The sequence below is a fragment of the Streptomyces sp. NPDC059373 genome, assembly GCF_042751495.1.
GTDB lineage: Bacteria > Actinomycetota > Actinomycetes > Streptomycetales > Streptomycetaceae > Actinacidiphila.
In genome coordinates, this window is the sequence record NZ_JBHYXC010000029.1 from 32,377 (window position 1) to 89,072 (window position 56,696).

48 protein-coding genes, 1 tRNA gene and 1 riboswitch (1 of these 50 running past the window's edge) are annotated in these 56,696 nt (G+C 70.8%); of the genes, 27 read left to right on the forward strand and 22 right to left on the reverse strand.

All coding sequences use genetic code 11. The annotated features are described in order from the left end of the window. Positions 1–133: 133 nt before the first annotated feature. From ACFXJ5_RS29945 to pstC, 5 genes are all read right to left on the reverse strand, one after another. Positions 134–2,146 (reverse strand): Ig-like domain repeat protein, encoded by a 2,013-nt coding sequence (locus tag ACFXJ5_RS29945; RefSeq protein WP_384637749.1) that lies wholly within the window; start codon positions 2,144–2,146, stop codon positions 134–136. Positions 2,147–2,424: 278 nt separating this feature from the next. Continuing rightward, entirely contained in the window at positions 2,425–5,007 is a 2,583-nt protein-coding gene (locus tag ACFXJ5_RS29950) for a hypothetical protein (protein WP_384637752.1), read from the reverse strand. 8 nt (positions 5,008–5,015) lie between these two features. Next, complete coding sequence (locus ACFXJ5_RS29955; protein WP_384637755.1) at positions 5,016–6,692, reverse strand: substrate-binding domain-containing protein; 1,677 nt, start codon at positions 6,690–6,692, stop codon at positions 5,016–5,018. Further along, complete coding sequence (pstA, locus tag ACFXJ5_RS29960) at positions 6,692–7,912, reverse strand: phosphate ABC transporter permease PstA (protein ID WP_384637758.1); 1,221 nt, start codon at positions 7,910–7,912, stop codon at positions 6,692–6,694. The genes ACFXJ5_RS29955 and pstA overlap by 1 nt, the downstream gene beginning before the upstream one ends. 1 nt (position 7,913) lies before the next feature. After that, positions 7,914–8,933 (reverse strand): phosphate ABC transporter permease subunit PstC, encoded by a 1,020-nt coding sequence (gene pstC / locus ACFXJ5_RS29965; protein ID WP_384637760.1) that lies wholly within the window; start codon positions 8,931–8,933, stop codon positions 7,914–7,916. A gap of 303 nt (positions 8,934–9,236) precedes the next feature. Between pstC and ACFXJ5_RS29970 the strand changes: the two genes are divergently transcribed. The 3 genes from ACFXJ5_RS29970 to ACFXJ5_RS29980 all read left to right on the forward strand — a co-directional run bounded on the left by ACFXJ5_RS29970 (position 9,237) and on the right by ACFXJ5_RS29980 (position 12,539). After that, a complete protein-coding gene (locus tag ACFXJ5_RS29970; protein WP_384637763.1) occupies positions 9,237–10,673 on the forward strand; it encodes a purine-cytosine permease family protein in 1,437 nt (478 codons plus the stop codon). 45 nt (positions 10,674–10,718) lie between these two features. Beyond that, the gene (locus tag ACFXJ5_RS29975; RefSeq protein WP_384637765.1) at positions 10,719–10,943 is read left to right on the forward strand and encodes a hypothetical protein; all 225 of its coding nucleotides are present in this window, start codon (positions 10,719–10,721) and stop codon (positions 10,941–10,943) included. 114 nt (positions 10,944–11,057) lie between these two features. Further along, positions 11,058–12,539 carry an alginate lyase family protein gene (locus tag ACFXJ5_RS29980; protein ID WP_384637890.1) on the forward strand — a complete coding sequence of 494 codons (1,482 nt, stop codon included), beginning with the start codon at positions 11,058–11,060 and terminating at the stop codon, positions 12,537–12,539. Here ACFXJ5_RS29980 and ACFXJ5_RS29985 read toward each other — a convergent pair. The 4 genes from ACFXJ5_RS29985 to ACFXJ5_RS30000 form a co-directional block, all read right to left on the reverse strand. Beyond that, positions 12,515–13,786, reverse strand: a complete 1,272-nt coding sequence (locus ACFXJ5_RS29985; RefSeq protein WP_384637768.1) for a DUF2079 domain-containing protein — start codon at positions 13,784–13,786, stop codon at positions 12,515–12,517. The genes ACFXJ5_RS29980 and ACFXJ5_RS29985 overlap by 25 nt on opposite strands. A 454-nt stretch (positions 13,787–14,240) precedes the next feature. Further along, on the reverse strand, positions 14,241–15,761 hold the full coding sequence (locus ACFXJ5_RS29990) for a protein kinase domain-containing protein (protein WP_384637771.1): 1,521 nt from the start codon (positions 15,759–15,761) through the stop codon (positions 14,241–14,243). Continuing rightward, a complete protein-coding gene (locus tag ACFXJ5_RS29995; protein ID WP_384637774.1) occupies positions 15,758–16,348 on the reverse strand; it encodes a hypothetical protein in 591 nt (196 codons plus the stop codon). The genes ACFXJ5_RS29990 and ACFXJ5_RS29995 overlap by 4 nt, the downstream gene beginning before the upstream one ends. Positions 16,349–16,432: 84 nt before the next feature. Continuing rightward, complete coding sequence (locus ACFXJ5_RS30000; protein ID WP_384637893.1) at positions 16,433–18,466, reverse strand: N-6 DNA methylase; 2,034 nt, start codon at positions 18,464–18,466, stop codon at positions 16,433–16,435. Between the two features lie 132 nt (positions 18,467–18,598). Here ACFXJ5_RS30000 and ACFXJ5_RS30005 point away from each other — a divergent pair, with 132 nt between their 5' ends. The 4 genes from ACFXJ5_RS30005 to ACFXJ5_RS30020 all read left to right on the forward strand — a co-directional run bounded on the left by ACFXJ5_RS30005 (position 18,599) and on the right by ACFXJ5_RS30020 (position 21,278). Next, positions 18,599–19,345 (forward strand): hypothetical protein, encoded by a 747-nt coding sequence (locus ACFXJ5_RS30005; RefSeq protein WP_384637776.1) that lies wholly within the window; start codon positions 18,599–18,601, stop codon positions 19,343–19,345. A gap of 144 nt (positions 19,346–19,489) precedes the next feature. Further along, positions 19,490–19,972, forward strand: coding sequence for an HNH endonuclease family protein (locus ACFXJ5_RS30010; protein ID WP_384637779.1), 483 nt, complete (start codon positions 19,490–19,492; stop codon positions 19,970–19,972). Further along, on the forward strand, positions 19,973–20,785 hold the full coding sequence (locus tag ACFXJ5_RS30015) for an HNH endonuclease family protein (protein ID WP_384637782.1): 813 nt from the start codon (positions 19,973–19,975) through the stop codon (positions 20,783–20,785). A gap of 103 nt (positions 20,786–20,888) precedes the next feature. Further along, positions 20,889–21,278: a hypothetical protein gene (locus tag ACFXJ5_RS30020; RefSeq protein WP_384637785.1), complete on the forward strand. Its 390-nt coding sequence runs from the start codon at positions 20,889–20,891 to the stop codon at positions 21,276–21,278. A gap of 75 nt (positions 21,279–21,353) precedes the next feature. Here the strand turns inward: ACFXJ5_RS30020 and ACFXJ5_RS30025 are convergent, their stop codons facing one another. Genes ACFXJ5_RS30025 through ACFXJ5_RS30040 form a run of 4 tightly spaced genes read right to left on the reverse strand, consistent with a single transcriptional unit; the run spans position 21,354 to position 27,341 of the window. Then, a complete protein-coding gene (locus ACFXJ5_RS30025) occupies positions 21,354–21,884 on the reverse strand; it encodes a hypothetical protein (RefSeq protein ID WP_384637788.1) in 531 nt (176 codons plus the stop codon). Positions 21,885–21,886: 2 nt separating this feature from the next. Beyond that, positions 21,887–24,046 carry a hypothetical protein gene (locus ACFXJ5_RS30030; RefSeq protein ID WP_384637790.1) on the reverse strand — a complete coding sequence of 720 codons (2,160 nt, stop codon included), beginning with the start codon at positions 24,044–24,046 and terminating at the stop codon, positions 21,887–21,889. Next, positions 24,043–25,851, reverse strand: a complete 1,809-nt coding sequence (locus tag ACFXJ5_RS30035) for a hypothetical protein (RefSeq protein WP_384637792.1) — start codon at positions 25,849–25,851, stop codon at positions 24,043–24,045. The genes ACFXJ5_RS30030 and ACFXJ5_RS30035 overlap by 4 nt, the downstream gene beginning before the upstream one ends. Then, positions 25,848–27,341 (reverse strand): tyrosine-type recombinase/integrase, encoded by a 1,494-nt coding sequence (locus tag ACFXJ5_RS30040; protein ID WP_384637795.1) that lies wholly within the window; start codon positions 27,339–27,341, stop codon positions 25,848–25,850. The genes ACFXJ5_RS30035 and ACFXJ5_RS30040 overlap by 4 nt, the downstream gene beginning before the upstream one ends. A 44-nt stretch (positions 27,342–27,385) precedes the next feature. Here ACFXJ5_RS30040 and ACFXJ5_RS30045 point away from each other — a divergent pair, with 44 nt between their 5' ends. From ACFXJ5_RS30045 to ACFXJ5_RS30110, 14 genes are all read left to right on the forward strand, one after another. Next, positions 27,386–27,823, forward strand: a complete 438-nt coding sequence (locus tag ACFXJ5_RS30045; RefSeq protein WP_384637798.1) for an excalibur calcium-binding domain-containing protein — start codon at positions 27,386–27,388, stop codon at positions 27,821–27,823. Positions 27,824–27,942: 119 nt separating this feature from the next. Beyond that, positions 27,943–28,581, forward strand: a complete 639-nt coding sequence (locus ACFXJ5_RS30050; protein WP_384637801.1) for a SurA N-terminal domain-containing protein — start codon at positions 27,943–27,945, stop codon at positions 28,579–28,581. 17 nt (positions 28,582–28,598) lie between these two features. Beyond that, on the forward strand, positions 28,599–29,585 hold the full coding sequence (locus ACFXJ5_RS30055) for a nucleoside triphosphate pyrophosphohydrolase (RefSeq protein WP_384637803.1): 987 nt from the start codon (positions 28,599–28,601) through the stop codon (positions 29,583–29,585). Positions 29,586–29,644: 59 nt separating this feature from the next. Next, a complete protein-coding gene (locus ACFXJ5_RS30060) occupies positions 29,645–30,004 on the forward strand; it encodes a DUF6479 family protein (RefSeq protein WP_384637805.1) in 360 nt (119 codons plus the stop codon). A 9-nt stretch (positions 30,005–30,013) separates the two neighbouring features. Continuing rightward, positions 30,014–30,703 (forward strand): endonuclease V, encoded by a 690-nt coding sequence (locus ACFXJ5_RS30065; protein WP_384637807.1) that lies wholly within the window; start codon positions 30,014–30,016, stop codon positions 30,701–30,703. Positions 30,704–30,720: 17 nt separating this feature from the next. Next, on the forward strand, positions 30,721–31,965 hold the full coding sequence (locus tag ACFXJ5_RS30070) for a cytochrome P450 (protein ID WP_384637810.1): 1,245 nt from the start codon (positions 30,721–30,723) through the stop codon (positions 31,963–31,965). Between the two features lie 147 nt (positions 31,966–32,112). Then, on the forward strand, positions 32,113–33,000 hold the full coding sequence (locus tag ACFXJ5_RS30075; protein WP_384637813.1) for a transglycosylase family protein: 888 nt from the start codon (positions 32,113–32,115) through the stop codon (positions 32,998–33,000). A gap of 232 nt (positions 33,001–33,232) precedes the next feature. Further along, positions 33,233–33,408: riboswitch (cyclic di-AMP (ydaO/yuaA leader) on the forward strand. A gap of 5 nt (positions 33,409–33,413) precedes the next feature. After that, positions 33,414–33,758, forward strand: a complete 345-nt coding sequence (locus ACFXJ5_RS30080; protein ID WP_384637816.1) for a transglycosylase family protein — start codon at positions 33,414–33,416, stop codon at positions 33,756–33,758. Positions 33,759–33,881: 123 nt separating this feature from the next. Continuing rightward, positions 33,882–35,162 (forward strand): phosphopyruvate hydratase, encoded by a 1,281-nt coding sequence (gene eno, locus ACFXJ5_RS30085; RefSeq protein ID WP_127359860.1) that lies wholly within the window; start codon positions 33,882–33,884, stop codon positions 35,160–35,162. A 267-nt stretch (positions 35,163–35,429) separates the two neighbouring features. Continuing rightward, the gene (locus tag ACFXJ5_RS30090) at positions 35,430–35,933 is read left to right on the forward strand and encodes a septum formation initiator family protein (RefSeq protein WP_384637819.1); all 504 of its coding nucleotides are present in this window, start codon (positions 35,430–35,432) and stop codon (positions 35,931–35,933) included. Between the two features lie 25 nt (positions 35,934–35,958). Further along, a complete protein-coding gene (locus ACFXJ5_RS30095; RefSeq protein ID WP_384637822.1) occupies positions 35,959–36,588 on the forward strand; it encodes a DUF501 domain-containing protein in 630 nt (209 codons plus the stop codon). Next, complete coding sequence (locus tag ACFXJ5_RS30100; protein ID WP_384637824.1) at positions 36,585–37,526, forward strand: Ppx/GppA phosphatase family protein; 942 nt, start codon at positions 36,585–36,587, stop codon at positions 37,524–37,526. The genes ACFXJ5_RS30095 and ACFXJ5_RS30100 overlap by 4 nt, the downstream gene beginning before the upstream one ends. Before the next feature lie 333 nt (positions 37,527–37,859). Further along, a complete protein-coding gene (locus ACFXJ5_RS30105) occupies positions 37,860–39,245 on the forward strand; it encodes an NAD(P)/FAD-dependent oxidoreductase (RefSeq protein ID WP_384637827.1) in 1,386 nt (461 codons plus the stop codon). Between the two features lie 150 nt (positions 39,246–39,395). After that, complete coding sequence (locus tag ACFXJ5_RS30110; protein WP_384637829.1) at positions 39,396–40,691, forward strand: class I SAM-dependent methyltransferase; 1,296 nt, start codon at positions 39,396–39,398, stop codon at positions 40,689–40,691. Between the two features lie 51 nt (positions 40,692–40,742). On the opposite strand, the gene ACFXJ5_RS30115 is transcribed toward ACFXJ5_RS30110, so the two are convergent. After that, positions 40,743–43,250 carry an ABC transporter permease gene (locus tag ACFXJ5_RS30115; RefSeq protein WP_384637832.1) on the reverse strand — a complete coding sequence of 836 codons (2,508 nt, stop codon included), beginning with the start codon at positions 43,248–43,250 and terminating at the stop codon, positions 40,743–40,745. 88 nt (positions 43,251–43,338) lie between these two features. Beyond that, positions 43,339–44,133 carry an ABC transporter ATP-binding protein gene (locus tag ACFXJ5_RS30120; RefSeq protein ID WP_384637835.1) on the reverse strand — a complete coding sequence of 265 codons (795 nt, stop codon included), beginning with the start codon at positions 44,131–44,133 and terminating at the stop codon, positions 43,339–43,341. A 360-nt stretch (positions 44,134–44,493) separates the two neighbouring features. On the opposite strand from ACFXJ5_RS30120, the gene ACFXJ5_RS30125 reads away from it, so the two are divergent. After that, positions 44,494–44,576 (forward strand) — tRNA-Leu (locus tag ACFXJ5_RS30125). 158 nt (positions 44,577–44,734) lie between these two features. Continuing rightward, positions 44,735–45,589, forward strand: a complete 855-nt coding sequence (locus ACFXJ5_RS30130) for a Bax inhibitor-1/YccA family membrane protein (RefSeq protein ID WP_384637838.1) — start codon at positions 44,735–44,737, stop codon at positions 45,587–45,589. A gap of 106 nt (positions 45,590–45,695) precedes the next feature. Here the strand turns inward: ACFXJ5_RS30130 and ACFXJ5_RS30135 are convergent, their stop codons facing one another. Continuing rightward, positions 45,696–45,926 (reverse strand): DUF4287 domain-containing protein, encoded by a 231-nt coding sequence (locus ACFXJ5_RS30135; RefSeq protein ID WP_127359867.1) that lies wholly within the window; start codon positions 45,924–45,926, stop codon positions 45,696–45,698. 107 nt (positions 45,927–46,033) lie between these two features. Between ACFXJ5_RS30135 and ACFXJ5_RS30140 the strand changes: the two genes are divergently transcribed. Continuing rightward, on the forward strand, positions 46,034–46,357 hold the full coding sequence (locus tag ACFXJ5_RS30140; RefSeq protein WP_384637840.1) for a hypothetical protein: 324 nt from the start codon (positions 46,034–46,036) through the stop codon (positions 46,355–46,357). 22 nt (positions 46,358–46,379) lie between these two features. Here the strand turns inward: ACFXJ5_RS30140 and ACFXJ5_RS30145 are convergent, their stop codons facing one another. From ACFXJ5_RS30145 to ACFXJ5_RS30160, 4 genes are all read right to left on the reverse strand, one after another. Next, positions 46,380–47,192 (reverse strand): hypothetical protein, encoded by an 813-nt coding sequence (locus ACFXJ5_RS30145; protein ID WP_384637896.1) that lies wholly within the window; start codon positions 47,190–47,192, stop codon positions 46,380–46,382. Between the two features lie 265 nt (positions 47,193–47,457). Next, on the reverse strand, positions 47,458–48,678 hold the full coding sequence (locus ACFXJ5_RS30150; protein ID WP_384637842.1) for an acetyl-CoA C-acetyltransferase: 1,221 nt from the start codon (positions 48,676–48,678) through the stop codon (positions 47,458–47,460). A gap of 115 nt (positions 48,679–48,793) precedes the next feature. Next, positions 48,794–49,633: an inositol monophosphatase family protein gene (locus tag ACFXJ5_RS30155; protein ID WP_384637845.1), complete on the reverse strand. Its 840-nt coding sequence runs from the start codon at positions 49,631–49,633 to the stop codon at positions 48,794–48,796. Positions 49,634–50,297: 664 nt separating this feature from the next. Beyond that, complete coding sequence (locus tag ACFXJ5_RS30160) at positions 50,298–51,683, reverse strand: cystathionine beta-synthase (RefSeq protein WP_384637848.1); 1,386 nt, start codon at positions 51,681–51,683, stop codon at positions 50,298–50,300. Between the two features lie 356 nt (positions 51,684–52,039). Between ACFXJ5_RS30160 and ACFXJ5_RS30165 the strand changes: the two genes are divergently transcribed. Together ACFXJ5_RS30165 and ACFXJ5_RS30170 are read left to right on the forward strand one after the other, a co-directional pair. After that, complete coding sequence (locus ACFXJ5_RS30165; RefSeq protein ID WP_384637850.1) at positions 52,040–52,786, forward strand: hypothetical protein; 747 nt, start codon at positions 52,040–52,042, stop codon at positions 52,784–52,786. Between the two features lie 115 nt (positions 52,787–52,901). After that, a complete protein-coding gene (locus ACFXJ5_RS30170; protein WP_384637853.1) occupies positions 52,902–53,969 on the forward strand; it encodes an SGNH/GDSL hydrolase family protein in 1,068 nt (355 codons plus the stop codon). 10 nt (positions 53,970–53,979) lie between these two features. Here the strand turns inward: ACFXJ5_RS30170 and ACFXJ5_RS30175 are convergent, their stop codons facing one another. Next, positions 53,980–54,438: a hypothetical protein gene (locus tag ACFXJ5_RS30175; RefSeq protein WP_384637855.1), complete on the reverse strand. Its 459-nt coding sequence runs from the start codon at positions 54,436–54,438 to the stop codon at positions 53,980–53,982. 139 nt (positions 54,439–54,577) lie between these two features. On the opposite strand from ACFXJ5_RS30175, the gene ACFXJ5_RS30180 reads away from it, so the two are divergent. After that, positions 54,578–55,933, forward strand: coding sequence for an AMP-binding protein (locus ACFXJ5_RS30180; RefSeq protein WP_384637857.1), 1,356 nt, complete (start codon positions 54,578–54,580; stop codon positions 55,931–55,933). A 145-nt stretch (positions 55,934–56,078) separates the two neighbouring features. Here ACFXJ5_RS30180 and ACFXJ5_RS30185 read toward each other — a convergent pair whose 3' ends face one another. Next, positions 56,079–56,696, reverse strand: partial view of an ABC transporter substrate-binding protein gene (locus ACFXJ5_RS30185; RefSeq protein ID WP_384637860.1) — the 3' portion only. Its footprint extends 315 nt past the window's final position; 618 of the gene's 933 nt are visible here — the last part of the coding sequence; its start codon lies off the right edge, out of view — the gene reads right to left on this strand; the stop codon is at positions 56,079–56,081.

Genomic DNA, 56,696 nt, shown 5'->3' on the forward strand with positions numbered 1-56,696 from the left:
TCCACCACCCAAAAAAACACCCCCTCTTTCGTCGTATGGTTCTTTCTTTTCTAAGACCCCGCCTGGGTTGGGGGGGGGCGGGGGGGGGGGCCCGCCCTCCCGGGCGCCCGCCCCCCCCCCGACTCCGGTTGTGTCAGGTGGACTTGATGGTGAAGGTCGCGCCGGACTTGGCGTTGACCGTCGTCGAGCCCAGGTAGCGGGCGTGCAGCTTGTGCGTGCCCTTCTTGAGCTTCGGCAGGGTGATGGTGACCTTGCCGTGGCTCAGCGTGCCGGTCGCGATGACCTTGGTGCCCTCGTAGATCTTGACCTTGCCGGTCGGCGTGGTGCCGGTGGCGGTGACCTTGACGGTGACCTTGGCCTGCTTGGTGTGGCCGATGGTCTTCGGCGCCGAGCTGCTGACGCTCGCGGTGGCCTTGACGATCGTCAGCTTGGCCGTGGCCTTGGACGACTTGGTGTTGGCGTCACCGGCGTACGACACCGTCAGGGTGTGCGTAGCGACCTTGAGGGTCTTCGGCAGCGAGACCGAGGCCTTGCCGCTGCTGCCCAGGGTGCCGGTGCCGAGGGTCTTGGTGCCTTCCTTGACGGTCACCTTGCCGGTCGGGACGGCCGAACCGGCGCTGGTGACGGTGACGGCGACCTTGGGGGTCTTGCCGTACGCGGTCTTGGGCGCCGAGGCCTTGGTGGTGCTGGTGCTCTGGACGGCGGAGACGGTGCCCGTCCAGGTGGCGGCGTCGCCGGCGCCGACCAGGTTGTCGGCGGTCAGCGAGACGCTGTACGAGCCGGCGGCCAGACCGGTGAAGGTGGTGGAGAGGGTGCCGGCGGCGACGTCCTTGTTGGCGACGACGCTGCCGTCGGGGCCCGTCAGGACCGCGCGGTAGTCGGTGACCGGGAGGCCGGCGCTGGTGGCGGCGGTCCAGGACAGGGCCAGGCTGCCGGCGGCCGGGGTGGCGGTGAGGGTGGGGGCGGTGGGCAGGTTGGTGACCGTACCGTTCTCCAGACCACCGAACTTGGCGTGCTTGGTGGGGTCGATCGACCCGTCGTACGACTCGTCGAGGAAGCCGAAGGCGGCGATGACGGCCTTGGAGGAGTCCGAGGCCAGTTCCGCCTTGTGGGTGCCGACGGTGACGAAGATGTCGTACAGCGAGTCGTCGTAGAAGACGCTGGTGGGGTCGATCGCCCGGCTCGGAACGACGTTGTAGACGTCGCGGCCGAAGGTGGCGTTGTTGTAGTAGGAGTCGACCGCGGTCACCTTGCCGCCGACGGTGGTGACGGGGGCGGTGTAGGTGCCCGCGGCGCCCGTCGGGTCCAGCTCGATGCCGGCCAGGTAGGCGCCGGCGGCGGCCGCGGTGCTGCTGTGGTCGGGGGCCACGCCGTTGAGCTGGGCGATCCAGCTGGCGGCCGAGAACGGCACCAGGGCGCCGGTGGCGGTCAGCGCGTCATTGGCCTGGTTCTCCTGGACGGTCGTGACGACGTCCGACTTGATGTCGGAGTCGGTGAGGCCGATGGCGCCGAGGAAGAACTTACGGGTGCCGGAGCCGGTCTGCGGGATGTACGGGTGGACGGTCTGGCCGTTCACCGTGGTGAGCGTGCCCGCGTAGATGTCGTGCAGCTGGGCGATCGTCAGGTTCTGCAGCGCGCTGCCCAGGACGGCCACACCCACCGCGTCCCGGGCCATCGGGACATAGGTGAGGGCGGTGCCGGAGACGCTCGGGCCGCCGGAGGAGCGGCCGAAGTCGATCTGGCCGCCGACATTCACCCCGCCCGCGAGCGGGTACAGGCCGTTGGTGAGGGACGAGCTGAGCGCGGTACGGCCCGCGCCGGAGCCGTTGGGGCGCAGGAAGGCGTTGCCGCCGCTGCGGGTGGTGATGGTGGAGGTGGTCGAGCCGGTGCCCGGCTCGACGGCGTCGTACGAGGCGACGCCGTTGCCGTTCGCCTTGACGGCGGTGGCGGCGTAGCTGGTGCCGTTGACGGTGTCACCGGCGAGGGCGTTGAGCACGTCCTGCGTGGTGTCGGAGCCCACGCCGACGAGGCTGCGGAAGGTGCCCGCAGGGGTCGGGTCGGCGGACGCCGGGCTCGCGAGAGCGATGCCGCTTGCGGTGGCAACGGCAGCGGCGAGTATCGCTGCCGTAAGGCGGGTGGAGCGCATCAAGGTCTCCTGCTCGGGCTGCGTGTGTCGTGACGGGTGGTTGTGCGGTTGCGCCAGGTGGTGCCAGGTAGTGCCGGGTGGCGCCGTGCGGCGCCGGTCGTGCAGGGTGGTGCCAACCGCCCGCCCCGACTGCCTTTCGGGGCGGGCGGCCGACCTCTTCCTTTACGCGCCCCTCGCACCGCTTCGCGGGCTTCGGGACGCTGTGCCGGACTCCGTCCGGCGGGCCGGGGCCGGCGGTGCCGCCCCCGGAGCTTGGGATGGTGCTGTCATCAGCCCCGTCACCCGGGCCATCGCAGCCACCTGGGCCGTTGCAGGCGAGGCAGCAGGGTGACCGTGCGGCCGCCCGGGAGCGGGACCCGCAGTGGAAGCGGGACGCGGGGCCGGGCGCCGCCCGCGAAGGGGGCGCCGGCGGCGGCGAGGATGCCGAGGGCGGCGCCGACCGGGACGGCGTAGAACAGGGCGCCGGACGGGTCGGCCGGGGTGGTGCCCATCGCGGTGGTCTCGATGGCCTTGCCGCCGTCGTAGGACGGGGCCGGGGAGATGGCGGTCGAAGGGCCGGCGCTGCTGCCCAGGCCCTGCGGGGTGCCGTCGCTCGTCCCCGCGCCGTCGGTGCCGGTGCCGCTGGTGCTGGTGGAGCCGCTGCCCGTGGTCGTGCCGGCGCTCGGGTCGGAGGCGGACGGCTTCCAGTTGACGAGCGTGGTGGCGGCGCTGTCGGCCTCGGCGCGCAGCTTCGCGGGGAGCGGGGCGTAGCCGACCGGCAGCTCGCCGGGGTCGGAGCCGCTGGTCTGGCCGGCGCCGGCGGCGTACGTGATGAGGGTCGCGTAGTCCTTGCGGGCGGCGGCCTTGATCTTGGCGGGGCGTACGGCGGCGTAGACCAGCTCGGTGAGCGGGTAGGCCTTCGTGGTCTTCGTCGTCGCCGGGTCGATGGTGCGGACCGTGGCTTTGGCCGCCGTGCCGGCCGTCGCCGTCAGGGAGGTGCCGGTGGCCGCCACGAACTTCCCCGACGCGTTGCGCAGCCGGGCGGTCTGCAGCCCGTAGCGCTTGGCGGAGGCGGCGTCGGTGATGGTGATCACGAAACGCGAGCCGACGGTCTGCGGGCCGGGGGACTTCCACGCGGTGGGCACGCTGAGCGCGTCCCAGCTGGACTTCCAGAGCTGGTCGGCGCGGCGGGTGTGCAGGGCGCCTGAGTGCATGTCGTCGACGTACGGGTGGAAGTCGATCATGCACTGCTTGATGGTGGCGTCCGAACCCGTCGGGATCGTGCACCAGGGGTCGCTCTTGGGGTAGTCGTCCGCGCTGTTCGGGTCGAAGGCGAAGCCGGTGGGGTTCAGGTCGGCGTTGGTGCTGTAGTACGGGTTCACCCGCATGCCGTCGTCGTCGGGGACGCCGGCCAGGAAGCTGCGGGCCTCCGTGTCGGACATGATCCAGTCCCAGATCGCGCGGGCGGTGTCGGAGTGGCCGATGGAGCTGATCAGGTCGGTGTCGGTGCTCGGGTTCTCGCCGACCGACAGATACGCGAACTCCGGGTTGAGCGCGAGGAATTCGGGGTCGGAGACGAGTCCGGCGGGGTTCTTCTTCGCCCAGGCGTAGCCCTTGGCGGCGGTCAGGGACGAGGTGCCGTCGGAGGCGTAGGTGGTGGTGACCGATCCCCAGGTGGAGTTGCGGTAGGACTCGGTGAGCAGCTTGGCGACCAGGCGCGGGGTGAGGTCGATGGACTCGACCTTGCTGCCGTTGAGTTTCTTCTCGGAGTCCGGTGCGCCGGCCTTGGCTCTTCGCTCGATGGTGAAGCCGATGACGGCCCCGGACAGCGCCACGGGGGCGTAGACGGTCTTGCCGGTGGTGCCGGGCGCCAGGGCCTTCGTGGTGTACGTCAGGCCGGTGCTGCCGTCGTTCTCCAGGCGGGCGCGGGCGTCGGGCTCGCCGAGCTGGGTGTAGCCGTAGACGGTGCCGGTCGAGCAGAGGGCGGCCTGCCAGCTGGTCATGGCGTCGGCGGCCAGCTCGCTGCCGGTGGTGGCGCGCTCGTCGGAGCCGAGGGCGCAGCTGACGCCGACCGGGTTGAAGCCGAGCTTGATCGCCACTCGGTTCTTCCAGTTGGTCGACGACACCGGGGAGCCCGCGTTGACCTGCGTCTGGTCCGCGTACGGCCGGCCGTCCACGTCGAGGTGGCCCTGCGGGACGATGACCAGCCAGCAGTTGGGCTTGGCCGAGCCTCCGCAGCCCAGGTGCGGGGCCTCGTTGGCGGTCTGGACCTCGAAGTACTCCTGGCCGGTGCCGTCGGAGCTGGTGCGGGCGAAGTCCACCTCGTTGGTGGTGTTGTAGTTGTAGAGCGCGTTGTTCTGCAGGTTCTTGGTGACCCAGGTGCCGTCCACGGACTTGAACGGCACCTCGCCCTGGCCGAAGTTGCCGGCGGCTCCGTAGCGGTCGTCCTGGCCGTAGTTGGTCGGGTCGGCGCTGTACGTGACGGCGCGGGTGTCGTCGTAGCCGCTGCCCGGCCAGCTGGTGCGGTTGGTGGTGGGCGAAGCCCCGTACTGGCACTGGGTTCGCGGCGGGCCGGGGTTCGACGCGACGGTGCCGTCGTCGTCGCCCCAGCACTGCATGATCTGTACGAAGTCGGTGTTGAACTGCGTACCGGCGAAGGTGGTGCCCGTGCCCCCCGTCCAGGACACGCTGACCGCCTGGCTGTTGAGGTTGGCGGTCTGGTTGACGGTGAACTTCATGTCTTTGAACTCGCCGCGCCCGGCGACCGTCACCGCTGAGTCCGTGCTCGCGGCCGTGGCGGGCTGCGCCGCCTGGGCGACGGCCGCGCCGAGCAGCGCGCCGACGAGTGCGCCTGCGGCGAGCCTGGCCAGTCTCTTCTTCATGGTGCCCCTCATGAGGACGAGTTCTTGCGGGTGCGGAGGAGCCGGGAAACGACCGAAGGGAGCAGCAGGAGGCCGAGGACGCTGATCACCGTCAGGAGCATCAGGGTCTGGGCGCTTCCCCAGCCGTCCTGCCCCGCCACGGTGACCGGCTGGGCGAGCGCGACGGTGCCGCCGGCCGCGGTCGTAGCGGCCGAGGTGGTGCCCCCGGAGGAGTTCGCGGGGGAGATGGTCTGGCCGGTGTCGGGGTCGACGGAGGCGCCGCCCGTGGTGCCGGCCGCTCCAGTGGTGCCCGTGTCGCCGCCCGTGGTGCCGGTGCTGCCCGTACTGCCGCCGGAGGACGTACCGCCGGAAGAGCCCCCTGAACCACCGCCGGAGGCGGTCGCGCCGCCGCTGCCGGTGGTGCAGGGCGCGGCGCCCTTCTTGTCACAGGCCTTGGGGTAGGGCGCGGTCTGGGCGAGTTTGTTGGTGCCGTCGGCGCTGAAGGTGGGGTTGTTGCACTTCTTGATGTCGATGGACTTCGCCTCGACACCCGGGATGCGTTTGATCTGGTCGAAGCCGGCCTTCACCAGGTTGATGGGAAGGGGTGAGTAGCCCAGCGACGGTGCCTGTTGCTGCCCCTGGCACATGAAGTAGTACGAGAACGCGCCCAGCGTTTTGCCCTTGGACTTGGTGAAGGTGCCCTCGACCTTGAGCGGAAGGATCATGTACGAGTAGCTGGAGAGCGGGTAGTTGCGCCTGTCGCTGTCGGTGTAGACGCCGTCGAGGTTCTGCGTGAGGTAGTCGGCGGAGTTCTTGTTGGTGTTGATCTTCGCCTTGAGCAGCGACACCGCGACGTTCTGGGGGGTCGGCTCGGTGTAGTAGCCGGCGTGGTTGAGCACCTTGGCGACCGGGAAGTGCGCGTTGAGCGCGTACGAGTAGTTGACGTACCCGATCGAGCCCTCGCCGTAGCCCTGGGCCACGTAGCCGGCCACACCCAGGTCGCCGGACTGGGCGATCATGCCGGAGGTGGTGGGGTAGTTCGAGGTCTGGCCGCAGGCCCCGGAGCGGCCGACCTTCGCGCAGTACGCGTTCCACAGCGACTTGTGCTGGTTGGCCATCCACAAGGTGAACTGGGCCGTCGATCCGGAGCCGTCGGAGCGGACGACGGGGACGATGGTGCGGTGCGGGAGCGCGAGGCCGGGGTTGTCGGCCTTGATGGTCCGGTCGTCCCAGTAGCTGATGGCGCGAGTGAAGATCTTGGTCACCACGTCGCCGGACAGGCGGAGGTTGGTGACCTTCTTCCCGCCGATCGTGAGGTGGTACATGAAGACCGTGCCGCCCGCGACGATCGGCATGTACGCGTAACTGCCCGAGGCCGGGTTCTCGGCGGCCGAGCCGTCGGTGGGGTGCGTCTGGAACGGGATGTCGGACACCGCGTAGTCCACGGTGCCGTTCAGGAACTGCCGGCGCCCGTCGGAGGAGCCGGTGCCGGAGTAACTGATCCGCATGCCGTACTGGTTGACGTCCCGCCGCCACTCGTCGACCGCGTTCTCGGCCCACGTGGAGCCCGCTCCGGCGATCGGGGTGTAACTGGTGGCGGCCGCGGTGCCCGCGCCGGGCCCGAGCAGCACGGACGCGACCACGGCGAGCAGCGCGGCGAGCAGGGGCACGGGGGCGAACCGGCGTGCCGCGAGGTACGTGCGCATCAGGAGGTCTCTCCGGGATTCTCACCGTCGAACAGGGAAAGGGCGGGGGCGTGCTGTTCCGCGAAGCGCGCGGCGTCGCGCTTGGAGGCGCGGGCGGCGCGGCGCGCCTGCCGCTTGGTCTGCTGGCCGGGGCCACGGCCGCCGAGGATCCGGGCGACCGCGAACAGGACCAGGACCAGGGCCATCAGGACCGCCGCGGCGCCGAAGCCTCGGGCGATCATGGTCGGTTCCGGGGACTTGACGAAGGAGAAGACGGCCAGCGGCAGCGAGACCATGGGGCCGTGCACCGGATCGGCGTTGAGGGCGGCGGTGTAGCCGGCGGTGAGCAGTACCGGCGAGGTCTCGCCGATACCCCGGGCGGTGCCCAGGATGACGGCGGTGGCCAGTCCTGATCGGGCGGTGGGCAGGACGACGTGCCAGACGGTGCGCCAGCGCGGCGCGCCGAGGGCTTCCGCCGCCTCGGTGAGGTTGCCGGGGACCAGCCGGAGTACGACGTCGGCGGCGCGGATCACGATCGGCAGCATCATGACGCTGATCGCGAACCCGGCCGCGAGCCCCGACTTCTGCAGGCCCAGGCCGAGGATCCAGGTGGCGTACACCATCAGGCCGGCCACGATCGACGGCAGCGCGGTCATCGCCTCGACGATGGTCCGTACGAACCTCGAGAAGCGGCCCGGGATCTGGTTGAGGTACACCGCGCAGGCCAGGCCCAGCGGCACGGTGACCGCCAGCGCGATGGCGATCATCAGCAGGGTGCCGAGCATGGCGTGGGCTATGCCGCCGTTGGTGAGCGGGTCCAGGGGGCCGGCCTGCTGCATGTCCTGGGTGAAGAAGTTGAGGTGCGGCAGCGCCTCGCGGCCGCGGTAGAGGGTGAAGCCGACGACCAGGACGAGCGCGGCGAACAGCAGCGTCGCCGCCGACCACAGCACGACCGTCATCACCCGGTCACGGACGGCGGGGCCGTCCTCCTCCAGGCCGGTCAGCACCGCGTACCCGGCGACGAAGGCGGCGTACGCGACCACCACGAAACCCAGACCGCCCGACAGCGGGGCGAGTCGGCCGAAGAGCAGCAGCGCGACACACAGCCCGGACGCGGCGGCGCCGCACAGGGCGAGCACCCCGGAGCGGGTGGGGCCGCCGATGCGGCGGGGTGTGTCGGGGACGTCCGGGGCCGGGTCCGGGGCCGTGTCGACCGCCGGCGCTTCGTCGAGGAGCGTCATCTCATCCCTCGCTCTGTGCGCCGGACCGCGAACGGGCCACGATCGACGACGCGGTGAAGTTGACGACCAGGGTGAGCAGGAAGAGCGCCAGGCCCGCCGCCATCAGGGCCGACATGCCGAAGTCGGAGGCGTCGCCGTAGTGCAGGGCGATGAGCGAGGAGACCGAGTTGGTGCCGGTCTGCAGGATGTGCGGCTGGATGGTGAAGACCGGCGAGATGATCAGGTACACCGCGATCGTCTCGCCCAGCGCCCGGCCGAGTCCCAGCATGGTGCCGCCGATCACCCCGCCCTTGCCGTACCGGAGGACGACCGACCGGATCATGCCCCAGCGGGTCGCCCCGAGTGCGTACGCGCCCTCCCGCTCGCCCGCCGGGGCCTGGGTGAAGACCTCGCGCATCACCGAGCACTGGATCGGCGCGACCATCAGCGCGACCACGATCCCGGCGACGAAGGTGGACGCGGTGTAGACACTCGCGGAGGCGAGTGGCTGGCCGGGCTGGGCGCCGTCCACGTGCAGGAAGGGGATCCACCCGAACCAGTCGGAGAGCCACCGCGACAGCCCGATGACGTTCTTCTGCAGGAAGAACAGCCCCCACAGCCCGTAGACCACGGACGGCACCGCCGCCATCAGGTCGACCATCGCCACCAGCGTGCGGCGCAGCCGGCGCGGCGCGACGTCGGAGATGAACAGCGCCGTGCCGAGCGCCAGCGGTACGGAGATCGTGACCGCGACGGCGGCGATCAACAGGGTGCCGGTCAGGACAGCGGCGATGCCGAAGTGGTGGACGTCGGGCTGCCACTGCGCGGTGGTGAGGAACGAGAAGCCGGTCGCGCGCAGCGCCTGGGCCGCCCTCAGCAGCAGGAACACACCGACCGCCGCCATGATGGCGAGCACCACGGCCCCGGCGGCGGTCAGTTGGTACCGGAAGATCCGGTCGCCGGTGCCGCGTGCCGCGCCCAGCCGGCGCGGGATGTCGTCGTGGAGGCCGGGTCTTCCGGACCCCGATTCTGCGGATGCCATCGTGGCTCCCCCCACATGTCAGGCGGCGCGAGCGACTGCGGTGTCGCGCCGGGGAGAGTCAATGGCTGAAAAGTGTCGCGCCACCACGTCGTTGCTTACGGCGGGGCGAACAGTGGATGTTCACGTGGTGTGGGGGCTGTGTGACGACTGAGTGAAGCCGGGTATGCGTTTGGGACATACGGACGTGACAAACGCAGCGAAACACACACTGGCCATCCTCCGCGCCCGGCCCGTACGGTCCTCCCACAGCACAGCGCCGTGCTCTCCCGCAGGCACCGCACCCAGTCACCGGAGGCACCCCCCATGGCCGAATCGCAAGCGAGGCCGGGCATCGAGACCCGGTCGATCGACTGGGTCCCGGACGGCGAACGGCACGGCAAGGTCTGGCACCAGGGACCGCTGTGGTTCCTCGGCAACTTCCAGTACTTCACCATCGCCGTCGGCTTCGTCGGCCCGTCGCTCGGCCTGCCGCTCGGGCCGACCGTCCTCGCCGGCGTGCTCGGTATCGTGGTCGGCACACTGTTCATGGCCTTCCACGCCTCGCAGGGCCCGGTGCTGGGGCTGCCGCAGATGATCCAGTCGCGGGCCCAGTTCGGCTACCGCGGGGTGATCGTGGTGCTGGCGGCGACGATCTTCACGTACGTCGGCTTCAACGTCGCGGACCAGGTCCTGCTGTCGCAGGGCCTGAACGGCATCTTCGGCTGGGACCCGACGCTGGTCGCGGTGGGCTCGGCCGTGGTGGCGGTGCTGCTGGCGGTGTACGGCCACGACTGGCTGCACCGGGTCTTCCGGTGGCTGCTGTACGTGTCGCTGCCGCTGATGCTGCTGGTCACCTTCGGCGTCCTCACCGGTCAGGCCGGCGGCGGCCATGTCCCCAACCAGCATCTGGCGTTCAGCTGGGCGGCGTTCTTCGCCCAGTTCTCGGCGGCGGCCGCGTACAACATCACGTACGCGCCCTACGTCTCGGACTACTCGCGCTATCTCCCGCGTACGACCTCGCCCAAGGCACTGATCGCCTCGGTCTTCTTCGGCGCCTCCGGGTCGGCGGTGTGGCTGATCTCGCTCGGCGCCTGGCTGGCGCTGCGGCTCGGGGCCGGTGACGGGCTGGTCGGGCTGCGGGAGGCCGGCGACCACGTGCTGCCGGGGCTGGGCGCGGCGGCGGCCGTACTGTCCGCGCTGAGCCTGGTGGCGACCATGGGCATGAACGCGTACGGCGGCATGCTCACCGTCCTGACCGGCATCGACTCCTTCCGGCCCATCAAGCCGTCCCGGCGGGCCCGGGTGGTGGCGATCCTGGCGCTCGCCGTGCTCTGGTACGCGATCGCCTCGCTGATCTCGGCCGACGCGGTGGCCACCGTCTTCACGGCGCTGACCCTGATGCTGTACCTGCTGGTGCCGTGGACGGCGGCCAACCTGGTCGACTTCTTCTTCGTACGCCGTGGCCACTACGCGGTGACGGATCTGTTCACGCCCACCGGCATCTACGGCGTCTGGTCCTGGCGCGGCCTGACCGCCTACGCGGCCGGCATCGCCGCCGAGATCCCCTTCATGGTCCTGCCCGACCTCGGCGGCTGGTCCTACACCGGTCCGATGGCCCGGCAGCTCGCCGGAACCGACGTCGCCTGGCTCGTCGGCCTCGCCGTCAGCGCCGTGGTCTTCCTCGCTGTCTCCCGCAGCCGGTCGGAGACCGAGGAGTCGGCAGCGGTCGCCCGCAGCGAGGAGCAGTTGGCGACGGCGTGAATCACGCCGGTGGCGGAGCGGCGTGCGGACGTAGGCTCGGGTGCCATGGGTGACTTCCTGCCGTTCCTGGTGTTCGTCGGTTGCCTTGGCGTGGCCCTGGGCTTGGCGCAGGCGGAACGCAAGGTGCCGATGCCGTCGCCCGACGATCCCCTGGGGTGGAGCCGGGGCGAATCCCGCGACCCGGCGGACCGGCGGCCGCTTCGCCCGCACCCGCGCCGCCCACGGCTGGATCTCCGTCGCCGGGTCGCCCGCCTGTGGCGGGGCCGCTGAGCGATCGGCCGGTTGTTTCTGTTATCGCCTGCGGGTCCGGTGCGTCTCCTGTCCGAACGCATCCGGATCCGACACAGGAGTGAAGCAGTGGTCGCAGACATCAGCCGCCGGAACATGCTGAAGATCGCCGGAGCGGCGGCCGGAGCCGTCACCATCGGCGCCGGCCTCAGCGCCGGGACGGCCTCGGCCGCGGGCGCGACGTTCGCGCACCCCGGAATGCTGCACACCCAGGCCGACTTCGACCGGATGGCCGCCAAGGTGAAGGCGGGCACCGGCCTGTGGAAGGCCGGCTACGACAAGCTGGCGGCCAACCCGCGCTCATCCAGCACCTGGAAGCCGAACCCGCTCGCGACGGTGATCCGCGGCGCCGACGGTGACAACGTCACCACGCTCGCCTTCGACATCGCCGCCGCCTACCAGAACGCCCTGCGCTGGAAGGTCACCGGCGACACCGCCCACGCGGACGCCGCCCGCGACATCCTCAACGCCTGGTCGGCCAAAATGACCACGCTCGACGGCAGCGCCGACCGTTTCATCGCGGCGGGCATCCACGGCTACCAGTTCGCGAACGCCGCGGAGATCATGCGCGGCTACGACGGCTTCGACCTGGCCCGGTTCAAGAAGATGATGCTGAACATCTTCTACTCGGCGAGCAGCAGCTTCCTCGCCAAGCACAACGGTGCGTACGACTCCAACTACTGGAGCAGCTGGGACCTGTTGAGCGTGGCGTGCGTACTGGCCGTTGGCATCCTCTGCGACGACCAGGCCAAGGTCGACGAGGCCGTCACGTACTTCAAGAGCGGCAAGGGCATGGGCTCCGTCAAGCACGCCATCCCGTTCATCCACCCCGGTGGCCTCGGGCAGATGGTCGAGGTCGGCCGCGACCAGGGGCACGCCCTGCTGAGCGTCGGCCTGATGGGCACCATCTGCGAGATGGCGTGGAACCAGGGCATCGATCTGTACGGCTACGACGACAGCCGGGTCCTCAAGGGCGTCGAGTACGCCGCCAAGTGGAACCTGGGCCACGACGTCCCCTTCACCCCCTGGACCTGGAACTACGGCGCGCCGGGCGTCTGGTCGGGCTCGCAGACCCTCACGGCCGCCTCCGGGGCCAGCCGCGGCCAGGTGCGCCCGATCTGGGAGAGCCTCTACAACCACTACGTGAACCGCCGAGGCCTCGACGCGCCGTACGTGAGCGCCATGGCCGCCAAGGTCCGGCCCGAGGGCGGCGGCGGCGACTACGGCACCGGCGGCGGCCTCGACCACCTCGGCTTCGGAACCCTGGCCTTCACCCGGCCCAAGGCCACCGGCGCCTCGGCGACGGCGAGCCCCACGGTGGCCGCGTCGGCCTCGGCTTCGGGCGGCGCCTCCTCCTCCTCCTCCGCGTCGGCCTCTGCCGGTGGTTCCGCCTCCTCCGTCGGCACCGCCACGGCCAGTCCCGCCTCCTCCGCCAGCCCGCTCGGCGGCACCTCCGACCTGGCAGACACCGGGTCGAGCGACATCGCGGGCTGGAGCGCCGCCACCGGCATCACCGCCCTCGCGGGCGGCCTGCTCCTGCTGCGCCGGCGCGGTCAGACCCGCCGCAACACCCAGTAGCCGGCCTCGTCCGCCACGATCCGGTACGTCGCGTCCGGGTGCAGCTGGTGGGCGTACGTCAGGATCTCCGCGGCCGACTTGTCCGTCTCTTCCAGTGCGATGTAGCCCGGCACGATGCCCTGGGTGTTGGTCACCCACAGCACCCGGCACCGGTTGGTGAGATGCGCGAGCGGTCCGATGTCGGCCTCGACGGTCGCTCCGTCGGGGACCGCCGCGAGCACGCGGGCGGCCGCCGCCGCCCGCGTGCCGGGGTCGTACACGGCCGTACGGGTCAGCTCGGCCAGCGGCAGTGTCGTACTCAGCGCCAGCGCGGCCGCCAGCGACGCGGCCGGGACGTGGGCGGCGTACCTGCGCAGCCATGGGCGCCGACTGCGCAGGGCCGGGCCCAGAGCGTCGACCAGGGCGAGGGCGACGACCGGCATGAGGACGGCGTTGTAGTGCCAGTCCGTACCCCAGTAGTGGCTGTCGCCCGAGGTGAACCGCCAGGCCAGGGTCGGCAGGGCGGCCAGCAGCAAGGGTGAGCGCAGAGCGAGCAGACCGCTGGTTGGCAGCAGCACCCAGAGCAGGGTGCGCAGCTTCTGGTCCGCGCCGCCGACCAGGTGCCCGAGGATGCTGCCGCTGGCGTCCGCGCCCATCTTCGCCCAGTAGCCGTAGCTCCCGGTCGCGTTGAAGGCCGGTATGACATACGCCAGTTCCACCTCGCTGGCCATCACCCCGAACGCCATCAGCCCCACCGCGTACGTCACCGCCCTCGGGTCCGTCCGCCGCGCCCTCAGCGCCACGATCGCCCCGATCGCTGCCGCCGTGACCCCCAGGTCCTCCTTCACCAGCACCAGCGGCGCCGCCCACCACAGAGCGGCCCGCCACCGCTGCCGCAGCACCGCCTCCAGCGCGAACGCCACCAACGGCACCGCGAAGCAGACCTCATGGAAGTCGAAGTCCACCGCCCGCTGTATCCCCCACGACAGCCCGTACGCCGCCCCCACCGCGAACCCCCGCCCCCGCCCCAACGCCCGCGCCGCCGCCCGCGTCACCGGCACCGCCGACACCGCGAACAGCGCCGCCTGCGCCACCAGCAGCGTCACCGCGCTCGGGAAGATCCGGTAGAACGGCGCGACCAACGCCGTCACCGGGCTGAAGTGGTCGCCCAGCAGGTTGAACCCCGGCCCCTTGATATCCGCCACCGGCGCCCTCACATGCGCGTAACCCCGCACCGCCTGCTCGAATATCCCCAAGTCCCACGACATCGTCCCCATCCCCCGGAACCGACCCACCGAGATCGCCGCATACGCCCCGAACAGGGCTGCCGCCAGCCAATACGGTTCCCCCTGCCGCCGCGTCCGCGGTCCGCCGGCTGTGGATGAGGGTGCGGTTCTGGTCCTGGAATCGAGCATCGTCGCCCAAGTATGCGAACCCCACCTGTGTGTTCTCCCCCCCGGGTTGGGGGTAGGCCGTCCTCCCCCAGCTAGACGCTGGGAGGTGCCCCCAAGGCGGGACGGGCTGGCCCAACCCGGCCACGGACCGTAAGCCGCCGACGCACCCCGGACACCCACCGTCGTGCTGCGGGCCCGTCGCCGGGCGCGGGCGGGTTGGGCCAGCCCTCCCCCAGCCTTCGGCCGGGGGGACCCCCACCTCGCTTCGCTCGCCTCAGGCGAGCGGCCTACCCCCAACCCACCGGTCAGCGTGGGCGGGCGCCCCCGGCTACCGGCGGACCTGGCTCAGCCAGGACAGCGTGCGGCGCAGCTCCGCCGCGAAGGGGTGGTGGGGGCCGTGGACGCGGTCGGCGTCGTACAGCAGGCGCGACAGCACGTCGTGCGCGGCGGCGCGGTCGCCGACCGACAGCAGCAGATGCCCGATGCGGCGCCGGACCTCCAGCGGCAACGCCGGATCCGTGGCGCGGTACTGCTCGAAGTAGGGCAGCAGGGTGCGGTATTCGGTGAGCGCGGCGGCGGCGTCGCCGAGTTGCTCGAGGCACTGCGCGGCCTCGTAGCGGTACTGGAGGGACGCACGGCCCGCAGGACCGGAGTCGGCGGCATGCTCGTCGGCGAGGCGGCGGAGCTCGGGCAGGGCGCGGCGGTACTGGCCGTCCTCCATCAGCGTGGCGGCGTACTGCTTGCGCAGCATCCGCACGACCGGTGAGTGCTCGCCGTGCTTCTGCTCGGCGGCGGGGAGGACGCCGCCGAGGATGTCGACGGCCTGGGTGATGCGGCCGGCGTCGAGGAGGCGCTTGACCTCGTCGACGGCTTCGGCGATGCCGGTGGAGCCGGTGGGAGGGGGCGCCGGAGTCTCGCTGGGGGGCGCGGCGGGGCGGTCGGGCCAGGGGGCGTGGGGGCGGAGGAAGGGGCGGCTGGGGTCCATCGGGCCGATCAGCCGGTGGTGCGGGCCCGGCACGGGAAGCAGGGTGGCGAGCCTGCGGTAGGTCTCCTGGGCGTCGGGGAGCCGGTGTTGCGGGTCCTTCGCGAGGAGCTGGAGCACCAGGGCCTCCAGCGGCTCGGGCACTTCGGGCCGTACCTGCCGCAGCGGCACCGGCGCCTCGTACAGGTGGCGGTGGAGCACGCCGAGGGCCGTCGACCCGGCGAAGGGGACGTTGCCGCTGACCAGTTCGTGGAGCAGGACGCCGAGTGCGTAGAGGTCCGTACGGGGGCCGACGGCGCCGCCCATGGCCTGCTCGGGGGCCATGTAGGCGGGCGTGCCGATGGGGGTGCCGGTGTGGGTGAGCCGGGTCGTGTCCGTGTCGAGCACCGAGGCGACGCCCAGGTCGAGGACGGTGATCGACCCGTCGGGCCGGACCATCACATTGCGGGGCTTGAGGTCGCGGTGGACGATCGGCACCGCGTGCACGGCGGACAGCACGGCGCACAGCTGCGCGGCGACGGCGACCGCCCAGGGCCAGGGGTACGGATCGTGCTCGGCGAGATGGTCGGCGAGGTCGGCGCCCTCGACGTACTGCATGACCAGGTACAGCTCGTCGCCGTCGCTGCCGGCGTCGTGGACGGTGACCAGGCCGGGGTGGTCGACCTGGGCGGTGACCCGGCACTCGCGCTCGAAGCGGCCGCGCAGCTCGGTCACGTCCTCGCCGCCGGCGACCTTGTCGGGGCGCAGCAGCTTGACGGCGACGCGACGGTCGAGGCGGCGGTCGTAGGCGGTCCAGACCTGGCCCATGCCGCCCTGGCCGATGACCGTGGCCAGCTCGTAACGGCCGGCGACGATCCGTCCGTTCACTGATCGCCTTCCTGCTTGCGCAGCAGGTCACTCAGCTCGTCCAGCTCGGCCCGCACCTGGTTGATGCGCGGGGGCTGGGGGACGGCGGGCGGCGGCGCGGGGGCGGGCGGGGGCGGCGGGGTGGGGGTGTGGCTGTAGGGGTTGTACTCGTACGGGCCGGGCCGGCCCGGCAGTTGGGGCTGCGGGTGCGGCTGGGCGTACGGGTACGGGGACGGGGCGGCGTACGACTGCGCGGCGGCCGCCTCCCGCGTCTCCTTGCGGTACTGGATGTCCAACACCAGGAAGTAGACCGGCGTGAAGAGCCAGAGGCCGACGAAGCCGAAGGTGCCCGTGGCGTCCGCCGGGCCGGTGATGTTGTCGCTGTCGCTGATCATGCTGAGGCAGATGCCGGGAAGGACGATCCCGACCGCCCCGAACACCACCCAGTCCATCGGGCGGCGGCGGAGCAGGGCGAGCCGCAGCAGCAGGATCCAGTTGAGCAGACTGAAGCCGACGTACCCGATCACCATGAAGAGCACGCGCAGGGCGACCGCGCCCCCGTCGCCGGTCGGGCGGGGCTGCGGCGGTGCGGTGCCGGGGCCGTTCATCACTTGCTCCCTGAGCAAACAAAAGTGCGGGTGACAGGCGAAGACTATCCGTCACCGCCGACAACCGACCCGGCGTTACCCGAACTACACCTGTGGCCCCTCCGGGCGGACCGTCCCGTCCGTCAGCCCGTCGTGGAGCCCCTGCACGAGCTGCTCGCCCAGCTGCCCGGCCAGCCGCAGCGTCTCCTCGAAGGCCGCCAGCGTACGGAAGCGCTCCCCGTACCGCCGTTGGTCGCCCAACGGCAGCCGGGGCAGCTGGAGCCGCCGTACGTCCAGCCGGGTCGAGGTCGAGGCATAACTGCTGGCCTGCCGGTTGTTGGCGGTGCCGCGCAGGAAGCCGGCCAGGAACCAGGGGTCGAGGGCGGCCGGATCCGGACGCAGCAGATAGAGGTTCCGGCCCAGCGCCGCGCCGGCCGTGGCCTCGTCCACCACCCGGGCCGCAGCGCCGCGCCCCAGCACCGGAACGACCACGTCCCCCGGCTCCGTGAGCACCGGCTCCTCCGGCGGACCGTCCGGCAGCGTCCCGCTGGGCGCGGTCCCGGCGAGGACGTCGTGCTCGGTGAGCACGGCCGGCCCGGGGGCGGTGCCGGGGCCGCCGGCGCGCAGCACCAGGGCGCCGGCGCGGGCGAGTTCGCCGACCGTGGTGGCCGGCCAGCGCGCGGGTTCGCCGGGCACGGCCGGGGCGGGGGCCAGTTCGGTGGTACGCCGCAGGGTCGCCGCCAGCCGGTCGCGTACGTCGGCCAGCCCGTCGGCGCCGCCGGGGTTGACGGGCGGCGGCAGGTGGCGGGCCGGGGCCAGGTCCACGTCGTCGTCGAGGAGGTCGATGACCTTCAGGGCGCGCCTGACGCCGGGCCGCTCCTCGGTCGTGCCGTGCCGGTCGAAGGACCGCCAGGCGTCGAGGACGGTGCCGCGCACGGTCTGCCAGGGCAGCTTCTCGGCGCCGGGGACGGCCAGTTGGGCGGTGTCCACGAGCAGCAGGTGCGGGGTGGGGCTGCCGCCGTTGCCGGGCCTGCGCAGCACCCACAGGTGCAGCGGGATCCCGTACGGCGGCGCGGCTCCGGCCGGCAGCGCGATCACGGCCCGCAGTGCGCCGCGCCGCAGCAGGTCGGCCCGGATCCGGCGGCCGGACCTGCGGGACGCGGCGGCGGGCGGCATCAGCAGGACGACGGTGCCGCCGTCCCGTACCCGGGCCAGCGCGTGCTGCACCCACGCCAGCTCCGATTCGGTGCGGGCCGGGAAGCCGTACTCCCAGCGGGGGTCGTAGGCCAGCTCGTCGTGGCCCCAGTTGCGTTCGTTGAACGGCGGGTGGCACAGCACCGCGTCCGCCGCGAGCCCCGCGAAGGCGTCGGCCCGCAGGCTGTCCCCGGCCCGTACGCGTACGTCGGTGGCCGGGTCGGCATGCAGGGCCAGCCGCAGCGCAGCCAGCGCCGCCAGTTCGCGGTCCGCGTCCTGCCCGGCCACGGTGTCCGGCGCCTCGGCGGCCCGCAGCAGCGCCCCGGTGCCGCACGCCGGGTCGAGGACGGTGCGGGCCGGGCCGGCCAGGGTGGCCATCAGCTCGGCGAGGTCGGGCGGGGTGAGGGTGTGCTGCCTCGGGTTGGCGTCCAGATACCGCCCGAGCAGGAATTCGTACGTCTGCCGTGGCCCCAGCTCCGCCGCCAGCTCGGAGACCCCGCGCAGCAGATCGAGCTCGACGGGGCGGCCCAGCGTGAACTGCTCGGCGAAGCGCAGCGCGAAGACCTCGTCCAGTGCCGCGGTGAGGGCGTGCGCCCTCAGGTCCGCCCAGTCGTCAGGGCGGTCCCGTACGAGCAGCAGGACGGCGCCTGCCTGGCGCAGCGCGGTCAGGGCGCCGGCCGGGTGGCTCTCGACCTGCTGCCAGACGCGTTCGCGCAGCGGGACCTCGGCCAGCTTGCCCTGGCCGCGCAGCCATGCCTCCACCTCGGCGAGCGCGAAGGCCGGGCTGGTGTCGGTGCCCCCCACCGGCCGGGGGAAGTCCGCGTGGCGGCGCCGCCAGTTGCTGACCGCGGCGCGCCCCACCCCGGCGAGCCGCGCGATTCCGGCGGCGGTCACCTCTGTTGCGTTCTCCGGCACTGACGCCCCCTTCCCTGTGGCCTTGAGCATACCGATGAAGTCGGGAGAGGTCGCTTCACGGTGTGAATTCATTTCATTCTCACAATCATGTTGACTCGGTTCACAGACGCATGCTGTGATGGCTCCATCGCCTCACGGCCCGTCATCCCAGGGGGAATCCACATGAACCAGCACGTCTTCAAGCGCGCCACGATCGCCCTCGTGGCCGCCGCCGCCCTCGGCGGCCTCGCCGCCTGCAACCCGACCGGCGGCAGCGGCACCGCCGGGCAGCAGCCCCAGAAGAAGACCATCGCCGACCTCACGGGCCCTCAGATCGCGACCAGGGCCATCAAGGCCACCAAGTCCGCCACCTCACTCACCATGGACCTCGAGGGCAAGAGCAGCGGCGAGGACATGACCTTCCACATGGCCCTGGACACCAAGGGCGACTGCACCGGCCGCATCAAGACCGGCGACGGCACCATCCAGCTCATCAAGGCCGGCGCCACCGCCTACCTCAAGTTCGACGACGCCTACTGGACGTCCCAGGGCAAGGACGGCCAGACCGCCAAGACCGTCATCGGCGGCCGCTGGATGAAGACCAAGGCCACCGGCGCCGACGCCAAGGACCTCACCAGCTCCTGCGACCTCTCCGAAGTCCTCGCCGGCTTCGAGGGCTCCGACACCGAGGCCAAGAAGGGCGCCCTCACCACGGTTGACGGCGTCCCCGCCATCACCCTCACCGAGCGCGACGGCGCCGAGCACTACACCATCTACGTCGCCACCGAGGGCAAGCCCTACCTGCTCAAGCTGGTCACCAAGGGCGGCAAGGAGCCGGGTACCCTCCTGCTCTCCGGCTTCGACAAGCCCGTCAACGCCCAGGCTCCCGCCACCAAGAACACCGTCGACATCGACAAGCTCGGCGGCTGACCCGGCCGCACCGCGGGAACGGCGCCCTTTTCCTCGGTAAAGGCGGCAAAACGCGTTCCTGGTCCACCAAAGCTGTCAAGGACATCCCCAACTTCTTCCTCTTCGGCGCCCTGGTCGGGCAACTCCGGCCGTAAAGTTCCGTTCGTGGGCATATCAAGGGCGGGAAAAGCACTGGTGGTTGTGGCGATCGGGGTCCTCGGCCTCGCGGGCTGCAAGGACACCACGGCTACCGGGACGGGCAACAACGCGGCACCCAAGGGCAGCGCCCTGGCGGCGGTAAACGACCTCACCGTGAAGGGGCGGGCGCCGAAGACGGGCTATTCCAGGGCCCAGTTCGGAAAGTCCTGGGTCGACACGGACCACAATTCCTGCGACACCCGGGACGACATACTCCAACGCGACCTGACGGCCGAGTCGTTCAAGGCGGCCCAGGGTGGCGACTGCATCGTCGCCACCGGCACGCTGGACGATCCGTACACCGGAAAGACCATCCGCTTCACCCGCGGCAAGAGCACCGTCGACATCGACCACGTCGTCGCCCTCTCCGACGCCTGGCAGAAGGGCGCGCAGAAGTGGACCCGCGACAAGCGCGAGCAGCTCGCCAACGACCTTATGTTGGCGGTGTAGATGTCTCACGGTGATGTGTCTCAGGGGTGGGGTGGCCGCGTGGCCAGGTGGTGTCTCACGAGCGGCGTGCTGCATGCCGGCGCTGCACTGGCGGCCGGGGCCGTCCTGACGGGCTGCACGGGAGGCGGACTCTCCGACGAGAGTGGTTCATCAGGCGGCGGCTCGTCAGCGTCCGCCAAGTACGGAACCAGCCCCTTGGCCGACCCCGACGGAACGAAGCCGGGGCTTGCCCCGATCCCGTCCGAGACGGACGAGGCGACAGCGCGTGAGCTGATCACCAAGCTGTCGACCAAGGGACGAGGGCCGAAGACGGGCTATGACCGCGACGAGTTCGGCTACGCGTGGATGGACACGGCGGACGGTGTGCCGCTGGCGCGGAACGGTTGTGACACCCGGAACGACTTGCTGAAACTCCATGGGCGCAACGTCGAGTTCCGTGCCGGTTCTGACTGCGTCGTCGTCTCGATGGACCTGTACGACCCGTACACCGGCAAGGACATCGTCTGGAAGAAGGCGAAGGCCACCGAGGTGCAGATAGACCACGTGGTGCCGTTGTCGTACGCCTGGCAGATGGGTGCCGCGCGCTGGGGCAAGGAGAAGCGGCAGCGGATGGCCAATGACCTGCTGAACCTTCTTCCGGTCTCGGGCTCGACGAACTCCACCAAGCGCGACTCGGGCCCGGCATCGTGGCTGCCGCCGAACAAGACGATCCGGTGCTCGTACGCGGTGCGGTTCACGCAAGTGGCAGCCAAGTATGAACTGCCCGTGACGTCTGCGGACAAGACCATGATGCTGCAGCAGTGCGGCGCTTGAGGTTCCAAGGTTCGGCAGCTCTGCAGGCCGCTCCTGTCAGGCTTGGGCACCCTCGTTCTCGTCTCCACAGGCATCCTTTGGACCACACCACCAGGAGGAACCAGTGTCGTACCCGCAACCGCTCACCGCTGAGGAGAAACTCGCCGACGCGAAGAAGCAGCTGAGCCTCCCGCGTATCGTCGTGATCTGCGGTTCCACCCGCTTCATGACCGAGATGACCGAGGCCGATCTGCGGGAGACCAAAGCCGGGCAGATTGTCGTCAAGCCGGGCTGTGACATGAAGTCGCCGCACGAACTTTGGTCCGATCCTGTCGAGGCCGAGACGCTGAAGGTTCGACTCGACGATCTGCACCGGGCGAAGATCCGGCTCGCTGATGAGGTGCTCGTAATCGGCGACTACATCGGAGACAGCACCCGAGCCGAAATCGCCTACGCCCGGTCGCTGGGCAAGCCCGTGCGGTTCACGCACCCCGAAGTCGACCCCGACGCCTGACCGCCCACCCCGGGCTGGATGCGTGGCAGTGCTACCTTCAGCAGCCGGAGAGCGCGACAGGACGGCGTGGGTGAGTCAGGGCTGCACTGGGGATGAGTCCGTGGCCGTCCTGGCGCTTTTTAGCTGCTTAACCACCCCTACCTGCTTCCCGGCCGGCTGAGCGTGAAGGCGACGGGCGTCCGCTTCCAACTCGGCGTTCCTCAGGGCGAGAATCTGGATCTGGTTTGCGTACGCCGCGACGGTGGCACGCAACTCCCGGATCTCGGCGCCCTTCTCCCGGCGGAGTTCCCGCTCGGACTGTTTCAGGCGCGCGACTTCCTGCCTGAGCTCGTCGGACTCAGGACGCCTGGCCTCGGGCGAGCTGAGAATCCCCTTGATGACTGCCGCGACGGGAGAGCGGTAGTACGAGGCTCGGGAGACGCCTGCCTCGGCGGCGATGTTCACTGCCGAGGTACGGCCGTCAGTGATCTCGGGACGGCCGAGCATGAGCCGCTCGAAGGCACGCATGATCTGTTGGTCGATGTCGGTCAGGCCGGTGTCTTCCCGGGCCAGGTGGGCGAAGGCGGTGCGGACGGCTTGAAGGGTCTCGTCCATGGAGTCGGTCATCGTCAGGTGTCCTCATGGTCGATCTCGGCGATCAGACGGGTGAGCGTGGCCAGGTGTTCGGCGATGGCGAGCTGCTGTAGCTGCGGGAGGCCCGTGGCCTCGCCGAGTTCGGCCCGGGCCATGTCGTGTGCTCGTTCCAGGCGGGGCAGGTGGACGGCGGAGCGGCGTGAGTTGGGGCAGTTCATGCACATGTCGAGCATGGGGACGGGGCGTCCCAGCGGCTTGGCTCGCTTGCGACACACAGCCGTCTCCGCCTGGTAGAAGCAGTCGTTCAGCACGCCGGGGTGCAGGGTCTTCGTCAAGTGGTGCAGCAGCGTTCTCAGCCGGGAGGGGCTGGCCACGACACCCGGCAGGTCTCCGAGCTCGCTGCGGATGCGGTCGAACTCGGCCTCGATGCGCCGGGCGGCACCGCCCGCTGAGGGGCCGCCGTCGTTCCAGTCGTGGTAGAGGTCCTCGACGTAATCCAGCTTGGCCACGGCCTCCTCGGCCGCGACCTCGTCGGCGAAGCCGGAGGCGGACGTTCCCGCGTACCCCTCGAACATGGTGATTGCCGCGTGCTTGTACTGGCGGGCGCCCGCGACCACGCCGAAGGGCTGGTGGGCGATATGCCAGGCGAGAGTCCGGCGGAACTGCCGGGTGTCGAAAGCCCAGGGGAGAGCAGTGGCCTCTGCCACCGCGGCCTCTTCCTCCGTGTCATTCGGAGCCGCGTCGTCGGTGACCGGGTTGGCATCGGGCGGCGGGGCTGCCGTGATCGTGGGTACGTAGAGCCCGGCCGGTGTGCTGAACAGCTCGTTGAGATGGTCCCGGAAAGCCCGAATGCGGCGTGGCATGTTGCTGAGCAGCACGTACCCGTTGCGCCCGCCGCCGTCGTAGCCGAAGAGGTGGCCGGGGTCGTCGTTGATCTTGTGGAGTACGGCAACGGCCTGGTGGACGACATCCAGCACGACCCATTCGGCTTCCTCCCCGCTGAGTTCGCGCCCTTTGCCCTTGTAGACCCGGCCCCGGAGCTTGTACCGGGTCCGTCCGTCGGCTCCGCGCTCAGTGAGGGCGCAGTCGCGGCCCAGCTCACGCACCTCCACGTCCCGCATCCCCGACAAGTAGGCGATGACGAGCCAGCAGGCCGTGCGCAAGAAGGACAGCTCGTTGGCCAGAGTGAAGGGGCTGAGCCTCGGTCGCCAGGGGCCGCCCGAGCCGGGCCATGGCGACATCGGTGTGTCGAGCCCACCCTCCTCGTAGCCGATCTCCTTCCCGGCCTCGACCACGAGCGCAAGCACTTGTGACGTCTTGGCGACACCGGCGAGGAGGGAGACGAGGCTGTGGTTGGGCACCTGTGGCACGCCGTCGACGACGACGGCGCCGGGTACGGTGTGGGCCGTCCCGAGCGGTACTGCGGGGATGCCCCGCCCGGCCTCGCGCCGTTCTGTGATGAAGGACAGCACACGTTCCCGCGCCTGGCCCTGCACCAGACAGCGGTTGTCGCGTGCCGCTTCGAGCGCGTCGATCTCCTTCTGGGTGGCGAGAATGTCCCCGCTCGCCGTCTCGACGTAGAAGATTGCCGCTCGCAGCAGGGGAGCGAGGACCTCCTCGGGGATGCGGGGCGTGGTGTTCTCGCCTCTTACGCGCTGGAGTCCGACGACACCGTAGGCGCTCCGGCCGTTCCACGGCAGGACGCCCAGCCTGTCCTTGGACAGGAACGGTCCGTGGGCCGACAAGTGCTTCAGGAAGGTCACGTTGCGAACCGCGGTGTGTGGGCTGCTCTTCCACCTCTTCAGTGCGGCGTCCAGGTGGGGGTGTTCCACGTCGGGTAGCCGTGGGGCGCCCACTGCCTGCAGATCGTCCATGACGACGATGAACGTGCGCAGCTCGGTGGCTGCCGTCGTTGCCTTGAGCGGCCCCAGGCCCAGCGACCCCCGGCTCAGGCGGGAGGCGATGTACTCCTTCGCCGCGCGTCGCGTCACAGGGTCGGCGATCTGCGTGAAGTCGAGCCGCCACGTCCGCCAGGTGCGGGGTAGTACGCACCGTAGGTCCCAGACGTCCTCGGCCAGGCGCGGGCCACGGCTCGGCAGCCCGACCATGAGGCGCTTGGGGAGCACGAACTCCGCGGAGTCCTGAGACGGTGTCAGGTCCTGCTGCTCCGACCTCGGGTGGGGTACGGCAGTCACGAGATGACCTCCAGAAAGGACGAAGGCAGGAGCAGGCGATCACCATCGGCCTCGGCGATGGCCTGGGCCGTGGCGAGTTGTCGCGTACTGAAGCGGGCACGGACACCGTGGACGATGCGATCCCATGCGAGACCGAACCGTGCGTCCCACTCGGCGGTGGGGTATTCCTCGCGCTGCCGTTCCAGGAAGTCCAGGAAGGACAGCAGACTCGGCAGGTGACGGCTGGTGAACACCGCGTTCGGGCACTCCAGACAGCCCCAGGCCGGGACCGGGCAGGCGGCTCCCGGCTTGCGGGCGAACGGGGAGGCGAAGAAGTCGCGGCAGGAGGCAAGCCACACGTCCTGCTCACCGGAGAGTGCCGACTCGATCTCCTGCGCGCTCAGCGCGGGCTCACCGTCGTCGAGTCGACCGCCGGCGTCCGAGAGCACCACCGGCGGGGCCAGAGCCGCGCCGAGGGCCTGTTCAAGACCTGCCTCCACCGCCTGCTCGTGCGTCTCCTTGTGGGCATCGATATCCGCGTAGTGCTTCGCCGCGACCGGCCGGGTGTGACCGGATGCGAAGTCCTCCAGTACCCCGCCGGCCCGCAGGTACTGCCGGGACTTGACGGTCTTGCGTACTCGGCGCAGGTCAAGGGCGACGGGTTCGCCGTTGCTGTCGGTGAGGCGGTCGAGCCCCCGCCTGGACATCCACTCCCGCGTCGCGCCCGCCCATGGGGTCAGCCCGTCAAAGGGTGCGCGTGTTTGTCCGTGGCTGCTGACGTCGCACCAGAGCGCGTCGGTGCCGACCAGATCACGTGTCCTCTTCGTGAGACGCAACGCCAGCCGGATCACGCCGCCGGGGAAGCGCAGCGAGCCGCCGTCGGAGACCCTGATCGTCTTGTGCGTCGAGCCCGGGGCACGCTTCTTGACGTAGGTGACGCTGACGAAGCCGCGTGCCGGGCTGACCAGGCAGTCTGAGCGCAACTGCCGGAGGCTCTCGGGTTCCATACCCGTCTGGCAGGCCAGCAGGAGGAGGAAAGGCACCAGGTCCCGTGCAGTGAGGTGGAGACGGCTGTTGAGCTCCGGTCTGCCGCCCAAGGGGCGCAGAATCTTGTACGAGACGTCGTCGGCGGTCAACGGCCCGTGGTGGACGATGGTCCAGAGGACGTTCTCCACTCGGTCCCAGCCGTGCTGACGTGGGTCACGGCCGGTGGCTGCCAGCTTCTCGCCCTCCAGGATCCGGTCGCGGATGCGGGCGATGTCGTCCCGGGCGGCACTCTCCAGCGCGTCCAGCACCGGGAACGGATACGCGTCGAGCGGTTTCGTCGCCCGGTGGGCCGAGGCCGATGTGAATCCCAGCCGCGCATGAAAGGTGGCGTCGAAGGCGTCGGGGTGTGCCTTGTGCACCAGCTTCAGCAGCCGCACGAGGTACGTCATGGTGAGGTACGGCTCCTTGCTCCGCTCCCCGTACTGGATGATCAGCTGCTGTTCGAACGCGTCCAGGAGGTCGGGGGCCAGGTCACCGAGGCGCAGATCAGCGGCGGCCGCAGGTAATGCCGCGGCGGTGAACTCGACGAACTCACGGATGCGCCTGACGACGTAGCGGACGCCGTTGCGGTCACGCATGGTGCCAGGGCTGCTGATGACATCGGCGAGGGCACCGGCCAGGGCGCGGGTGAGACGCGGACATGGAAGCTCCGACAGATCGATGTGCTCGGGAGTTCCGTCCAGATCCACGGCGAATACCACGGGGCCGATCGACGGTACGGGGTCCGCCGGGGCAGGGGCGCTGACCTCGGCGGGGAAGCGGACGCGGCGCGGGCTCACCGGGACTCCTCTTTTTCCGGGCGGACCTGTTCGAAGGCGGCGGCCTGTTCGTCCCAGTCGTCGAGAGCCGCAAGGACGATCTCCTGGGCCTCGTCCAGCACGTCCAGGTAGGTGTAGACCGTCGCCTCGTGACGGTGGCCGAGCAGCAACTGGAGCCTGCGCAGGGGGTTGCCGATGAGCAGGCGCTTCACCTCGGCGTGCGTGAACCGCCGGTCCTCCCGCATGCCGAGCGCCCGGACGGTCTGCCGCAGCAGAAGCCCCAGCATGTGGACGGCGAAGGAGTGCCGCAGGGTGTGCGGGTGGACATCGAAGTCAAGGCCGAGAGCTGAGCACCGCTCGTTCGCCCTCCGGAACACCGACTGCCAGGTGCTGGCGCGGAGCGGCAGCCCGTTCTCCCCCAGCCACAGCCACAAGGGTCCGCTCGCGCGGCCGTGGCTGTCGACCTGCAGGAGCCGTGCCCGGTCCGCCGCACCGATCCGCGAGTACGACCAACTGGTGCCGGATTCGAGCGCCAGGGCGTGCCGGTTCGCCCGGCGCACCGGAAGCCGACCCGTGCACGCCTGGTACACCCCCTCGGCGTGCCGCCGCTGGACGAGCTCGTCCCGCTCGATACCGACGTAGTGGTGCAGGTCGCGGGCGACCCGGGGGCGGACATACACCGTCCGTGCCCTGTTGCGCTTGGCCACGGCGGCCGAGACGGTGATGTCGCCGAGCACACGTCTTCCGGTGACCGGCGGCAGTTCCGCCGTCAGCAGGCTCGTGGCTTCGCCCAGGCGCATGCCGGTGCAGATCAGCAAGTCGGCGAAGAGGGCGTTGCGTTCGCCGTTGCGGCCCCGCCAGGCCGGATCGGGGGAGCCGTCCGGTAGCAGCCCTCGCAGGCCGATGTCCCGCCAGAGCATGAAGTCCTCGTGCGACAGGAACCCGATCGGCTGCCGGGGCACCTCGGGCTCGGCGGCGGCGTTGACCCGTACCTGCTTCGGCCCTTGCGGCGACACCACGGTCTTGTCGACGTACCGGAACGGCTCCGCAGTCAGCAGATCCTCGTACAGCGACCACTTCACCCACTTGTCGAGCGCGGCGACGGAGCGGTTCCACGTCGCTACCGAGACCTTGCCCGGGCCGTTGCCATGCAGTCGCACGGCCTTGTACGCGCGCAGGTCGGAGCCGTCCGTGTCCCAGATGAGCTTCCCGTCCCGGGACTCGTGGAGGAAACGGCAATAGAGCATCACGTCGGTGCTGTAGGCGATCCGGCTGTTCGCCGACCGCACTCCCCAGTTCTCCAGGTCGCGCAGGAAACGGTTGAGGTGGAGGTCGTAAGTGCCGTCGGGGCCGAGGATGAAGGGTCTGCGGTCGTCGGCCCCGACGCGCCGCAGCACTGCCTCGGCGGCGAAGGGGAGGTCATCTGCTGCGGAGGGTCCGGCTGTGGTCCTGTGTAGCAGCACTGTCGCTTCCGTACCGGCGCCGGCCTCGCCCGATCCCGTCGTGCTCAAGTCGCCCTCCCCGTGTGAGACAAGCTGTACGCGCACATAACGGGATGGGTGGTGAGACAGTTACGGGTGCCGACATAAACGACCCGCTGAATCTCCTCGCCGTCGACTACTCCTCCAACCGCATCAAGGGTGACGCGGACGCCGCGACCTGGCTGCCGCCCAACAAGAGCTTCCGGTGCGCGTACGTGGCGCGGCAGGCGGCGGTGAAGAAGAAGTACGGCGTGTGGGTCACCCAGGCCGAGCAGACCACGATGCGCACGGTGCTCAACACCTGCCCCGGCGAGAAGCTCCCGGACTCCGGCAAGCCGGTCGCCTCCGGTGCTCCCGTCACGGACCCGTCCTCCTCGGCCCCGGCGGAGACCACGCACTACGCGAACTGCGACGCCGTACGGAAGGCGGGCGCGGCCCCGCTCCACAAGGGGGACCCGGGCTACTCGCGATCGCTGGACCGGGACGGCGACGGAGTGGCCTGCGCCGGCTGACCGACACCTGTCGGTGCGGTTCTCGTTTGTACGAGTGCTGGATATAGCGGTGCCTGAGTCAATATCCTCGATCATCGCCAGGTCGTGCACCGTCGCTCGATCCCTTGCCGGGAGGCAAAATGCTCCGCCGCAGGACTGCGCTCTCCTTCGCCGCCGCCGCCGTGCTCGTCGCGACACCACTGCTGACCTCGTGCGGGACCCCGCGCCCAGGGGCTGCGGCGGTGGTCGGCGGACAGCGGATCACGGTCGCGGCGGTACAGACGAGGGTCGACGCGGTGCGCGCCGCGCAGGAGAAGTCACCGCAGGCGGCGCAGCTCATCGAGGCGAGCAGCAATCTGCAGAGCACCACGGTGCACACCCTCGTCGAGGCCCGGGTCATCGACCGGGCCGCCAAGGACGCCGGGGTGTCCGTCACCACGCACGAGGTGCAGCAGGCCAGGGCGGCCGCCGAGAAGCAGGCCGGCGGCAGCGCGAGCCTCGAGGCACAGGTGCTGCAGACGTACGCGATGGTGCCCGCCGACATCGACGACAGCATCCGCACCGACCTGACCTTGCAGAAGGTCGCCAAGCACTACGGCGCCGACATGCAGACGGCAGCCGGGCAGACCGAGGTGTTCAAGGTGCTGCAGCAGACCTCCGACAAGCTCGGTATCGACGTCAACCCGCGCTACGGCACCTGGGACTCCAAGAAGCTCACCCTCGACGCCACCAAGGACCCCTGGCTGACCCAGGTGACCGCGACTTCGGCGAGTGCGTAGGGAGGTAGTTTCGTCGGGTGGACTCGAACTCGACGAATGACGACGCCGGCAACGCGCCGGGGCGCCTCCTGCTGCTCACCACCACCCACCGGGTGGCGCCCGGCCTGCTCTCCTGGCCTGCCTGGGAGGCCCTGCGCGGCGCGGACCAGGTGGTCTGCCCCGACGTGGACCACCCGCTGCTGCCGTATCTGCGGGAGGCAGGCGTCACCGTCGAGCACCTCTCGCCCAGCGGGCGCGAACTCGTCGAGCTCACCGCAGGCGGCCGCACCGTCGTGTACATCGCCGGCGGCGAGGGCGACCCCGCCCTCACCGACGAGCTGGCCCGGCTCGGCGGCTCCGGGCGCGTCGCCATGCCCGACCTCGAGCTGCTGCCCGGTTCCTACGACCTGCCGGGCGCGCGGCTGCTCGACCTGGTGCAGGTCATGGACCGGATCCGGCGCGAGTGCCCGTGGAGCAGCGTGCAGACCAGCGAGGAGCTGGCGAAGTACGGGGTCGAGGAGGTCTACGAACTCGTCGAGGCGATCGAGGAGGGGGACCAGGAGGCGCTGCGGGAAGAGCTGGGGGATGTGCTGCTCCAGGTGGTCTTCCACGCGCGGATCGCACAGGACGACGCCGAGGAGCCCTTCTCCATCGACGACGTCGCCGGGACGATCGTGGACAAGCTCATCCACCGCCATCCGCACGTCTTCGGTGACGCCGTCGCCGAGACCCCCGAGGACGTCCAGGCCCACTGGCAGCGCACCAAGGCGATAGAGAAGCAGCGCGCCTCCGTGACCGAGGGCATCCCCCTCGGCCAGCCCGCCCTCTCCCTCGCCGCCAAGCTCTCCGGCCGTGCCCGGGCCGCCGGGCTCGACGTGCCGGTGCCCCCCGGCGCCGACTACGGCGAGCGGCTGCTCGCCCTCGCCGTGGCCGCCCAGGCCGCCGGCATCGACCCCGAATCCGCCCTGCGCTCGGCCGCCCGCCGCTACCGTGACGCGATCCGCGCCGCCGAGGGCGGCGCCTGACCGGACCGGGTGCTCGGACGGGTATGTTGCCGGGGCCCGGATAGGGGTACAAATAGGGCATGAGTGCTGTGGAACAGGTCCACCTGGCCATCACGCACGATTTCCTCGTCGGGATCGCGCCACTGGTGGTGGGAATTGTCCTCGTCGGGATTCTGGTCGGCGCCGTCTCGCTGGGCCTGTGGGCCCGGTCGAAGGAGCCACCCCCGGAGCAGAAGCCGCAGCCCCGCGCAGGGGCCTGGCAGAAGCGTGAGGAGCACGAGCAGGGTGCGCCGGCCGATCACGGGCCCGGGCATCAGGACGGGGAGCGGCATTCGCTCACCGAGACACGCGAGACGGACGAGTGGGTGCAGGACGGGACCCGTCGCCTGCCGCACTCGATGAAGGGCTTCGGAAACTGGGGTTCGCACACGGTGAAGTAGCCTCGCCGGATGCGCATCGAGGTACCTCACGCCTGGCCGCAGGACGAGGCCGGAGCGCTGGCCCTGCAGGACGAACTGCGTTCCCGGGCCGATCACGTCGGTCCGGGACCGCAGTCGCCGCGCCTGGTCGCGGGTCTGGACGTGGCCTACGCCGGCAGCGGTGGCGCGTCGGACGCGGTCGTGGCCGCCGTGGTGGTGATCGACGCGCGGACGCTGGCCCCGGTCGAGCAGGCGACCGCGGTGGGCCGGGCGTCCTTCCCGTACGTACCGGGGCTGTTCGCCTTCCGGGAACTGCCGGTGCTGATCGAGGCCCTGGAGCGGATCCGTACGACCCCCGACCTGCTGCTCTGCGACGGGCACGGCCTGGCACACCCGCGCCGCTTCGGGCTGGCCTGCCACCTCGGCGTGATCACCGGCATCGCGACGGCGGGCGTCGCGAAGACCCCCTTCGTCGGGACGTACGACCCCCACGACCTGGCCCCCGTGCGCGGCTCGTACGCGGCCCTCACCGACGGCGGCGAGACGGTCGGCCGCGCGCTGCGCACGCAGGACGGGGTGAAGCCGGTGTACGTGTCGACGGGGCACCGGATCGACCTGGACACGGCGTGCCGGCACATCCTGGCGCTGACGCCGAAGTACCGCCTGCCGGAGACGACCAGGCTCGCGGACCGGCTCAGCCGGGACGTGCCGGTGTCGTAGGGCCGTAGGGTCGTGGGGTGTCTGAGACCCCGACCCTGTTCACCTGGGAATTCGCGACCGATCCCTACCCGGCGTACGGATGGCTGCGCGAGCACTCGCCCGTGCACCGCACCACCCTCCCCAGCGGGGTCGAGGCATGGCTGGTCACGCGCTACGCGGACGCGCGGCAGGCCCTCGCGGACGCGCGGCTGAGCAAGAACCCGGTGCACCACAGCGAGCAGGCCCACCACAAGGGCAAGGTCGGGATCCCCGGCGAGCGCAGCGCCGACCTGATGACGCATCTGCTCAACATCGACCCGCCGGACCACACGCGGCTGCGCAGGCTGGTCTCGAAGGCCTTCACACCGCGCCGGGTGGCGGAGTTCGCGCCGCGCGTGCAGGAGCTCACCGACCGGCTCATCGACGGCTTCGCGAAGACCGGGGAGGCGGACCTCATCCATGAGTTCGCCTTCCCGCTGCCGATCTACGCGATCTGCGACCTGCTGGGCGTCCCGGCCGAGGATCAGGACGACTTCCGCGACTGGGCCGGGATGATGATCCGGCACGGCGGCGGACCACGCGGCGGAGTCGCCCGCGCGGTGAAGAAGATGCGGGCGTATCTGCTGGAGCTGATCCACCGAAAGCGGGAGAGCCTGGGGCAGGAAGGGGCGGACGACCTGATCTCCGGCCTCATCCGGGCGAGTGACCACGGCGAGCACCTCACCGAGAACGAGGCGGCCGCGATGGCCTTCATCCTCCTGTTCGCGGGCTTCGAGACGACCGTCAACCTCATCGGCAACGGTACGTACACGCTGCTGCGCCACCCCGAGCAGCGCGCCCAGCTCCAACAGGCCCTGGCCGACGGCGACACCGCGCTGCTCGCGACCGCCGTCGAGGAACTGCTGCGCTACGACGGCCCGGTGGAGCTGGCGACCTGGCGCTTCGCGACCGGCCCGCTGACCATCGGCGGCCAGGACATCGCGACGGGCGATCCGGTGCTCGTCGTACTGGCTGCCGCCGACCGCGATCCGGCCCGTTTCGAGCAGCCGGACACCCTCGACCTGACCCGCCGCGACAACCAGCACCTCGGTTACGGACACGGCATCCACTACTGCCTGGGCGCCCCGTTGGCCCGACTTGAGGCGCAGGCCGCGCTGGCCACGCTGCTGACCCGGCTGCCGGACCTGAGCCTGGCCGCCGAGCCGTCGGAGCTGCGCTGGCGGGGCGGGTTGATCATGCGCGGACTGCGGACTCTTCCGGTTTTTTTCACACCTGAGGGGTAGTTCGGGCTGAGCAGGGGCGATGCGGAATGTGACACTCCGTCAATCCCGTGATCTTCACGTGATCTCCAATACATCGACTTGTGATGCCATGGCCAACGCCGCTACGTTCTGCGATCGTCGCAATCTTCGTTTGAGAAAGGCGATCGCATGCTGACGTCCGGGAACGGCAGGCACCGCAAACCGCGCCAGGCGCCCACCGCAATGGTGGTCGTCGCGGCGACCGGGGCCGGGATCGCGCTCCCACTCTTCGCCGCGGGCGGCGCGCAGGCCGCCGACGTCAGCACCAACACCTGGAACGCGGTCGCGCTCTGCGAGAGCGGCGGCCTGTGGAGCGCCAACACCGGCAACGGCTTCTACGGCGGGCTGCAGATCACCCAGGAGACCTGGGACGAGTACGGCGGCCGGGACTACGCGAAACGCCCCGACCTGGCCAGCGAGAACGAGCAGATAACCGTGGCCGACGACATCCTCGGCGCCCTCGGCGTCGACGCGTGGCCGACCTGCGCCGACATCTCGGGCCTTACCTTCGCGGTCAACGGCACCGCCTCCGGTTCGGCGTCGAGCTCCACCTCCGCCTCCCCGACGGACGGGGCCACCGCCACCCCCACGGACGGGGCCACCACTCCGACCGACGGTGCCACGGACACCCCGACCGACTCCGCCTCCGGCTCCACCTCGAACACCGGCAGCGGCGACTCGACGAAGGCCACCGCATCGCCGGACCCGTCGTCCACCGAGGCCGCGGCCCCCACCCCCTCCGCCCCCTCCCGCAGCACGGGCCGGCACGCCAAGCCCGAGACAGCCCCCGCCACCGCGGAGGCCGCCTGGGGCAAGCTCACCCGCAGCGCGGCCAAGGCGGACGCCGACACCACCGGCCCGCAGCGCTACCGGGTGCGCGACGGCGACTCGCTCTGCGACATCGCCGCCGAGGAGCACGTGACCGGCGGATGGCGCGCCCTTTACGAGGCCAACAAGACCGTGATCGGTGACGATCCGGGAGTGATCCACCCCGGACAGTATCTGACGGTGGGGTAGCCGGTGTGACAAGCCTTACCCGGAGGTTTGGGTACGGAGTGTCCGTTCAGCCCTGATTCACCCGCTCTCACCTGGAATTATGTGAATTCCGATGGTCGGGATCGGCGCGTCGGTGGTGATCTTGGGGGGATTGCCCCTTAACCAGAGCTTTGCTTACGGTCGACATCGCTCGCCGCCGCGGGCCCCGCCGGTCAGGAACGCCGAATCCTGCCGCCGACCGACGGGAACAGTCGACGCGAAAGCGCCGTAGGCAGGAGCGGGGGACCCACAGGTTCGCCGCCGTACGGAAACGGATGGATCCGGCTCCGTACGGCTTGGGGTTAAGCGCTGCGCGCATGACGCGCAGCACCGGGCACTCACACGGCCCGAACCCGACAGCTGACCTCGCAGGCGTCGGTGAGGAACCAACTCAAATGATTCGTCGTGCCTCCAAGACGGTCCGCTACGCCCTGCTCGGCGCCGTCGCCACCACCGCTGTCGCCGTCCCGATGCTGACCGCCACCACCGCCTCCGCCGCCTCCACGTCCGCGTGGGACCGGGTCGCCGCCTGCGAGTCCACCAGCAACTGGCACATCAACACCGGCAACGGCTTCTACGGTGGCCTGCAGTTCACCAACTCCACCTGGAAGGCCTTCGGCGGCACCAAGTACGCCGCCCGCGCCGACCTGGCCACCAAGAACCAGCAGATAGCCATCGCCGAGAAGGTCCTGGCCAGCCAGGGCAAGGGCGCCTGGCCGGTCTGCGGCAAGAACCTCTGACACCGGCTGTTCACCCCACGGCTCCCCGGCCGGGCACGCACTTCCCCCCTGCGTGCCCGGCCGGGGCTTTTGGTGTCGGCTAGGCTCAGCACGAAAAAGAAGAGACATCCAAAGGAGACTCACGTGCCGTCCATCGACGTCGTCGTAGCCCGGGAAATCCTCGACTCGCGAGGTAACCCCACCGTCGAGGTCGAGGTCGGCCTCGACGACGGAAGCACCGGACGTGCCGCTGTTCCGTCCGGGGCCTCCACCGGAGCGTTCGAGGCCCTCGAACTCCGGGACGGCGACAAGAGCCGCTACCTCGGCAAGGGCGTGGAGAAGGCCGTTCTCGCCGTCATCGAGCAGATCGGCCCGGAGCTCGTCGGTTACGACGCCACCGAGCAGCGCCTGATCGACCAGGCGATGTTCGACCTCGACGCCACCCCGGACAAGTCCTCGCTCGGCGCCAACGCCATCCTCGGCGTCTCGCTGGCCGTGGCCCACGCCGCCTCCGAGGCCTCCGACCTCCCGCTGTTCAGGTACCTGGGGGGCCCGAACGCCCACGTGCTGCCGGTCCCGATGATGAACATCCTCAACGGCGGCTCGCACGCCGACTCCAACGTGGACATCCAGGAGTTCATGATCGCCCCGATCGGCGCGGAGTCCTTCTCCGAGGCCCTGCGCTGGGGCGCCGAGGTCTACCACACCCTCAAGGCGGTCCTGAAGGAGCGCGGCCTCTCCACGGGCCTCGGCGACGAGGGCGGCTTCGCCCCCAACCTCGACTCCAACCGCGCCGCCCTCGACCTCATCGTCGAGGCCATCAAGAAGGCCGGCTACCAGCCCGGCCAGGACATCGCGCTCGCGCTCGACGTCGCCGCGTCCGAGTTCTACAAGGACGGCTCGTACGAGTTCGAGGGCAAGGCCCTCTCCGCAGCCGAACTCACCGCGTACTACGCCGAGCTCGTCGACGCGTACCCGCTGGTCTCCATCGAGGACCCGCTGTTCGAGGACGACTGGGACGGCTGGAAGACCCTCACCGAGCAGCTCGGCGACAAGGTGCAGATCGTCGGCGACGACCTCTTCGTCACCAACCCCGAGCGCCTCCAGAAGGGCATCGACAACAACACCGCCAACGCCCTCCTGGTCAAGGTCAACCAGATCGGTTCCCTGACCGAGACCCTCGACGCCGTCGAGCTCGCCCAGCGCAGCGGCTACAAGTGCATGATGTCCCACCGCTCCGGCGAGACCGAGGACGTCACCATCGCCGACCTCGCCGTCGCCACCAACTGCGGCCAGATCAAGACGGGCGCCCCCGCGCGCTCCGAGCGCGTCGCCAAGTACAACCAGCTCCTGCGCATCGAGGAGATCCTCGACGACGCCGCGGTCTACGCAGGCCGCTCCGCGTTCCCCCGCTTCAAGGGCTGACAGCCGGCCCCGCCGGGTTGTGGGTAGGTCGTTCCGCCTGAGGCGAGCGAAGCGAGGTGGGGGTCCCCCCCGGCCGAAGGCCGGGGGAGGGCTGGCACAACCCGGCCACGGGCCTGCACTCGACGGCGAAACCCCATGGGGTCCAGGGGCAGAGCCCCTGGTTTCGGGAAGGGGCGGGGTGGGGGAAGACCCCCGGGCCCCCGGCCCGCGTAGGGTGACCGAAGGCCAAGCCGCCGACCCAAACGCGAACCCCCACCGGAGGTGCCCGTGCCGGACCGCTTCTCCACCGCGACGCGGATCCGCGCCCTGGGCGCGCAGGCGCAGGCCCGCGTGTACCGGGCGACGGGCAGAGGCCCGAGCGCGCCGCGCCGGAACCGGCTGACCGGCCGGGCGGCGCTGCTGGCGCTCGTGGTGTGCGCGCTGGTGGTCGCCCTGGCGTACCCCATGAGGCAGTACATCGCGCAGCGCAGCGCCATCGCGGACCAGCGCCGCCAGGCGCAGGACGCGCGCAAGCGGGTGGAGCAGCTCCGGGAGCAGAAGGCGCGCTGGCAGGACCCGGCGTACGTACGGAGCCAGGCGCGGGAGCGGCTGAACTACGTCCTGCCCGGTGAGACGGGATATACCGTGGTGACCCCGGGTGCCACCGCGCAGAACAGCGCCGACCGGCACGACGCGAACGAGGCCGCCGGCCTCAGGCCCTGGTACGCGAACCTCTGGGACGGCGTGGACCACGCCGACGGCTCCGCCCCCGCCCACGCAGCAAGCAACTAACGAACGGCACGAGAAGACACCCCGCATGGAAACGCCCCCACCCGCCACTCCGCACACCCCGCCCACCGACGAGGACATCGCCGCCTTCAAGGAGCAGCTGGGCCGCCCCCCGCGCGGCCTGCGGGCCATCGCGCACCGGTGCCCGTGCGGCAATCCGGACGTCGTGGAGACCCAGCCGCGCCTTGAGGACGGCACGCCGTTCCCGACCCTCTACTACCTGACCTGCCCGCGCGCCGCCTCCGCGATCGGCACCCTCGAGGCGGACGGCGTCATGAAGGAGATGACGGCCCGCCTCGCCGAGGACCCGGAGCTGGCGGCCGCGTACCGGGGGGCCCACGAGGACTACCTCCGGCGCCGTGACGCCATCGAGGTCCTGGAGGGCTTCCCGAGCGCCGGCGGCATGCCGGACCGCGTGAAGTGCCTGCACGTCCTGGTCGGCCACTCCCTCGCGGCCGGCCCCGGGGTGAACCCGCTGGGCGACGAGGCCATCGCGATGCTGCCGGAGTGGTGGAAGAAGGGCCCGTGCGTGACGCCGTGCGGCGCGCCGGACCCGGCGGACGGCTGGGAAGTGCACAGCACGGGCGAGGGCGCCGATCGAGGCCACTTCGCCTTCAGGCCGATCGCATCCGAAGGATCCGAAGGAGACGCCGAGTGACCCGGGTCGCGGCCATCGACTGCGGTACGAACTCCATCCGCCTGCTCGTCGCGGACGCGGACCCCGCCACCGGCGAGCTCAAGGACCTGGACCGCCGGATGAAGATCGTCCGGCTCGGCCAGGACGTGGACCGTACGGGCCGGCTCGCGCCCGAGGCGCTGGAGCGCACCTTCGCCGCCTGCCGTGAGTATGCCGCCGCGATCGAGGAGCTGGGCGCGGAGCGCGTCCGTTTCGTGGCCACGTCCGCCTCCCGCGACGCCTCCAACCGCGAGGACTTCGTACGCGGCGTCGTCGGCATCCTGGGCGTGGAGCCCGAGGTGATCACCGGCGCGCAGGAGGCGGAGTTCTCCTTCACCGGGGCGACCAAGGAGCTGACCGGACGGGACGACCTGGCGAAGCCCTACCTCGTGGTGGACATCGGCGGCGGCTCGACCGAGTTCGTGGTGGGCGACGACACCGTCACCGCCGCCCGCTCGGTCGACATCGGCTGCGTACGGATGACGGAGCGGCACCTCGTGCGCGAGGGGAAGGTCCTCGACCCGCCGACCCTCGGCGCGATCACCGCCATAAAGGCCGACATCGAGGCCGCCCTGGATCTGGCCGAGGAGACGGTGCCGCTGAGGCAGGCTCGTACGCTCGTCGGACTGGCGGGGTCCGTGACGACGGTGGCCGCGATCGCGCTGGGCCTGCGCGCGTACGACTCGACGGCGATCCACCACTCCAGGATCGGCGTGGAGCGGGTCCGGGAGATCACCGGGCAGCTGCTGGCGGCCACGCACGCGGAGCGCGCGGCGATCCCGGTGATGCACCCCGGACGGGTGGACGTCATCGGTGCGGGGGCCCTGATCCTGCTCGAGATCATGGAGCGGACGGGGGCCGGAGAAGTGGTGGTCAGCGAGCACGACATCCTCGACGGCATCGCCTGGAGCCTCGCCTGACGGCACCCGCGGCGGCACGCCCGAGATTGTTTGTGAAACTCTTCACATGAAGTTCCGGCCCCACGGCCCAGTTTGCGAAGGCCGAGGGGTCCGACAGCCCTCAAAACCCCTTGCGGGACTGTGTTTCCGCCATATTGCGTGATCCCTCGCCGCCCCGGCCCCCGCGACGATCTCCGCACTTCAAAGGGGTCGATCACCGCGTGCGCCATACACCAGGTCGACCCGCCGCGCTGTGGCCTTGATCACGAAGCGGCGCAGTGTAGCAGAAGGGTCGGGAGAGCTTGTGAAGGGGCTCACGAGCCACCCCCTAGCACGTGGTGAATACTCGAAGCCATGAGCACCACGGAGCGTCCCAGGATCCTCGTAGTAGGCGGTGGGTACGTCGGCCTGTACGCGGCCCGGCGCATCCTGAAGAAGATGCGCTACGGCGAGGCGACCGTCACCGTCGTCGACCCGCGTTCGTACATGACGTACCAGCCCTTCCTGCCGGAGGCCGCGGCCGGCAACATCTCCCCCCGCCATGTCGTGGTGCCGCTTCGCCGCGTGCTCCCCAAGGCGGAGGTCCTCACCGGCCGGGTCACCACCATCGACCAGGACCGCAAGGTCGCCGTCGTCGAGCCGCTCGTGGGCGAGTCCTACGAGCTGCCCTTCGACTACCTGATCATCGCGCTCGGCGCGGTCTCCCGCACCTTCCCGATCCCCGGCCTGGCCGAGAACGGCATCGGCATGAAGGGCGTCGAGGAGGCCATCGGCCTGCGCAACCACGTCCTCGAGCAGCTCGACAAGGCCGAGTCCACGACCGACGAGGACGTCCGCCGCAGGGCGCTCACCTTCGTCTTCGTCGGCGGCGGCTTCGCCGGCGCGGAGACCATCGGCGAGGTCGAGGACCTGGCGCGCGACGCCGCCAAGTACTACCCGAACGTCAAGCGCGAGGACATGCGTTTCATCCTCGTCGACGCCGCGGACAAGATCCTCCCCGAGGTCGGCCCGGAGCTCGGCGCATGGGGCCTTGAGCACCTGCGCGAGCGCGGCATCGAGGTCTACCTCAGCACGTCCATGAAGTCCTGCGTCGACAAGCACGTGGTGCTCGCCAACGGGCTCGAGGTCGACGCCTCCACCATCGTCTGGACCGCGGGCGTCAAGCCGAACCCGGCGCTCGCCAACTTCGGCCTCCCGCTCGGCCCGCGCGGCCACGTCGACACCGCCACGACCCTCCAGGTCCAGGGCACCGACTACATCTGGTCGGCCGGCGACAACGCCCAGGTCCCCGACCTCGCCGCCGGTGAGGGCGCCTGGTGCCCGCCCAACGCCCAGCACGCGCTGCGCCAGGCCAAGGTCCTCGGCGACAACGTCATCTCGGGCATGCGCGGCTTCCCGCAGGCCGAGTACAAGCACGCCAACAAGGGTGCGGTCGCCGGTCTCGGCCTCCACAAGGGCGTCGCGCTGCTGCGCTTCGGCAAGGTCAAGCTGAAGTTCAAGGGCCGCCTCGCCTGGTACTTCCACCGTGGCTACCACGGCATGGCCGTCCCGACCTTCAACCGCAAGTTCCGGGTCCTGGCGGACTGGACCCTCGCCGCGTTCCTCAAGCGCGAGGTCGTCTCCCTCGGCGCCATGGAGCACCCCCGCGAGGAGTTCTACGAGGCCGCCAAGCCGGCCACGGTCCAGGTCGCCAAGCCGGTTCCGGCCCCGGCCAAGGCCGAGGAGAAGGCCAAGGCCTGACCCGTACGAGGTACGTAAGCCGAAGGGCGCCCGCCATCCGTGGTGCGGGCGCCCTTCGGCATTCGTGCATCCAGGGGGATTACCTCCGTAGCGTGCAGATGTTTACGTGCTGAGAGGAACCGTGAACCTGTCACGACGGAGGTGCCCGACATGACCGACGCGGCCGGACGGCTGACCGCACTCGCCGAGCAAGCGCTCGGCACCCCCTTCCCCCTGCGCGTGCGCGCGTGGGACGGCAGCCAGTCGGGCCCGCCGGACGCCCCGGCCCTGGTCCTGCGGAACCGCCGGGCACTGCGCCGACTGCTCTGGAGGCCCAGCGAACTGGGCATGGCCCGCGCCTGGGTGGCCGGCGACCTGGACGTCGAGGGCGACCTCTACGAGGCCCTGGACCGGCTCGCCGGTTTCCTCTGGGAGCGCGACGACGCGACGCGCGGCATCACCGACGTGCTCCGCGACCCGGCGACGTACCGCCTGGGCCGCGAGGCGCTGGCGCTCGCCGGCCCCGGACTGCCCCCGCCGCCCCCGCCGGAGGAGGTCCGGCGGCGCAGCGGCATGCTGCACAGCCCCCGCCGGGACCGCCAGGCGATCAGCCACCACTACGACGTCGGCAACAACTTCTACGAGCTCGTCCTCGGCCCGTCCATGGTCTACTCCTGCGCCTACTGGGAGACCCCGGACGCCACCCTGGAGGACGCCCAGACCGCCAAACTCGACCTCATCTGTCGCAAGCTCGGCCTCCAGCCCGGCCAGCGGCTGCTGGACGTCGGGTGCGGCTGGGGCTCCATGGTCCTGCACGCCGCCGAGCACTACGGCGTCCGCGCCACCGGCATCACCCTGTCCACGGAGCAGGCCGCCTACGCCCGCAAACGCGTCGCCGAGGCCGGCCTCACCGACCGCGTCGACATCCGCGTCCAGGACTACCGCGCCGTCCCCGACGGCCCGTACGACGCGATCTCCTCCATCGGCATGGCCGAACACGTCGGCCGCGACCGCTACCGCGAATACGCGGCCGTGCTGTACGGGCTGCTCCGGCCCGGCGGCCGGCTGCTCAACCACCAGATCGCGCGGCGCCCGGTGGCGGACGAGGAGAAGTACCACGTCGACGAGTTCATCGACCGCTATGTCTTCCCCGACGGCGAACTCGCCCAAGTCGGCTCCACCGTCTCCCGCCTGGAGGAGGCCGGCTTCGAGGTCCGCGACGTCGAGGCCATCCGCGAGCACTACGCCCGCACCCTCCGCCAGTGGGTCGCCAACCTCGAGACGCACTGGCGCGACGCCCTCCGCCTGACCAGCCCCGGCCGGGCCCGGGTCTGGCGCCTCTACATGGCCGCCTGCGCGCTGTCCTTCGAGCACAACCGCATCGGCGTCAACCAGGTCCTCGCCGTCCGCACGACGGCCTCCGGGGACTCCGGAATGCCGCGCACCCGCGCGGCGTGGCTGGGCTAGCCAAGCCACCTTCTGCCCCGCCCAGGAAGGGCGGGGCCGAAGGCGCCGACCCTACTCGGCCTTGATCGACCCGAGCATGTTGAGCCGCGCCGCCCGCCGGGCCGGCCAGAGCGCCGCCAGGACGCCCACCAGCGCGGCCAGCGCGAGGAAGAGCCCGATCCGGGTCCAGGGCAGGACCATCGCGTACGAATCGAGGCTGCCGGCGATGAGCTGTCCGGCCGCCCAGCCGAAGAAGACCCCGAGGCCGATCCCGAGCACCGCGCCGAACAGCGAGATGATCAGCGACTCCAGCCGCACCATCCGCTTGACCGCCGAGCGGTCCAGCCCGATGGCCCGCAGCATGCCGATCTCGTGCGAGCGCTCGAAGACCGACATCGCCAGCGTGTTGACCACGCCCAGCACCGCGACGAGGACGGCCATGGCGAGCAGTCCGTAGAGGATGTTCAGCAGCAGGCCGATGAAGGAGCTGATCTCCTGTGAGATGGCGGCCTTGTCCTGGACCTTCACCGCCGGGTTGTCGCCGAGCGCTTTCTCGATCGCGTCCTTGGTCGCCGTGCTCGGGCCGCCGGCGGTCTTCACCAGCACCTTCATGTCGGCGACCTTCTCCATGTGCGGAGCGAGGGTGGTCTCGTCGACGAGCACGCCGCTGAGCAGCTCGTTGCCGTGGTAGACGCCGCCGATGGTGAGCCGCGCCTTCTTGCCGTCGTCGTAGACGACAGGGACGGTCTCGCCGGTCTTCCAGCCCTCCTGCACGGCGGTGTCGGTGTCGACGACGACCGTACGGCCGCCGAGGGTGCCGAGCGAGCCGCTGGAGAAGTCGAGCTTGACCAGCTTGCCGATGCTGCCGGCGTCGACGCCGGTGAGGTAGGCGGTGTTGCCCCGGGAGCCCATCTCGGAGCTGGAGTTGCGCAGGCCGCTGCTCGCGGTGACCTGGTCCATCCGGCTCAGCTTCTTCTCCACGTCCGGCGAGAGGTCGCGGAAGTTGGCCATGCTGATCTGGTAGTCGGCCTTGAGGGAGTCCGTCGCCATCTTGTTGATCGCGGACTGCACCGAGGTGGCGATGACGGTCAGCCCGGTGATCAGCGTGAGCCCGATCATCAGGGCGGAGGCCGTCGCCGCCGTACGCCGCGGATTCCGTACGGAGTTCTGCCGGGCGAGCTTGCCCGTGATGCCGAACGGCCGCAACAGCGGGCCGGCGGCCGCGATGACGGGCCGGGAGAGCAGCGGCGTGAGGATGAAGACCCCGACGAGCAGCAGGGCCGCGCCGGCGCCCATCGGCGCGTTGCCGCCGTCCTTCATACCGGTGGCGGCCAGGACGAGCGCGATGCCGGCGGCGGAGACCACGGCACCGAGGGTGTTGCGTACCACCAGGCCCTTGGTGGTGGCCGGGGCGTGGACGCTGCTCATGGCGGCGACCGGCGGGATCTTCGCGGCGCGGCGCGCGGGCAGCCAGGCGGCGAGCATGGTCACGCCGACGCCGACCGCGAGGGCCGCGACCACCGTCATCGGCTGGACGACGAGCGCGCCGTCGGGCAGCGTCGCCCCGGTGGCGCCGAGCAGCGCGCGCATGCCGGCGGCGATGCCGATGCCGAGGGCCAGCCCGGAGACGCCGGCCACCAGGCCGACCAGCAGGGCCTCGATCAGCACGGACCGGGTCACCTGGCGGCGGCTGGCGCCGACCGCGCGCAGCAGCGCCAGCTCCTTGGTGCGCTGGGCGACCAGCATGGTGAAGGTGTTGGCGATGATGAAGATGCCGACGAAGAGCGCGATGCCGGCGAAGGCGAGCAGGGCGGTGTTGAAGCCGCTGAGGCTCGACGAGATCTGCTTGGCCTCGTCGTCGGCGAGCTTCTGGCCGGTGACCGTCTCGGCGCCCTTGGCGTACCGCGGAAGCATCGTGTCGACCTCGGCCTTGAGCGCGGACTGGCTGGTGCCGGCCGCCGCCTTGAGGTCGATCTCGCTGTACTGGCCGGGCTTGGCGAACAGCTTCTGCGCGGTGGCGGTGTCGAAGAGCACCAGGCTGCCGCCGGCCGCCACATTGCCGTCGTCGGTGGTGAAGATCCCGGTGACCGTCTGCTTCATCACCGGGCCGTCCACCGACATCCGTACGGTGTCGCCGACCTTGTACCCGGCGCGGTCCGCCGTCTTCCGGTCGAGGGCCACCTCGGAGGACGTACGCGGCGAGCGGCCTTCGGCCATGGGGTACTTGGCGGCCCCGACGTCGTTCGCGCCGGTGGTGGACCAGCCGCTGCCGATCAGCTTGCCCTTCTTGTCGGCGACGGCGGTGAATCCGGACACCGACCCGGTCGCCGACTGCGTGCCGGGGAGGCCGCGCAGGGCGGTGAGCAGCTTGTCGCCGAGGTAGGGGGAGTCGCTGCCGGGGGTGATGGCCACGGAGACGCTCCGGTGGCTCTTGGCGGAGCTCTTCTTGAAGGCGTCGCCGATGGTGTCGGTGAAGACCAGCGTGCCGGCGACGAAGGACACGCCGAGCATCACGGCGAGCACGGTCATCAGCAGTCGGGCCTTGTGCGCGAGCACATTGCGCAGGGCGGTGCGAAACATTTCCACGTCCTGGGTGGGGACCGGCGAGGCGCCGGCAGCGGGGCGGGGCAGGGGGCGGTTCCGGGCCGGGCTCGGCGGCGTAACCGCTTCAGCTCGTACGGCCCTTGGCGTCGAAGCCGGGGGCCTGGGGGGATCCCCCAGGAAGGCACCGCATGCGCTCCAGGACGCTCTCCGCCGTCGGGCCGTACAGCTCGTCGACGATGCGGCCGTCGGCGAGGAAGACGACGCGGTCCGCATAGGACGCGGCCACCGGGTCGTGGGTGACCATGACGACGGTCTGGCCCAGCTCACGTACGGAATTGCGCAGGAAACCGAGGATCTCGGCGCCGGAACGGGAGTCGAGGTTGCCGGTCGGCTCGTCGGCGAAGATGATCTCGGGCTGGCTCGCCAGCGCCCGGGCCACCGCGACGCGCTGCTGCTGGCCGCCGGACAGCTGGCCCGGCCGGTGCTTCAGCCGTCCCGCCAGGCCGACCGTCTCCACGATCCGGTCCAGCCACTCCTTGTCGGGCTTGCGGCCCGCGATGTCCATCGGCAGCGTGATGTTCTCGGCCGCGGTCAGCGTCGGCAGCAGGTTGAACGCCTGGAAGATGAAGCCGATCTTGTCCCGCCGCAGCTGCGTCAGCTGCTTGTCCTTCAGCGAGGACAGCTCGGTCCCGCCTATCCGCGCCGACCCCGCCGAGACGGTGTCCAGGCCCGCCATGCAGTGCATCAACGTGGACTTGCCGGAGCCCGACGGGCCCATGATCGCGGTGTACTCGGCGCTGCGGAACTCGACGGACACTCCGTCGAGGGCGACAACCCGGGTCTCGCCCTCGCCGTAGACCTTGCTCAGATCCGTCGCTCGGGCGGCAGCGGTGGTGGTGGGCGGGGCGGTGGTGGTCACGGCAGGGCGCTCCTGTCAGGGGCATGGGCGATCGGTCTTCCCACATCCTCCCGGCCGGGATCGCGCTCCGGATCAGCCTCTGCTGCTGTTCTCATGGCGTGCCCAAGACGTACGCAACCGCCTCGCCGTAGTCCCTGGGTATGACGCCGCCCCTGAGTCCCCCACAAGGGGGCAAGCGATTTCACGTCATATGCTGCGGGCCTTGTCCAGCCCCCGGACGGCCCCGGGCCTGTGCATTCCGGCCCTCCGATGGTGTAAGACGCTCCGTCAGTTACCCATAAAATCAGACAACATGGAGTCAACGCCCCCCTGCCCGCCCCGCCTTCCCGGATAGGCTCGTACTGCGCTCACGCGCCGCCTGCCCGGATGGTGGAATGCAGACACGGCGAGCTTAAACCTCGCTGCCCCTCGGGGGCGTGCCGGTTCAAGTCCGGCTCCGGGCACGCCTTCGCCTGGCGTCCCTTCCGACCGAGCCCGCCAATGTCGCCGGGCTTGGAACGGCGTCGGCTGGAAAGATCCTCCTCAAGGATTACGGCGTCTTCTTTGCCAAGCCATTACCCTTGCGAGGAAGCCGTAACGCGCGGCCATGGAGGAGTGAAGGATGAGGAGCAGCAACCCGGTCTTCTCGCGGCGGGGATTCACCCGCGGAGACGGCGGCTACGCAGGCTTCGGCGGGCAGCAGCAGCCCCAGGGCGGTAACCCGTACGCCGGCGGTAACCCCTACGCGGGCACGAACCCCTACAACAACGGCACGCCCGAGCAGCTGCAGGAGATGTACCAGGCCCCTCCGGCCGGGCCGCTGCAGACCGGGCGGATGACGATTGACGACGTCGTCATGCGGACAGCGATCACGCTGGGCACCGTGGCCGTCGGCGCGGTGGTCGGCTGGGTCGCGCTCGCGGGGAGCCTCGGGCTGGCGTTCGGCGCCGCCCTGATCGCCTTCGTCCTCGGCATGGTGCAGTCGTTCAAGCGGGAGCCGGTGCCGGCGCTGATCCTGGCGTACGCGGCCTTCGAGGGGATCTTCCTCGGGGTGATCAGCGAGGCGTACAACCAGCAGTGGTCGGGCGCTCCGCTCCAGGCCGTGCTGAGCACCATGGCGGTCTCGGGCGGCATGCTCGTGGCGTACCGGACCCGGCTGATCCGGGTGACCGCGCGCTATCAGCGGATCGGTATGGCGATCGCGATCGGCTTCGTGCTGTTGCTGGTCGTCAATCTGCTGCTGGCGGTCTTCGGTGTCGATCTGGGGATGCGCAGCGGTGGCCTCGGCATCATCGTCGCCATCGTGGGTGTGCTGCTCGGCGCGTTCTTCCTGTCGCTGGACTTCAAGCAGATCGAGGACGGCGTCACTTACGGCGCCCCGCAGCGGGAGTCCTGGCTGGCGGCCTTCGGCCTGACCCTCTCGCTGGTGTGGATCTACCTGGAGATGCTGCGGCTGATCTCGATCCTGCGGGACTGACGACCTGACGCACTGACGACGCATACGTCGATGGGCCCGGGAAGGCATCGCCTTCCCGGGCCCGTTTGTTCGTGTGGAGGGGGAGGGGGTACGGAGGGGGCGGGCGCTAGAGCAGCTTCCGCGCGGCCCGCCTCAAGTCGTATTCGTGGACGATCGCCTTCGCGTGTCCGTAGGACAGGTCGTGCTCGCTGCGGAGCCAGCTGACTTTCTCGTCGAAGCGGAGGAAGGCGGGGCCGTCGTCGACGGCGCGGAGCCATTCGCGGATTTCGCGGCCAGTGCAATGAGGGATGCGGGAGAGCAGGTTCCGGTGGGTCTCTTCGGAGAAGATCTGGGACATCGGCGCCTCCGGTATGCGTTCCGGTCACCCCACGGTGCCTGAGACGTCGGGTGTTGGCAACACTCTCAGACCGTCGGTTATGTGTACGCACGGGTAGGCTCGCGGTCGTGCTCGACTGTACGGAACTACGGAACGCCGCCGACCGGCTCGCCGGACGCTTCCGCTCGCTGCCGCAGAGCCGGCTGCGTGGCGGTGTCGCGCAGGAGGGCCTCGCGCTGGCCCGGGACCTCGCGGCTCAGGCGCAAAGGGTCGAATTCCCCGGCCGTGAGGTGCTGTTGATGCCCGACGAGGGAGTCTTCGTGATCGGCGACCAGATCGCCGTGGCCGGGCATGAGCTGGCCGCCGCGTTGGAGCGGCGGCCGGAGCTGGCGGAGGTGCGGGACGCCGCGGTAGCCCGGATCGAGCTCGCCGCGAAGCGTTGCGGCCTCTAGTGCCCCGGAAGGTTTTACCTTCCTACAGGGACGCGACCACGCGGTCCGCGAGGATGTAGACGCTCTCTTCGCCATAGGTGAAGGTGAGCGCGTACGCACCGGCGATGGCGGAGCCGCCGAGCAGAACCGGGGTCTCGCCCCGGTCGAGAGCGTCGGAGAGCTGCAGCGCGGTCTCGCGGTGGCCCGGGGTCATGCAGAGCGTGGTGCCGTCGGCGAAGACGTAGACGTCGAGGGTGCCCAGCGGGCCGGGGCGCACGTCGGCCAGGGGGATGCGGGCGTCGGCGAGGTCGGTGAGACGCTCGGCGGTCTGCTCCTGGTTGGCCACGACCGGCGACGGGATCGCGAAGTCCGCGTCCGATGGGTGCCGGAAGGGCGCCTCGGGCTCCAGGTCGGTGTCCAGCCCCGCCAGATCGGCCTGACGCGGCAGGAAGGGGCCGTACGGCAGGACCTCGTAGTCGGAGTGCTCGGCACCGGGCAGCGCGCCGGGCAGCGGGCCCAGCGGGCCGAGCGGCGGACCCAGCGGGCCCGCGCCGCCGAAGAGCGGGGCGTCGGCGGCCTCGCGGGCCTCCTGGGCGGCCCAGAAGGCGCGGGCCTCGGCGAGCTCGCGCTCGCGCTCGTCGGCCAGCGCGTCGGCGACGGCGGTACGTATCGCGTCGGTGTCGGCCGAAGGGGAGGCGGTACGAGCGGCCGGCACCTGGATCGCGGCGGCGGCACGGGCGGCCAGCAGGTCCTCGCGCAGTGCGGTGACGTCGCGGCGCAGGCCACGCGCGGCGAGCAGCGCGGCGGACCCCGCGGCCACGGCTGCTACCGCGACCGTAAGCGGAATGAGGATCATGGCGCTCACTGGCGTACTCCCGACTGTCTGTCCCGAGCCTGTCCTTAGTACTCGAATTGCTCGACGTACTCCACCACTGTGCACCGCGATCCTTGGCCTTTGCAGTGCGGAACGTCACCAAATGAGTGGGTCTTCGGTCCTAGCCCGAAAGGGTGATACTCCCCTGACCTGCGCAAATAGACCGCCCCCGGGACAAGGTCACGTCCTGGGGGCGGTTAGATTGCGACTTAGCTCACGGCGATTGAACCCGGATTCGCGGGGAAGCTCAGGACAGTCGCTCGATGACCATGGCCATGCCCTGGCCGCCGCCGACGCACATCGTCTCCAGGCCGAACTGCTTGTCGTGCCACTGGAGCGAGTTGATCAGCGTCGTGGTGATGCGGGCGCCCGTCATACCGAAGGGGTGGCCGACCGCGATCGCGCCGCCGTTGACGTTCAGGCGGTCGAGGTCGATGCCGAGGTCCCGGTAGGAGGGGATGACCTGGGCGGCGAAGGCCTCGTTGATCTCGACCAGGTCGATGTCGGAGATGCCCAGGCCGGCGCGCTTGAGCGCCTGCTTCGAGGCCTCGACCGGGCCGTAACCCATGATCTCGGGGGACAGGCCCGACACGCCGGTCGACACGATCCGGGCCAGCGGGGTCAGGCCCAGCTCGCGCGCCTTGGTGTCGCTCATGATGACCAGCGCGGCGGCGCCGTCGTTGAGCGGGCAGCAGTTGCCCGCGGTGACCGTGCCGTCGGGGCGGAAGACCGACTTGAGGCCCTCCACTGCTTCGAGGGTCACGCCGGCGCGCGGGCCGTCGTCCTTCGAGACCACGGTGCCGTCCGGGAGGGTCACCGGGGTGATCTCGCGCTCCCAGAAGCCCTTCTTGATGGCTTCCTCGGCCAGGTTCTGGGACCGTACGCCGAACTCGTCCTGGTCGGCCCGGGTGATGCCCTTCAGGGCCGCCAGGTTCTCGGCGGTCTGGCCCATCGCGATGTACGCGTCGGGGATCAGCCCGTCCTCGCGCGGGTCGTGCCACTCCCCGCCGCCGTGCTCGGCCCGGTCCTGCGTACGGGCCTCGGCCTCGCCGAAGACCGGGTTCTTGGTGTCGGGGAGCCCGTCGGAGCTGCCCTTGATGGTGCGGGAGACGGTCTCGACGCCGGCCGAGATGAAGACGTCGCCCTCGCCGGCCTTGATGGCGTGCAGCGCCATACGGGTCGTCTGGAGCGAGGAGCTGCAGTAGCGCGTGATCGTACAGCCGGGAAGGTGGTCCATCCCCATCTGCACGGCCACGATCCGGCCCAGGTTGTAACCCGCCTCGCCGCCCGGCAGGCCGCAGCCCAGCATCAGGTCGTCGATCTCACGCGGGTCGAGGCCGGGGACCTTGTCCAGGGCGGCCTGCACGATCGTCGCGGTGAGGTCGTCCGGGCGCAGGTCCTTGAGGGATCCCTTGAACGCCCGCCCGATCGGCGAACGGGCGGCAGAGACGATCACGGCTTCGGGCATCGCGACACTCCTCGTCGAGGCGGCAGGACTCTCTGGGAAGTTACCCGCACGTAGCGCAGTCCGTCACGCGCTACGTGCTGTGACACGGGCCTCTTTCTGAGCGCCCGCTTAGTCCTTACGCCGACAGTAGCGCCGCCACCCGCCGTGCGGCCACCGCGTCACGCCCCGCCGCGAAGGGCTGCGCCCCGTCCGCCATCCGCCACGGGCCGCTCCCGTCGGCGCGCAGCACGGCGCCACCCGCCTCCGCGACCAGCAGGATCCCGGCCGAGTGGTCCCACGGGTTGTCGTACACGTACGTCACCGCGTCCAGCTGCCCCCGCGCCACGTCCAGGTAGTCGCACCCCGCCGAACCGCTCGCGCAGGCCTTGATCCCGTGCACCGGGCCCAGCCCGTAGAAGCGGTCGTACTGCTCGGCGGTGAGATGGGCCGGCCGGGCGCTCGCCATGTGCAGCACCTCGGCGGCCTCGCCGCCTTCGCCTGGGGCGAGGCGCAGCGGCCGGCCGTCCAGCAGTGCGCCCTCGCCGCGGCGGGCGACCGCCATCCGCCCCGAGGCGGGGTGGTGGATCCAGGAGGCGAGCAGCTCCCCGCCCTGGGCGAGGGCGACGAGGGTGACGAAGGACGGCACTCCCCGTACGAAGTTCGACGTCCCGTCGATGGGGTCGATGATCCACACCGGGTCCTCGCCCAGCAGCGCGTCCCGCAGCGACGGGTCGGCGTGCACCGCCTCCTCCCCGATCACGGCGGATCCGGGCAGCAGCGCGGTGAGGGCCTGTGTGAGCCGCTCCTCGATCCTGCGGTCGGCCACCGTGACGAGGTCGAGGGGGCCCTTCTTCTCCGTGACGTCGGCGTCGGAGAGCTTCCCGAAGCGGGGCGTCGCTTCTTCGGCCACGACGTTGCGTATGAGCGTTTCGACGGTGGCGAGGGAGGTGATGGGCGCGGCGGCGGCTCGGATCATGCGGGACATGGAACCAGACGCGTGTTCGGGGCCGCGCCCCGCCCGGTGGGTGGTTGCCGTCGCGTGGCGCCTGCGGGCCCGTGGCCGGGAGTTTTTCTCCCCGCACCCGCCCCTTCCCGAACCGGGGCTCCGCCCCGGACCCCGCTCCTCAAACGCCGGAGGGGCTGAGGGGCAGTGGTGACCGAACGGCCGACGGTGCGCCAGGATCTGCGGTTCCGGGTCGGCGAGTGAGCCGAAGCGGAGCGGGCGATGTCGAAATGGGGACACCTCCCAGCGGAAGCGCTGGGGGAGAGAACGCGCACAGTCCGCGAGGAACGAGCGAGCGAGCACGATCGACTTCCCCCAGACTCCGTCTGGGAGGTGCCCCCACAGTGACTCAGCGCAGCGGAGGCGAACTCGCCTCAAAAAAAGAGGGGCTTAGCGCGGGGACCGCCGCACCCCCGTTGCCGGGGGGCGGGACGACGGCGGTCCCCGCGAGGGACACGAGCCGGGTCAGGGCCGGGCTTCGCGTCCTAGGGTCACCATGGAGGTCCGGGAGCCGCTCCGGAGGTCCTTGGCGCCACATTTTTGGGTTGTCGTCCTGCTGACATCCCCTAATGTGCCGGACCCGTGTTAAGCGCGTGCTGCGCGGACGTGACGCCCCTGTACCACTTCGCGGAACTGCCTACTTCGCTTCCTCCGCCAGGAACGCCAGCAGGTCCTGGCGGCTGACGACACCCGTCGGCTTGCCCTCGACCAGCACGATCGCGGCGTCCGCCGTGCCCAGCACCGCCATCAGGTCGGCGACGGGCTCGCCCGAGCCGACCTGCGGCAGCGGGGCGCTCATGTGCTGCTCGAGGGGGTCGTCGAGCGTGGCGCGCTTGGTGAAGAGGGCGTCGAGCAGCTCGCGCTCCACGACCGAGCCGACGACCTCCGCCGCCATGACGTCGGGGTGGCCGGCGCCCGGCTTGACGATCGGCATCTGGGAGACGCCGTACTCGCGCAGGACCTCGATGGCCTGGCCCACGGTCTCCTCGGGGTGCATGTGCACCAGGTGCGGGATGCCGCCCTCCTTGCGCTGGAGGACGTCGCCGATGCGGGCCTGGCCGTCGCCCTCGTCGAGGAAGCCGTGGGAGGCCATCCACTCGTCGCTGAAGATCTTGGTGAGGTAGCCGCGGCCGGAGTCCGGCAGCAGGACGACCACGACGTCGTCCGGGCCCAGGCTCTCCGCCGCGCGCAGCGCCGCGACGACCGCCATGCCGCAGGAGCCGCCGACGAGCAGGCCCTCCTCCTTGGCGAGGCGGCGGGTCATCTGGAAGGAGTCCTTGTCGGAGACGGCGATGATCTCGTCGGCGACGTCGCGGTCGTAGGCGGTGGGCCAGAAGTCCTCGCCGACGCCCTCGACCAGGTACGGACGGCCGGAGCCGCCGCTGTAGACCGAGCCTTCGGGGTCGGCGCCGATGACCTTGACCCGGCCCTCCGAGACGTCCTTGAGGTACCGCCCGGTGCCGGAGATGGTGCCGCCGGTGCCGACGCCCGCCACGAAGTGGGTGATCCTGCCCTCGGTCTGGTCCCACAGCTCGGGGCCGGTGGAGGCGTAGTGCGAGGCCGGGTTGTTGGGGTTGCTGTACTGGTCCGGCTTCCAGGCGTTCGCGGTCTCGCGGACCAGCCGGTCGGAGACGTTGTAGTACGAGTCCGGGTGGGAGGGGTCGACGGCGGTCGGGCAGACCACGACCTCGGCGCCGTACGCGCGCAGGACGTTGATCTTGTCCATGGACACCTTGTCCGGGCAGACGAAGATGCACTTGTAGCCGCGCTGCTGGGCCACGATGGCCAGGCCGACGCCCGTGTTGCCGGAGGTCGGCTCGACGATCGTGCCGCCGGGCTTGAGCTCGCCGCTCTTCTCCGCCGCCTCGATCATGCGCAGTGCGATGCGGTCCTTGACCGAGCCGCCGGGGTTGAAGTACTCGACCTTGGCCAGGACGGTCGCCTGTAGCCCAGCGGTCACGCTGTTGAGCCGCACCAGCGGGGTGTTGCCGACGAGGCTGATCATCGAGTCGTGGAACTGCACCGTCAATACTCCTTCGTGGGGAATTGCCGTCCCGCTCGGTGGCGCGGAATGTCACCCGTTCGCTACACTACGTGACGTGCCTTCGGGTGCCGGTCAGGGCTTGGCCGTCATGAGGTCGTTGCTGCGTCCAAGTGAGAAGCCCCCTCCGTCGGGAGGGGGAGGAGTCACTGTCTCCGGGTTCTCCGAGAGAGATGAGGCAAGCGTAAGCGCTCCGGCGTCTCTGCGAACACGTGCTTCATACCGGTGTCACACATCTCGTGCACCGCGACGTTAGAGTCGCGGCGTGTCGCGTTCACGACACGCCGCGCTAACGTCACTGGGGGTGGCAGATGCCTGGGCACCCTGCTTCCGAACTGATGAGCCTCGCTGCCGAACTCGGGTCCGTACAGGACCGTCTCGCGGGCCTCGCCGCCGCTTTAGCGGGCGGCCGGCAGCCGGCGCCGCTCGGCGGCATCGCCGAGGTGGTCCACGGGGAGGCCGAGCAGCGCGGCTGCGTGCAGCGGCTCCAGCTGGAGGCGCGCAAGGAGGTGCTGGGATTCGTCCGGCCGCCGTACGTCGACCAGGCCAACGAGGTGCAGGCGGAACGGCTGGCCGCCGGGGTCAGTTACCGCTCCCTGTACGAGGCCTCGGCGCTGGACTACCCCGGCTCGGCCGACATGCCCGGCTTCATCCCACCGGGGGAGCAGGCCAGGGCCACCCCGCGCGTCCCCATGAAGCTGATGATCGTCGACGGCGAGCGTGCACTGCTCCCGCTGCACAGCGATGGCCACGGCGAGGGCGAGCACGGCGATCTCGCCTCCGCAGGACTGCTGCTTCTGCACCCGTCGGTGCTGGTCGACGCGCTGCTGGAGCTGTTCGAGGACCGCTGGCTGCGCGCGACGCCGCTGCGCTTCGCCGCCGACCCGGAGGTCCCGGCCTCGCCCGCGCTCGACGCCCAGCTGCTGTCGCTGCTGATGTCCGGCCTGCCCGACAAGGCCATCGCCACCCAGCTCGGCGTCTCGCTCCGTACGCTCCAACGGCGCATTCGGGCGCTCATGGAATCCACCGGTACCGCCAATCGCACGCAGCTTGCCTGGTACGTCGCTCAACAGCGCCTCGCGTGACCCCCGGCTCAGCATGGCGGGGGTTGCATCGGGCACACGACGGGGCACTTACGTGTTGAAAGGGTGTGGGCCGCTGTCATTGGTCCGTACCTCGTAACGGGAGGTGGACGCGAGCATGTCGAGGGCCCGGGTCGCACGGCGTATCGCACAGGCCGCCGCGTACGGCGGCGGTGGAATCGGCCTCGTGGGTGGCGCCGCAGTAGGCCTGCTGCTCACCGAGGTCGCGCTGGCCAGACGGACTGTGGGCGGCTCCGACGCCGTCCCGCCGCGTGCCGACGGCCGCTATGGCTCCGCATTCGCCCAGCTCCCCTATCAGCGCCCGGGGGAGCCGCCGCTTGTGCTGGGCTTTCTGGGTGATTCCACCGCCGCGGGCCAGGGTGTCCACCGGGCTCGCGAGACCCCCGGCGCCCTGCTGGCCTCCGGGCTGGCGGCGGTCGCGGAGCGGCCCGTCAGGCTGATCAACGTCGCGAACCCCGGCGCGATGTCCGACGACCTGGCCCGCCAGGTCACGCAGCTGCTGGACGGCGACGGCGACGGCACCCCGGGGGAGGAGGTGCCCGCCCCGGACGTCTGCGTCATCATGATCGGCGCGAATGACGTGACCCGGCGGATGCCGCCCGCGAAGTCCGTACGTTTTCTCTCCGACGCCGTACGGCGGCTGCGCGAGGCCGGCACCGAGGTCATCGTCGGCACCTGTCCCGACCTGGGCAGCGTCGAGCCGGTCTACCAGCCGCTGCGCTGGGTCGCCCGGCGGCTGAGCCGTCAGCTGGCGGCCGCCCAGACCATCGGGGTGGTCGGCGTCGGCGGCCGTACGGTGTCGCTGGGGGACCTGCTCGGACCTGAGTTCGAGTCGCGGCCGCGCGAGATGTTCGGCCCGGACAACTACCACCCCTCGGCGGAGGGCTACGCCACCGCCGCGATGGCCATGCTCCCCACGCTCTGCGCCGCCCTCGGCCTCTGGCCCGAGGAGGACCGCCCCGACGCGCGGCGTGGCGAGGGTGTCCTCCCCGTCGCCCAGGCCGCGGCCGAAGCCGCCGGCGAGGGTGGTACGGAGGTCGCCGCCGCGGCCGGCACGCTCTCCGGCCCCCGGGGCCGTTGGGCCCTGCTCATGCGGCGTCGCCGTCGGCGTCTCCCGGGCGGCGAACCGGTCGGCGTCGAGACGGCTGCCCCGGCGGAGCCGTAGGCCTCGGCCGTCAGTCCTCCCAGGCGTCGTCATCCTTGGGGTGGCGGCGCCGGGCGAGGCCGCGCTCGGCGACGACCGCGCCCACGGACTGGGCCACGTTGACCCCGACGATGCCGGTCCAGGTGATCAGGAGTCCGGCCAGCCCGGCGTTCGCGGAGCCGATCGCGGACAGCGGGATCGCGAAGATCAGGGAGAAGCCGGCCATGCCGTAGCGCGCGGCGAAGCGGCCCCCGCCTCCGCCGCCCGCCGGGCCGCGGCTGGGGGCGACCTGGCGGCCGGCCCGGGCGAACGAGGTCTGGCGCTGGGCGAGTTCGCGGCGCACGCGACGCTCGACGTGGCTGTCGAGGCGTTGGTCGATCTTCTCCATGAAGGAGTCGACCAGTGCGGACTCGTACTCCTCGCCCAGATCCTTGCGCACCTGGATGGTGGCGGCGAGTTCCTTCTTGAGCTCTTGGTCGCGGGCATCCATGGACGACACCGTACGGAGCCGGGCGGTGCTTGGCACTGGGGTAAACCCCCTAACGCTGTCAGGGGCCAGCCCCCTCCCCGGGGAGGAGCCGGTGCGTAGAGTCGGCGGTGCGCTGGCCTGCTGACCTTGGAGCCGAACGATGCACCTGCTGCCCGCCCTCACGGCCACGGCCGACACCGGTGACGCCGTCACCGTCGCCGGCCGGTCCTGCTCCCGCGAGGACCTGCTCGGCGCGGCCGGCGCCGTCGCCGCACGCATCGGCGGCGCCCCGGCCGTCGCCGTGGACGCCTCGGCGAGCCTGGAGACCGTTGCCGCCGTGGTGGGCGGGCTGCTCGCCGGCGTGCCCGTCGTTCCGGTGCCGCCCGACGCCGGGCCCGCCGAGCGCGACCACATCCTCCGCGACTCCGGCGCGCACCTCCTGCCCCCGGTCGACTTCGGCGAGCGCGCGGACTGGCACGGCGCCGACCCGGCCGACGACGCGGCCGCCCTCGTCCTCTACACCTCCGGGACCACCGGCGCCCCCAAGGGCGTCGTCCTCTCCCGCCGGGCCGTCGCCGCCGACCTCGACGGACTGGCCGCCGCCTGGGACTGGACGGCCGACGACGTGCTCGTCCACGGACTTCCGCTCTTCCATGTGCACGGCCTCGTGCTCGGCGTCCTCGGCGCTCTGCGGACCGGCAGCCGCCTGGTCCATACGGGCCGCCCCACCCCGGAGGCGTACGCGGCGGCCGGCGGCTCCCTCTACTTCGGCGTGCCGACGGTCTGGGGCCGGGTCGCCCAGGACCCCTCCGCCGCACGGGCGTTGAGCGGTGCCCGGCTGCTGGTGTCCGGCAGCGCCCCACTGCCGGCGCCGGTCTTCCGCGACCTGGAGGCGCTCACCGGTCAGCGGCCGGTCGAGCGCTACGGGATGACCGAGACCCTCATCACGGTGAGCACCCGGGCCGATGGCGAACGCCGGCCCGGGTCCGTCGGGCTGCCGATCGACGGCGTCGCGACCCGGCTGGTGGGGGAGGACGGCGAGCCGGTCGCCCGCGACGGTGCGTCCGTGGGGGAGCTGCAGGTCAAGGCGGCGACCCTCTTCGACGGCTACCTGGGACGGGCGGACGCCACCGCCGCCTCCTACGCGGCCGACGGCTGGTTCCGTACCGGCGACATGGCCGTCATCGAGCCGGACGACATGCACCGGATCGTCGGGCGCGCTTCGACCGACCTCATCAAGTCCGGCGGCTACCGCATCGGTGCCGGCGAGGTCGAGAACGCCCTCCTCGACCACCCGGCCGTCCGCGAAGCGGCGGTCGTCGGCGCGCCCCACCCCGACCTCGGGCAGCAGATCGTCGCCTACGTCGTCGCCGACGGAGTGAGCGAGGCCCAGCTCATCGACTTCGTCGCGGGCCACCTCTCCGTGCACAAGCGGCCGCGCCGGGTCCGCTTCCTCGACGCGCTTCCGCGCAACGCGATGGGCAAGCCCCAGAAGCGGCTCCTGCCGCCGACCTAGCCGGTCGCTGCGCCGCGCCTGCGGCGGGCTCCGCCGACCCTCTTGTGGGGCTTCCCGCCGCCGGCGTCCGCAGGCGCAGCAAGCGGACAGTCGCCGACGGGCGGAAGCCCCACAAGAGGTCCGCGCTCACCGGTGCGGGGGCGGGTCAGCCGGTGAGGGCGTGGGCGGAAGCCCACGACGCGGCGACGCGGTCGGGGTCTTTCTTCTGGTTGTCGACGAGGTCGTCGAGCTTCATGAGCTCGTCGGTGGTGAGGGCGGCGCCGAGGCGGGCGAGGGCCTTGCGGACCTTGGAGTCGGCCTTGGCGCTGCGGATGACGGGGACGACGTGCTGGGCGGGGATGAGCTGCTGGGGGTCTTCGAGGACCACCCAGTCGTTCTTGGCGATGTCGACGTCCGTGGAGAAGAGGTTGGCGACCTCGACCTGGCCCTTCTTCAGGGCGCCCTTGACCAAGGGGCCGGAGGCGTCCAGCGACTTGAACTCCTGGAAGGAGACGCCGTACACGTCCTTGAGGCCCACCAGGCCCACGACGCGGGTCTTGTCTTCCGCGGGGCCGCCGAAGACGAGCTTGCCGTCGAGCTTCTTGAGGTCGTCGAGCGAGGCGAGCCCGTACTTGTCGGCGGTCGCCCGGGTGACGGCGAAGACGTCCTTGTCCTCGGCGGCCGCGTACGGCAGGACCTCCAGGGTGTCCGGCAGGACGGCGGCGAGGTCGTTCTGGAGGGCGCCGGGGTCGGTGGCGGTGGCCTTGGGCTTCAAGTAGAGGAG

What these genes read in the sequence shown, in the direction of transcription:
- ACFXJ5_RS29945 (WP_384637749.1), bottom strand. Translation starts at nt 2,146, where the DNA reads ATGCGCTCCACCCGCCTTACGGCAGCGATACTCGCCGCTGCCGTTGCC.
- ACFXJ5_RS29950 (WP_384637752.1), bottom strand. Translation starts at nt 5,007, where the DNA reads ATGAAGAAGAGACTGGCCAGGCTCGCCGCAGGCGCACTCGTCGGCGCG.
- ACFXJ5_RS29955 (WP_384637755.1), bottom strand. Translation starts at nt 6,692, where the DNA reads ATGCGCACGTACCTCGCGGCACGCCGGTTCGCCCCCGTGCCCCTGCTC.
- pstA (WP_384637758.1), bottom strand. Translation starts at nt 7,912, where the DNA reads ATGACGCTCCTCGACGAAGCGCCGGCGGTCGACACGGCCCCGGACCCG.
- pstC (WP_384637760.1), bottom strand. Translation starts at nt 8,933, where the DNA reads ATGGCATCCGCAGAATCGGGGTCCGGAAGACCCGGCCTCCACGACGAC.
- ACFXJ5_RS29970 (WP_384637763.1), top strand. Translation starts at nt 9,237, where the DNA reads ATGGCCGAATCGCAAGCGAGGCCGGGCATCGAGACCCGGTCGATCGAC.
- ACFXJ5_RS29975 (WP_384637765.1), top strand. Translation starts at nt 10,719, where the DNA reads ATGGGTGACTTCCTGCCGTTCCTGGTGTTCGTCGGTTGCCTTGGCGTG.
- ACFXJ5_RS29980 (WP_384637890.1), top strand. Translation starts at nt 11,058, where the DNA reads ATGCTGAAGATCGCCGGAGCGGCGGCCGGAGCCGTCACCATCGGCGCC.
- ACFXJ5_RS29985 (WP_384637768.1), bottom strand. Translation starts at nt 13,786, where the DNA reads ATGTCGTGGGACTTGGGGATATTCGAGCAGGCGGTGCGGGGTTACGCG.
- ACFXJ5_RS29995 (WP_384637774.1), bottom strand. Translation starts at nt 16,348, where the DNA reads ATGAACGGCCCCGGCACCGCACCGCCGCAGCCCCGCCCGACCGGCGAC.
- ACFXJ5_RS30000 (WP_384637893.1), bottom strand. Translation starts at nt 18,466, where the DNA reads ATGCTCAAGGCCACAGGGAAGGGGGCGTCAGTGCCGGAGAACGCAACA.
- ACFXJ5_RS30005 (WP_384637776.1), top strand. Translation starts at nt 18,599, where the DNA reads ATGAACCAGCACGTCTTCAAGCGCGCCACGATCGCCCTCGTGGCCGCC.
- ACFXJ5_RS30015 (WP_384637782.1), top strand. Translation starts at nt 19,973, where the DNA reads ATGTCTCACGGTGATGTGTCTCAGGGGTGGGGTGGCCGCGTGGCCAGG.
- ACFXJ5_RS30025 (WP_384637788.1), bottom strand. Translation starts at nt 21,884, where the DNA reads ATGACCGACTCCATGGACGAGACCCTTCAAGCCGTCCGCACCGCCTTC.
- ACFXJ5_RS30045 (WP_384637798.1), top strand. Translation starts at nt 27,386, where the DNA reads ATGGGTGGTGAGACAGTTACGGGTGCCGACATAAACGACCCGCTGAAT.
- ACFXJ5_RS30050 (WP_384637801.1), top strand. Translation starts at nt 27,943, where the DNA reads ATGCTCCGCCGCAGGACTGCGCTCTCCTTCGCCGCCGCCGCCGTGCTC.
- ACFXJ5_RS30060 (WP_384637805.1), top strand. Translation starts at nt 29,645, where the DNA reads ATGAGTGCTGTGGAACAGGTCCACCTGGCCATCACGCACGATTTCCTC.
- ACFXJ5_RS30065 (WP_384637807.1), top strand. Translation starts at nt 30,014, where the DNA reads ATGCGCATCGAGGTACCTCACGCCTGGCCGCAGGACGAGGCCGGAGCG.
- ACFXJ5_RS30075 (WP_384637813.1), top strand. Translation starts at nt 32,113, where the DNA reads ATGCTGACGTCCGGGAACGGCAGGCACCGCAAACCGCGCCAGGCGCCC.
- ACFXJ5_RS30080 (WP_384637816.1), top strand. Translation starts at nt 33,414, where the DNA reads ATGATTCGTCGTGCCTCCAAGACGGTCCGCTACGCCCTGCTCGGCGCC.
- ACFXJ5_RS30095 (WP_384637822.1), top strand. Translation starts at nt 35,959, where the DNA reads ATGGAAACGCCCCCACCCGCCACTCCGCACACCCCGCCCACCGACGAG.
- ACFXJ5_RS30105 (WP_384637827.1), top strand. Translation starts at nt 37,860, where the DNA reads ATGAGCACCACGGAGCGTCCCAGGATCCTCGTAGTAGGCGGTGGGTAC.
- ACFXJ5_RS30110 (WP_384637829.1), top strand. Translation starts at nt 39,396, where the DNA reads ATGACCGACGCGGCCGGACGGCTGACCGCACTCGCCGAGCAAGCGCTC.
- ACFXJ5_RS30115 (WP_384637832.1), bottom strand. Translation starts at nt 43,250, where the DNA reads ATGTTTCGCACCGCCCTGCGCAATGTGCTCGCGCACAAGGCCCGACTG.
- ACFXJ5_RS30130 (WP_384637838.1), top strand. Translation starts at nt 44,735, where the DNA reads ATGAGGAGCAGCAACCCGGTCTTCTCGCGGCGGGGATTCACCCGCGGA.
- ACFXJ5_RS30135 (WP_127359867.1), bottom strand. Translation starts at nt 45,926, where the DNA reads ATGTCCCAGATCTTCTCCGAAGAGACCCACCGGAACCTGCTCTCCCGC.
- ACFXJ5_RS30145 (WP_384637896.1), bottom strand. Translation starts at nt 47,192, where the DNA reads ATGATCCTCATTCCGCTTACGGTCGCGGTAGCAGCCGTGGCCGCGGGG.
- ACFXJ5_RS30150 (WP_384637842.1), bottom strand. Translation starts at nt 48,678, where the DNA reads ATGCCCGAAGCCGTGATCGTCTCTGCCGCCCGTTCGCCGATCGGGCGG.
- ACFXJ5_RS30155 (WP_384637845.1), bottom strand. Translation starts at nt 49,633, where the DNA reads ATGATCCGAGCCGCCGCCGCGCCCATCACCTCCCTCGCCACCGTCGAA.
- ACFXJ5_RS30165 (WP_384637850.1), top strand. Translation starts at nt 52,040, where the DNA reads ATGAGCCTCGCTGCCGAACTCGGGTCCGTACAGGACCGTCTCGCGGGC.
- ACFXJ5_RS30170 (WP_384637853.1), top strand. Translation starts at nt 52,902, where the DNA reads ATGTCGAGGGCCCGGGTCGCACGGCGTATCGCACAGGCCGCCGCGTAC.
- ACFXJ5_RS30175 (WP_384637855.1), bottom strand. Translation starts at nt 54,438, where the DNA reads ATGGATGCCCGCGACCAAGAGCTCAAGAAGGAACTCGCCGCCACCATC.
- ACFXJ5_RS30180 (WP_384637857.1), top strand. Translation starts at nt 54,578, where the DNA reads ATGCACCTGCTGCCCGCCCTCACGGCCACGGCCGACACCGGTGACGCC.